Source organism: Sorangiineae bacterium MSr11954, assembly GCA_037157815.1.
GTDB lineage: Bacteria > Myxococcota_A > Polyangia > Polyangiales > Polyangiaceae > Pendulispora > Pendulispora albinea.
Genome location: CP089984.1, coordinates 2,709,842 through 2,767,512 on the forward strand (window position 1 = coordinate 2,709,842; position 57,671 = coordinate 2,767,512).

26 protein-coding genes (2 of these 26 running past the window's edge) are annotated in these 57,671 nt (G+C 69.0%); 22 read left to right on the forward strand and 4 right to left on the reverse strand.

Going from position 1 to position 57,671, the window contains the following annotated elements:
* The 11 genes from LZC94_10570 to LZC94_10620 all read left to right on the forward strand — a co-directional run.
* Positions 1–101, forward strand: the 3' end of a protein-coding gene (locus LZC94_10570; GenBank protein ID WXB17693.1) for an ATP-binding protein. The gene continues 1,231 nt to the left of window position 1, outside the view; the window shows 101 of its 1,332 coding nt (coding positions 1,232–1,332); its start codon lies off the left edge, out of view; the stop codon is at positions 99–101.
* 3 nt (positions 102–104) lie between these two features.
* The gene (locus LZC94_10575; protein WXB17694.1) at positions 105–2,285 is read left to right on the forward strand and encodes a DEAD/DEAH box helicase; all 2,181 of its coding nucleotides are present in this window, start codon (positions 105–107) and stop codon (positions 2,283–2,285) included.
* A 246-nt stretch (positions 2,286–2,531) separates the two neighbouring features.
* Positions 2,532–3,566, forward strand: coding sequence for a hypothetical protein (locus tag LZC94_10580; protein ID WXB17695.1), 1,035 nt, complete (start codon positions 2,532–2,534; stop codon positions 3,564–3,566).
* 580 nt (positions 3,567–4,146) lie between these two features.
* Entirely contained in the window at positions 4,147–7,182 is a 3,036-nt protein-coding gene (locus LZC94_10585; GenBank protein WXB17696.1) for a DEAD/DEAH box helicase, read from the forward strand.
* Between the two features lie 23 nt (positions 7,183–7,205).
* Positions 7,206–8,354, forward strand: a complete 1,149-nt coding sequence (locus LZC94_10590) for a DNA repair exonuclease (protein ID WXB17697.1) — start codon at positions 7,206–7,208, stop codon at positions 8,352–8,354.
* 1 nt (position 8,355) lies between these two features.
* Positions 8,356–11,808, forward strand: a complete 3,453-nt coding sequence (locus LZC94_10595; protein WXB17698.1) for an AAA family ATPase — start codon at positions 8,356–8,358, stop codon at positions 11,806–11,808.
* Positions 11,809–11,996: 188 nt separating this feature from the next.
* Positions 11,997–12,608, forward strand: coding sequence for a DUF4142 domain-containing protein (locus LZC94_10600; protein ID WXB17699.1), 612 nt, complete (start codon positions 11,997–11,999; stop codon positions 12,606–12,608).
* Positions 12,609–13,057: 449 nt separating this feature from the next.
* Positions 13,058–13,429 carry a hypothetical protein gene (locus tag LZC94_10605; GenBank protein WXB17700.1) on the forward strand — a complete coding sequence of 124 codons (372 nt, stop codon included), beginning with the start codon at positions 13,058–13,060 and terminating at the stop codon, positions 13,427–13,429.
* A 195-nt stretch (positions 13,430–13,624) separates the two neighbouring features.
* Positions 13,625–14,770, forward strand: coding sequence for an acyl-CoA dehydrogenase family protein (locus tag LZC94_10610; GenBank protein ID WXB17701.1), 1,146 nt, complete (start codon positions 13,625–13,627; stop codon positions 14,768–14,770).
* A 2-nt stretch (positions 14,771–14,772) separates the two neighbouring features.
* Positions 14,773–16,299, forward strand: coding sequence for an amino acid adenylation domain-containing protein (locus LZC94_10615; protein WXB17702.1), 1,527 nt, complete (start codon positions 14,773–14,775; stop codon positions 16,297–16,299).
* Positions 16,296–16,550, forward strand: a complete 255-nt coding sequence (locus LZC94_10620; protein ID WXB17703.1) for a phosphopantetheine-binding protein — start codon at positions 16,296–16,298, stop codon at positions 16,548–16,550. The genes LZC94_10615 and LZC94_10620 overlap by 4 nt, the downstream gene beginning before the upstream one ends.
* Here LZC94_10620 and ccrA read toward each other — a convergent pair.
* Positions 16,516–17,823, reverse strand: a complete 1,308-nt coding sequence (gene ccrA / locus LZC94_10625) for a crotonyl-CoA carboxylase/reductase (GenBank protein WXB17704.1) — start codon at positions 17,821–17,823, stop codon at positions 16,516–16,518. The genes LZC94_10620 and ccrA overlap by 35 nt on opposite strands.
* 227 nt (positions 17,824–18,050) lie before the next feature.
* On the opposite strand from ccrA, the gene LZC94_10630 reads away from it, so the two are divergent.
* From LZC94_10630 to LZC94_10645, 4 genes are read left to right on the forward strand one after another with little or no spacing between them, the layout of a single operon-like run.
* Positions 18,051–20,423, forward strand: a complete 2,373-nt coding sequence (locus LZC94_10630) for a phosphopantetheine-binding protein (protein ID WXB17705.1) — start codon at positions 18,051–18,053, stop codon at positions 20,421–20,423.
* Positions 20,420–24,646, forward strand: coding sequence for a type I polyketide synthase (locus LZC94_10635; GenBank protein ID WXB17706.1), 4,227 nt, complete (start codon positions 20,420–20,422; stop codon positions 24,644–24,646). Before LZC94_10630 ends, LZC94_10635 begins: the two co-directional genes overlap by 4 nt.
* Complete coding sequence (locus LZC94_10640; GenBank protein ID WXB17707.1) at positions 24,643–33,792, forward strand: amino acid adenylation domain-containing protein; 9,150 nt, start codon at positions 24,643–24,645, stop codon at positions 33,790–33,792. The genes LZC94_10635 and LZC94_10640 overlap by 4 nt, the downstream gene beginning before the upstream one ends.
* The gene (locus LZC94_10645; protein ID WXB17708.1) at positions 33,789–35,081 is read left to right on the forward strand and encodes an FAD-binding oxidoreductase; all 1,293 of its coding nucleotides are present in this window, start codon (positions 33,789–33,791) and stop codon (positions 35,079–35,081) included. The genes LZC94_10640 and LZC94_10645 overlap by 4 nt, the downstream gene beginning before the upstream one ends.
* A gap of 69 nt (positions 35,082–35,150) precedes the next feature.
* On the opposite strand, the gene LZC94_10650 is transcribed toward LZC94_10645, so the two are convergent.
* Complete coding sequence (locus LZC94_10650; GenBank protein WXB17709.1) at positions 35,151–36,347, reverse strand: hypothetical protein; 1,197 nt, start codon at positions 36,345–36,347, stop codon at positions 35,151–35,153.
* A 185-nt stretch (positions 36,348–36,532) separates the two neighbouring features.
* On the opposite strand from LZC94_10650, the gene LZC94_10655 reads away from it, so the two are divergent.
* The 7 genes from LZC94_10655 to LZC94_10685 all read left to right on the forward strand — a co-directional run bounded on the left by LZC94_10655 (position 36,533) and on the right by LZC94_10685 (position 56,495).
* Entirely contained in the window at positions 36,533–37,657 is a 1,125-nt protein-coding gene (locus LZC94_10655; GenBank protein ID WXB17710.1) for an ABC transporter permease, read from the forward strand.
* Positions 37,654–38,418, forward strand: a complete 765-nt coding sequence (locus LZC94_10660; GenBank protein WXB17711.1) for an ABC transporter ATP-binding protein — start codon at positions 37,654–37,656, stop codon at positions 38,416–38,418. The genes LZC94_10655 and LZC94_10660 overlap by 4 nt, the downstream gene beginning before the upstream one ends.
* Positions 38,415–39,644 carry an efflux RND transporter periplasmic adaptor subunit gene (locus tag LZC94_10665; GenBank protein ID WXB17712.1) on the forward strand — a complete coding sequence of 410 codons (1,230 nt, stop codon included), beginning with the start codon at positions 38,415–38,417 and terminating at the stop codon, positions 39,642–39,644. The genes LZC94_10660 and LZC94_10665 overlap by 4 nt, the downstream gene beginning before the upstream one ends.
* A gap of 94 nt (positions 39,645–39,738) precedes the next feature.
* Positions 39,739–45,552 (forward strand): type I polyketide synthase, encoded by a 5,814-nt coding sequence (locus tag LZC94_10670; GenBank protein ID WXB17713.1) that lies wholly within the window; start codon positions 39,739–39,741, stop codon positions 45,550–45,552.
* Positions 45,549–51,242 (forward strand): type I polyketide synthase, encoded by a 5,694-nt coding sequence (locus LZC94_10675; protein WXB17714.1) that lies wholly within the window; start codon positions 45,549–45,551, stop codon positions 51,240–51,242. The genes LZC94_10670 and LZC94_10675 overlap by 4 nt, the downstream gene beginning before the upstream one ends.
* 81 nt (positions 51,243–51,323) lie before the next feature.
* Positions 51,324–55,601: an aminotransferase class I/II-fold pyridoxal phosphate-dependent enzyme gene (locus tag LZC94_10680; GenBank protein ID WXB17715.1), complete on the forward strand. Its 4,278-nt coding sequence runs from the start codon at positions 51,324–51,326 to the stop codon at positions 55,599–55,601.
* Between the two features lie 12 nt (positions 55,602–55,613).
* Positions 55,614–56,495 carry a methyltransferase domain-containing protein gene (locus LZC94_10685; GenBank protein WXB17716.1) on the forward strand — a complete coding sequence of 294 codons (882 nt, stop codon included), beginning with the start codon at positions 55,614–55,616 and terminating at the stop codon, positions 56,493–56,495.
* 2 nt (positions 56,496–56,497) lie between these two features.
* On the opposite strand, the gene LZC94_10690 is transcribed toward LZC94_10685, so the two are convergent.
* Both LZC94_10690 and LZC94_10695 read right to left on the reverse strand, forming a co-directional pair.
* Positions 56,498–57,370, reverse strand: a complete 873-nt coding sequence (locus LZC94_10690) for an SDR family NAD(P)-dependent oxidoreductase (protein ID WXB17717.1) — start codon at positions 57,368–57,370, stop codon at positions 56,498–56,500.
* Positions 57,367–57,671: the 3' end of a hypothetical protein gene (locus tag LZC94_10695; protein WXB17718.1), read on the reverse strand. Its footprint extends 1,777 nt past the window's final position; the window shows 305 of its 2,082 coding nt (coding positions 1,778–2,082); the start codon falls outside the window, past its right edge; the stop codon is at positions 57,367–57,369. Before LZC94_10695 ends, LZC94_10690 begins: the two co-directional genes overlap by 4 nt.

Consider the following 57,671-nt stretch of genomic DNA (forward strand, 5'->3'; position numbering starts at 1 on the left):
GACGGGTCGATGCCCTGGCGGTGCCGGAGAGCACGTCCGCCGAGGCGGAGCCCCGGCCGGTGCCCGAGGAGGCTGGCGATCTGGTGGACTTCGAGCTGTAGGCCATGCGCGAGGCCTTCGACGCATTGCACACGAACGTGCAGCGCAAGCTCTGGGACATGCGGTGGACCGAGCTCCGGCCCATTCAAGTCCAGGCCATTCGCCATCTCCTCGGCAAAGGCGGCGATTGCATCCTTTCGTCCCCGACGGCGAGCGGAAAGACGGAGGCGGCGTTTCTCCCCATCTTGTCCGCCATCGCCGACGATCCGGCGGGCTCGGTGCGTGCAGTTTACATCGGTCCGCTCAAGGCCTTGATCGACGATCAATTTCGGCGGCTCGAGGAGCTGTGCGAGCGGCTGGAGGTGCCCGTGCACAGGTGGCACGGCGACGTGGGGGATGGCGCGCGAAGGCGCCTGCTGGCGGCGCCGGGCGGCGTTTTGCTCATCACGCCCGAGTCGCTGGAGGCCATGTTCGTGCGGCGCGCCACCGCGATGCCGAGGCTCTTTCGCCGGCTCGCGTATGTCGTGGTCGACGAGATGCACGCGTTCCTCGGCACGGAGAGGGGCGCGCAGCTCGTCTGTCAGCTGCATCGTTTGCGCATGCGCGCGGGCTGCGATCCCGTGCGCATCGGGCTCTCGGCCACCTTGGGCGATGCCCCATCGGCGCGGGGCTGGCTGCGCCCCGGCGGGCCCGCGGCGACCTTGATCGAGGACTCGGCGAGCGAGACCACGTTGGCCATCCGGGTGCGGGGATTGTGGCGCCGCGCCCCTCGCGCCGGCGGCGAACGCGAGGACGCCATCGAGGTGGATACGAGCCTGGTGGAGCTCGCGCGCGCCATCCTCCTCGCCGGAAAAGGAAATACGAACCTCATCTTCGCCAACGCGAAATCACGAATCGAGGCGCTGGCCGACGCCCTCGTACGCGAAGCCGAATCGATGCAGCTCGCGGACGCCATCGTGGTGCACCATGGCTCCCTCTCGAAGGAGATGCGCGCGCACGCGGAGGAGCGCCTTCGCGCCGCCGGCCCCTGTTCGGCCGTGTGCTCCAACACCCTCGAGCTCGGGATCGATATCGGGCAGATCGACGAGGTGGTTCAGGTCTCCGCGCCATGGTCGGTCGCATCGCTGGTGCAGCGGGTGGGTCGCAGCGGACGGCGGGCCCATGCGCGAAGGGTCCTACGTGGCTATTTCGTCGAGGACGCCGCCGACGCGCAAAGCGTCGTCTGGGATGGGCTTCACCTCGAGTTCCTGAGGGCGGTGGCGCTCATCGAGTTGATGCTGGAGCGATTCCTCGAGCCACCGCACCTCGGCCGCGCGCACGCGTCGACCCTCATTCATCAGATCCTGTCGACCTTGGCCGAGACCGGCGGTGCGACGGCGGCCGTGCTCTACGCGCGCGTGGTGGGGTCGGGCGCATTTGCGGCCGCGACGCCCGAGAGCTTTGCAGAGGTGCTTCGGGAGCTCGGGCGGCGGGATCTCATCGAGCAGATGGGGGATGGCAGCCTCGTTCTCGGGGATCGAGGCCAGGACCAGGTCGATCATTACACCTTCTACGCGGCGTTTCATGCGCCCGAGGAGCTGCGCGTCCTTCATGGGGACGACGTGCTCGGCACCTTGGCCGAAGTGCCCCCACCCGGTGAGCACGTGATCTTCGCCGGACGACGATGGCGGGTCGATGCGATCGACATGGAGCGCCGCGCGGTGTTCGTGAGCCCTTCGAAGGGTGGAAAGCCGCCCGCGTTCATTTCGCCGCCCGGGCTCGTTCACCCCGAGGTGCATCGGAAAATGAGGGAGCTCCTGCTGGGAGGGAACGAGCCCGCCTATTTGGATGATGTCGCCAAAGCGATCTTGAAGAGCAGCCGCGCGACGGCCGCGCGCGTCGGGTATTTCGCGCCCAGCGCGCAGCCGTTTGCGGGCGGTCTGCGCCTCTTTCTCTTTGGTGGTACGCGTGTTCATAAAACGTTGTACTTGGTATTGGCGCGCGCGGGCATCGACGTCGATGTCTATGACATTGGGCTCGAAGCCCGCGGGGCCACCGAAAATATCGTCGATACCTTGCGCGCGTTTGCGAACGCGCCGGACCCTGAAGGGCTCGCGGCCTTTGCCGATGAGAAGCTCGAACAGAGGCGGTTCGGGCGGGAGAAGTTCGAGCCATTTCTACCGCCGTCGCTTTGGCGCGCGGTGTTCGTGCGCGAGGAGCTGGACATTCCGTCGGTGGTGGTCATGGTCCAAGGGATCACCTCGTGATGACAAATCGGCACCCTCTGGGGCTCACGCCGTTTCGAGGCGAGCACGCGGCTCGGTGGCTTGACATCGTGGGATACCCATTCTAGGACCGAAGTGTACGTTCTTTGGCGACCGCCTTGCGGGGACGAGATGAAGACAAAGACGCTACTCCTCGGTAGATGACCGTATAAGCGCGCTGAAACGGCGCGATTGGCGCACGAGCAACGGTGTGCCGAGCCCATTCACTACTTTCACCAGGAGAAACCCATGTCCAAGCGAAATCCGTCTACTGCGATGGTGCGGGTGAGCTGTGTATTGGTGTGTGGTATTCTTGCGGGCTGCAGCGCGGACGGCGCGGAGCGTGCCTCGGACGAAGGGGGCCGTTTGAAAGAAGGTTCCCAGGAGCCTGTACGAGAGCGCGGCCAGGAGCCAGGGGCCGTCCAGGCGGGGCAAGAACCAGGCGCGTCTTCATCGTCGTCTTCATCGGGCGCGGCGGCCTTGATGTGGAACAGCCTTCGCGCCGCGGCGCTTCAAGATACGCTGGAGGACGCCGCCGAGAAAGGTGGGGCGGGCGAGGCGCTCTGGAGCGGGGTGTATCTTTACTCGGCCCCCACCAGCACCAACAATTACGCCTGGGCCCGCGGCTTTACCACGAATTTGCCATCGCTCCCCGAGTGCCAATGGGTCGACGTGGGCAACGGGGGTGTATGCCAGCGCGTGCAGTGCAGGCCCGTGGAGAAGAACACCAGCATCGGCGACGTTCATATCCTGGGGACGAATCCGCCGGTGAAGCTCTCCCCGGACAGCAATGGGAATTACCCAACGTTCGATTCGACCAACGCATTGTACTCTGCGGGCGATCCCATCCTGGCGCTGGTGACGGGCAACGACGACCGGCGCGGCGGGTTCATCGCGTTCTCGTTCGCGCCCGAGCCTTTGAAGCTCACCTCTCCCCAATACGATCCGGCCGTGGGGCTGGAGGTCGATCGAAATGCGGATTTCCGGATCGCGTGGACACCGTCCAGGAGGCCCGAGCAGGCCAAGAGCCGAATCAATTTGTATTTCGGCACCGCCGATTATTCATCGTTCGTCAATTGCGGTTGGCCACAACGTTCGGGCAAAGGCACCGTCCCCGCGGCGCTCCTTCGGGATCTGCCGGCCGGACCCGGTGTCCTTGGCTTCGCCACCATGGTCAAAAACGTCCGCGAGCCGAGCTCGCAAACCAAGAGGACCGAGCTTCGCCTGAGCACCGACGTGTATGTGCAAGGCAAGTCGGCCTCCGGCGGCGCCACGTTCAAATAGTGCCCCGTCTGGGCCGCGCGCATCTCGAACCTTCGACGGAACCATCTCTCTGCGCGTCGCGCGCCATCACGCGGAACGTGCCGGGACGTCGGCGATGCTTTCGTGCAGCAAGCGCGTGAGCTCGCGCGCGGCGGCCACCGCGCTTTGCAGCTCGAAGGCGGTGGCCGTACGGTGCCCGCTCGAACGGGTGAGCGGAAGCGGTCGCCACGAGAATGCTTTTGACTTCGGTCATCCTATCCGGAGAAGGCATTGATCGAGCCATTGCAACGAATTCGACGGTGCTGGCGACGGCTGGGTTCCCGGCGGCCCCCGGTCTGCGAGCCACCTCTTGCGACGTCGTGGCGTCGCGACGTCGCGACGTTGCACATATCGAAGTAGCGATTGTGCGCTGGAGCGATGATGCGCTGAGCCGCGCACATTGGGGCGATGTGGTCTCGACGCTCCAAACCTCGTCGCGGGCATTGGAAAGACGAGAACCGTCGCTCCACCTCTTGACGTCGCGAACGGTGGTGAGCTTACTGGGCGCGTGTACTCGGCCCGTTCGCCGAGGAGGCTATCTCCCAATGAGTCGACGTGTGAGATGACGACGTCCAGCTGGCCCATGGGGTCACTCCACGCCGTGCAGCGGAGGTATCTCGCGGAGGATCTCGTTCGGCTCCGGCGCGCCGACGAGCAGCGCAGGTATGCCGCTCCGCAGCGCGCGGCCAAAATCGACCCCAATCCGCATCAGATCGAGGCCGTGATTTTTGCATTGGCCCGCGTTCGCGAGGGCGGCTGCATCCTGGCCGATGAAGTCGGTCTTGGAAAGACCATTGAAACGGGGCTCGTCATCGCGCAAATGCTGGCCGAGGGGGCGTCGCGTGTGCTTCTGGTCGCGCCCAAACCGCTCCTCGGGCAATGGCGTCAGGAGCTCTTTACCTTGTTCGACATCGAGGCGCGCGAGGGCCGCGCGGCCCCGGGTGGTTTCGATGGTCCCGGCGTGTTCCTCGTGGGGCGCGAGCAGGCCGGCAGCGAAAAGGGGCGCGATGCATTGCTCGCATCGTCGCGCTTTCAACTTTGCGTGATCGACGAAGCGCACGAGGTCTTTGCAGGCCTCTACAAGCGCTACGACAAATTCGGTGAGCCCAAGAACGACGCCAAAGAGGCCCGCACCGCCGGCCGGCTCCTCGAGGTCCTGGAGGCGTTCGAGACGCCGGTCATCCTCCTGACGGCGACCCCCATTCAAAACAACCTGGCCGAGCTTTGGGGCTTGGTGCGTTACGTCGACCCGCTCGGCACGCTCCTGGGGGATCTCCCGACCTTTCGCGAAGTCTTCTGCGGCACCGACGATCGCCAGCTGGCGCGGGGCCAGGAAGACGAGCTTCGTTCTCGCTTGAAGACGGTCATCCAGCGCACCCTGCGCCGGCAAGCGCAGGAGTTCCTCGAAAAGCCCTTCGTCGAACGCCAGGCGCGCCTCTTCGAATACGAAATGAGCGTGGAGGAGCGCGCCCTTTACGACGACGTCACGAAATACCTCCTGGAGCCGGGCATCATCGCCTTTCAGGGGCGCCATCGCCAGCTCCTCCTCATCGGCTTTCACAGGCGCATGGCGTCGTCCACGCGCGCGCTCGCCGTGAGCCTCCAGCGCGTCGTGGACCGACTGCGCCGAAAGCTCCGCGGCCAAGGCGACGACGGCGCAGACGTCGCGAGCGTGCTCGACGACCTCGAGCAAAGCGATGTCTCGTATGGATATGGGCGCGGCGAGCCCGAGGACGAAGACGAGGAAGGCGGCGACGATCTCGGGCCCTCCTTCACGCCCGAGGCCATTCAGGGCGAGCTTCAGCGGGTCGAGGGCTTCGTGCGCCGCGCCGAGCGCCTCGTGGGCGACGATGGCAAGCTCCGCGCGCTCCTCACGGCGCTCTCGTTCGTGACCAAGCAAGCCCGCGAGGGCAAGGGGGCGGGCAAGCTGGTCATCTTCACGGAGTCGCTGGTCACCCAAGACCATATCCGCGAGCGCCTCGTCGAGAGCCGTTTGGTGCGGGAGGACGAGATCACCCTCTTTCGTGGGACGAACGACTCGCCCGCAGCCCGCGCGGCGCTCGGCCGATGGCGCGACGAAGCTGCATCGGGCGAAGGCCCCGAGCCGAGCAGCGAGATGGCCATGCGCCTGGCGCTGGTGCACGAGTTCAAGACCCGCTCGCGTGTCTTCATCTCCACGGAGGCCGGGGCCAAGGGGTTGAACCTCCAATTCTGCGACGCCCTGGTGAACTACGATCTTCCCTGGAACCCGCAGCGCATCGAGCAGCGTATCGGCCGCTGCCATCGTTATGGCCAGAAGAACGAGGTCACCGTCATCAACTTTCTGGCCAAGGACAACGAGGCGCAGCAGCTCACCTTCGACATTTTGAGCCAGAAGCTCGATCTCTTTGGCACCGTGCTCGACGCCTCGGACAAGGTGCTCCACCACGGCGACGCGTCGGCGGGCGGTGTCCTCGCGAGCGCCCTCGGCGCGGAGCTCGAGGCCGAGCTCCGGCGCATCTACGAGCGCTCGCGCACGGTGGACGAGGTGACCGCGGAGCTGCGGAGCCTGCGCGAACGGGTCGTCGATCACCGCCATCGCTTCGAGGACACCCACGCGCGCACGGCGCAGCTCATCGAAGAGCACCTCGACGACGACGTGAAGCGGGTGCTCCGCCTTCGCCGTCAGGAGCTGCCCTCGGCGCTGGCCGAGCTCGATCGCGACGTGTGGAGCGTGGTGCGCGCCTACCTCGAGGCGCGGTCCATGCTCTACACGATCGAGCGCACGGACGCGGGGGAGGTGCTCCACGTGCCGCCTTGCACGCGCTTGCCCGGGGCGCTGGCGGACGGCGTCTCGGCCGCCCTCGGTGTGGTGGCCGGGCACACGTCCCTTCATCTTCGGCACCCGCTCGTCCTGGCCGCCGTGGCCGATGCGCGCGCCGCCGTGGACTCCATTCCGCGCCTGGTCATCCGGCTTCCGGCGCATGCGCCGCCGGAGCTCGAGAAGCTGCGCGGAAGGCGGGGACGTTCGCGGATCGTCAAGCTCACATTCGACGGCTTCGAGAGGGTCGAGCGGCTGTTGCCGGTGACCGTGCTCGAAGGCTACGACGAGGCCGTCCCCGCGGCCATTTCGGAGGCGCTCTTGCGCGCCGAGATGCGCGACGCGGGCGCGATCCTCGACGCCTCGTCGGTGGAGGGCGCTCTCTCCGGGGTCATCTCGGACGACGATTTGGAGGACGCGACGGAGGAGCTCCTCTCCGCCGCGCAGCAGGAGGTCGACGCGGCGGAGCAACAGCGCTTCGAGCGCGCCGATTTCCAGGCGCAGCGCTTCCTCGAGGATCGACTGCTCGTGCACCGGCGCCGCCGCGACGATCGCCTGCGCAAGCTCGAGGAGGCGCAAGTCCGCCGCGATTCGGCCATGGGGTCCGAGGCGCGCACGGCGGCGGAGCGCCGCGTGCTCGAGCTCGACGTCGAGGTGACGGAGTTGGAGGCGGCGATCGAGAGGCTCGAACGCCGGGAGGACAAAACCTTCCAGCGCTTTCACGATCACATCCACCAACGTCGGTATCGCCCACCCACTGTGGATCTCCTGTTCGAGATGGAGCTCGTCGTCGAATGAACGCTCATGCGGAGGAAGACGTCGTGTTGAGGCTACTGCACACCGCGGATTGGCATCTGGGCCGCCGGTTTCCGAGCTTTGCCGAGGAGGCCGAGCGAAAGCTCACGCGCGCGAGGGTCGATGTCCTCGAGCGCATCTTCGGCCTGGCCGAGCGCCGCATGGTGCACGCGGTCCTCTGCGCGGGCGATCTCTTCGACGATCCGGTGCCGCTGCCCGAGTGGTGGGAGCCCCTGGTCGAGCAGCTGACGAAACGAAGCTGGAAGGAGCGCCCCGTCTTTCTGCTGCCGGGCAACCACGATCCCCTTTTGGCGGACTCCATTTGGGCGAAGGGGAGCAAGTTCCGGAGCGCTCTTCCAAGCTGGGTGCATGTCGTCGACAAGGAGCTCTTCGAGTTCGAGCTGCCGGGCCATGCGGTGCTCCATGCCGTGCCGTGCACGAGCAAGGCGGGCCAGCGGGATCCCACGGAGCTCATCCCGACCCGCGCGGCGGGCGATTCGCGCATTCGCATCGGGATGGTTCATGGCAGCACCTTCGATATGCGCGATTGCCAAACGAACTTTCCCATTTCACGAGACGCCGCCATCGACCGCGGCCTCGACTACCTGGCCATCGGCGACACGCATGGCTTTCGGTTCGTGCCCCCCGATCGGCGCGAGCCGCCGACGGTGTACCCGGGCGCCCCCGAGCCGACCGCCTTCGACGAGCGCGATCCCGGCAAGGTGGTGATCGTATCGGTGAATCGCCGGCGCAAAGTCTCGGTGGAGACCGAGGTGGTCGCGGCATGGAAGTGGGAGGAGCACGCCGTGACGTCGATGGCCGAGCTCCGTCAGCTCCGTGCCCGCACGGATCTCGAGCGCAGCGTGGTGCGGCTGCGGATCGACATGTGCGTACCCGCGCCCGAGTACGAGGAGGCGGGGCGCCTGCTCGAAGAGCTCGGAGGGACCGCGGCCACGCACGGGCGGGCCGGCATTCTCCAGCTCGATCGCACGGGGCTCGTGCTCGATACGGCCACCATCGACGCGCACTGCGCCGATCTGCCCGACGTCCTCCAGAGCGTCGTGCGCCGCCTGCGCGCCGAGGCCGATGCGGCGGAGGCGTCCGATCCCCGGCGCGCGCAGATCGCGCGGCGCGCCCTCGTCCATCTCTACCAGGTGACCCGAAAGGCATCGTGACATGTGGTTCAAGCAGGTCGAGGTCAAGAACTTCCAGGCGATCGAGAGCGCCAAGGTGGAGCTGGGCCGCGGTCTGAACATCCTCTTCGGTCCCAACGATCTCGGAAAATCCACGCTCGCCAGCGCCATGCGCGCCGCCCTCCTCGTGCAGCCCTCGTCGACGGAGGCCGACGGCTACCTCCCCTGGTTGGCCGACGCCGTGCCGGAGGTCTCGCTCACCTTCGTGGACGACGAGGGCCATATCTGGCGCGTGCGAAAACGATTCGGCGCCGGGAGCGCGCAAAAGACCGCCGATCTCGAGCACTCGAAGGACGGTCTGGCGTTTGCGCACGACTGCAGCGGGCGCGCGGTGGACGAGCAGCTCCGAAAGCTGCTCGGGTGGGGGATCCCTTCGCCGGGAGGAAAGGGCGCGCCCAAGGGGCTGCCGACGAGCTTTCTCGCGCACGTGCTCTTGGCGAAGCAAACCGAGGTGGAGAGCCTCTTCGATCGAAGCACCGAAGAGGACGGGGTCGCGTCGGGCAGGGAGCGCTTGCGCAAGGCGCTGGCCGCGCTGGCGGAGGATCCCTGGTTCAAGAAGGTGCTCACCGAAACGCAGAAGAAGGTCGATGAGTACTTCACGCCCAAGGGGCACCTCAAACGGGAGCGAAAGTCACCGTTCGTGATCGCGGACACCGCCATCAAGACCAGCGCCGCGAAGATTGACGTGCTCCGGAAGCGCGTCGCCGAATCGCGCGCCAGCGAGGAGAGCATCCGCCGTTTGCAGGAGGAGTGCAGCGCCGCGCGCGACGCGCACCACCGCCTCGCCGCGGAGCTCGCGACCGTGCGCAGGCAGCATGCGCGAACAGGGGAGCGCGCCCTCGCCGAGGAGGCGCTCGCGCGGGCGAAGACGGTGCTCGATGGGTTCGAGCGGAAAGCCAAGGACATCGTCGAGCGCGAAGAGCGGGTGAAGGCGCTCGAGGCCGAGGTGACGGTGGCCGAGACCGAGGTCGCCGACGCCAGCGCCGAGGTGGCGCGCTGCGAGGCCGAGCTGCGGCGCGCAAAAGAGGTCTTCGATACCGCAAAGAGCGGAGACGGCGAGCGGCAGCGTGAGCTCGCCCGCGCGAAGCTCGACGCGGAGCGCGCCGAAGTCATTCTCCGCATCGGCAAATGCGAAAAGCGGCGCGAGGGTTTGGAGCGCGCCCAGCGCGCCATGATGGCGGTGGAAGCGGCCGACGCCACGAAAAAGGCGGCTCGGCTCGAAGCCGAGCGCGCGGGCGCGGCCGAAGGGGCGGCCAAGCGGGGGCTGGTGGAGGCCGAAAAGGCGCTGGACGGCGCGCGCGCGCTCCTCGCGTACGGGCAATGGCATGCGGCCGACGCGGCGATGAAGCAAGCCATGGAGGTGAAGTCCGAGGCGGAGGCCCTGGGGGCCAGCGCCATCAAGAAGGAGAACGATGCGGCGGAGCGCGACGCGCACGCATCGACCAGCGAGACCACGGCCACGTCGCGCCAGGAACGACTGCCCGATGCGGCGCTCACGCGCAGGCTCGAGGAGCTCGAGCAGCAACGGGCGGTCGCGCAAGCGGCGCTCGGCGGAGGCTTCTCGCTGGCGCTGAAGGGCTCGGGCGCGGTGCCGGTGCACATCACGATCGATGGCACCGAAGCGATGGCGGGCACCGCGCTCCAGGGGCGGCTCAAGCTCGACGGTGAGCGCACGGCGTTTCTGCGTGTGGGGGAGCTGCTCGAGGTGGAGATCCACGCGGGCGCGGCGGACAAGCTCCACGCCCTCGAGGTCCTGGACGAGCAGTGGGCGAACGAGGCGGAGCCGGTCTTCGAGCGCGCGGGGCTGAAGACGACGGCCGCGATCCGCGACGAGAGCGCGGGCGTCCGGGAGCTCCTGACCGCGGCCTCCAACCTTCGCAGCGAGGCGAGGCAGCTCCGGACGGAGGCGGAGGCGGCGCGGCAGGCGGCCCGCATGAAGGAGCAGCAGTCGCGCGAGCTCGTTGCACATGGGCGTGAGGCCGAGCCGTTGAAAGCCAAGCTACGCGCCCTCGATCCGGAGGCGCTCGCGCGGTCGTTTGCGGCGCTGGGGAACACGTGGAGAGAAAAGGCGGCGCGCGACGTCGCCGCGAACGAACGAGCCTTGGCGCTCGCCCGCGAGGCATGGGAACAGGCGGAGCGCGCGCGTGATCGCGCCGTTTTTCGGGTCGACGAGGCGGACAAGAGCGCGGCTTCGGCGCAAACGGAGTTGGAGTCCACGTGCGCGGAGGCCGGCGTTGGCGAGCCTGGCGACAATGCCGATACCGCCGACGCCATCGAGCAAGCGCTGGCGCGGGTGCGCGAGCAGCTCTCCGAGCACAGCGCGCAGCGCGCGGCGATCACGGACAAGCGGCGCGATCTCGAGGGCGAGGAGCCGCCGGCGCTGGTGAGCGCCAGGACGTCGATGGTGGAAGCGCAAACCAAGCACGCCCAATCGCTCGCGCAGCGCACCCACGCCGACGAGGCGCGGAAGCGCGCGGACGCGGAGCTCGCCATGGCGCGGGGAGGCGTCGAGACCCTGCGCAAGGAGCTGGAGAGCGCGGACCGGGCCGGCGCCGAAGCGCGCTTCCTTCACGAGCGGGCAGCGCTCGACGCGTACGCAGACGATCCTCGGGTGTCGGCCGACGACGTGGCCGCCGCCGAGCGTCACGAGGCGGACGCCAAGGCCGAGTACGATCAGCTGCGCGCGGAGCTTCACCAAGCCGAGGGCGCGCTCACCAAAGTGGGTGGCCCCGGGGATCGGGACGAGCTCGTTCGCGAGGAAGAAGCCCACGCCCTGGCCAAAGAGCGGCTGGACGAGCTGGAGATCGACGCCAAGGCGTGGATGCTCTTGCGCCAAGCGCTCGACGAGGCGGAGAAGGAGCAGGGCACGCACCTGGGGCGGTCCTTGGCCGTCCCCGTGTCGGAGCGGCTGGCCGAGCTCACGGCGGGGCGCTACCGCGCGCTTCACCTCGACCCGCACCTTCGGGCCGAAAAGGTGGACGTGCCCCTGGTCGCCACCGACGACAATGTGCTCGACGCTTTGTCCGTGGGCACGCGCGGTCAAATCGCGACCTTGCTTCGGCTCACGGTGGCCGAATACCTCAAGAGCGCGGTGGTCCTCGATGACCACCTGGTGCACACCGATGCCGATCGTCTGGGGTGGTTTCGCGACATGCTGCGAAAGACCGCCGTGGCCACGCAGGTGATCGTGCTGACGTGCCGGCCGCACGATTACATCGCTGCATCCGAGCTGCCCGAAGGCGACGAGCGCCGCGATCTGGCGGGGGGCGCGATCCGAATCGTCGACATGGCGCGCGCCCTCCGGCGCTGGACCACACCGCGAATGGACGCTCCGTCGACGTCGGCCTCGCCCCCGATTTCGACGTCGGCCTCGCCGCCAACCTCGGAGCGCCAAGAAGCGCCGCCGCGCATCGAGCACGAGTTGACCAACGGGTAGCGCTCCGGGACCGCACCGCCGGACGTCGTCGGCCACGTCCGAGCTCGCCGGAACCGGTGTTTGCGGGGGCGCTTGCCTTGACAAGGTGCGGTCATGTTACTAAGAGTAACTTGCCGTCGCCCGCGGCGGCCCATGGGCGCGGCGCGCGGGGAGTCATTTGTTATCGACGGCAACGAGGTGCTACGGCCATGATGAATCGAAGGACGAAACGAATCGGTCCCATCGCCATCTTTGCGCTCGCCGCCGCGACGATGGCGGCCGGATGCCACGCGAGCACGCCGGAATCGAACGTGGATACCGCGCCGTACCGCGCGCTCGCGCACGACCCACGCGCGATGAGCGACAAATTGTTCGTGCTCGGAGAATACCGTATTGGCATGCGCGAGCGCGCCCTGGCAGATATCGTATTTCAGCGCACCCCCGATCCCGAGCTGAAGGAGATGGCCAAGGTGGTTCGCGACGGCCACCAAGCCGGGGTCGAACGTCTGCGCACGATCGCCGCCGAGCTGGAGGTGACCTTGCCCACCCGCATCGCCCCCGACGAACAGGCCAGCATCGAGGCCATCGGCAGCCTTCCGCCCGAGCAGCTCGTGCGCGTATTCCTCATTCGCCAGCGCGCGATGCACGCCTGGGACATCGCCATCTTCGCCGATTACGCGGACGTCGTCGTCAACGACTCCCTCAAGCGCTATGTCCGCGAAACGATGATTCCCCTTCGTCAGCACGCGGACCAAATCATCCGTCTCGCAAACGCAAAAGGGATCGACGGCGGATTCGTCACCGTGGGCGGACGATCGTGATCCCGCGCGCGTGCGTTTCGCGCTTTGCCATCCGTCTCGCAAACGCAAAAGGGATCGACGGCGGATTCGTCACCGTGGGCGGACGATCGTGATCCCGCGCGCGTGCGTTTCGCGCTTTGTCATCCGTCTGGCAAACGCAAAAGGAATCGACGGCGGGTTCGTCACCGTGGGCGGACGATCGTGATCCCGCGCGCGTGCGTTTCGCGCTTTGTCATCCGTCTCGCAAACGCAAAAGGAATCGACGGCGGATTCGTCACCGTGGGCGGACGATCGTGATCCCGCGCGCGTGCGTTTCGCGCTTTGCCCTCGCGCATCGCCATATCGCCGCGTTCGATTCCAAAAGACGAGCTCGACGCATTCGTTTCGGGAATGATCGCGTAGAACCGGCGGTTCGCGCGGTAGAGATGATGTACCGTAAAGTCGTACCCGCTTGGTTGTTGCTCTCGACGATGATGATGATTCCCGCCGCTTCGTATGCCGATACGGGCGCGCAGAAGCCCTGTGTTTTCCACGAGCATCGGCCGGTATCGGTTTCGCCCTACCGCATCGAGGAACGCGTTGGACGAACGAGCTTCCGCGTGCTGCGCGGCGCCGAGGTTTACGTGCAGGCCGAGCCCGGCCTCACCGCCGAGTGGCTTCGTCTGAAGATGACGCGCCACCTGGCGGAGAAGCACCCGAGCATGCCCGACTGCGCGCTGGACGTGGCCTCCGTGCGGGTCGAGGTGGAGTCGGCCGGGGCGGGGTTCAAGGTCCGAATCATCGCGCCCGACACGGCCACGGGCGAAGAGGTCCTGCGCCGCGCGCGGCTGCTCGTCGCATAGTTGTCCGTCGCGTCGTGGCTCGCGGCGTAGCTGCCATGGAATCGGTTCGCGCGCCCTTCGCGCGAACAGATTGCCCGCCCGCGGCGAACAAGTTGTGCACACAGACTGCCGCACCTTGGAGCGTGCGGCATCGAACGTCCTTCATCGTATCACTGGTACGGTTGATGCTCGACCACGGGTCGAGGTGATGGACACGTGGACTTCGAATGCTCGCCGCAACAACGGGCGCTCTACGAGCGTATCTTTCGATTTGCACGGCAGGAGCTGGAGGCGATTTGCGCCGCGCGCGGTTACGACACGCTGTTCGGCCGCGACGAGATGCGCCTTTGCGGTGAGCACGGCCTGCTCGGCTTATGCGTGCCGGACGCCGAGGGCGGCGGCGGACGCGGGCTGCTCGACACCGCCCTGGCGATGGAGGCGCTCACCCTCGGAGCGGGCGACGTTGGCTTGGGCTTCGCCATCGCCGCGCACCTGTTTGCGTGCTGCACGCCCATCGCCGAGTTTGGAAACGACAAACTCCGGCGGCGCATCCTCCCGCGGCTTTGCTCCGGCGAATGGATCGGCGCCAACGCCATCACCGAGGAGGGCGCCGGCTCCGACGTCTTCGCGATGACCACCACCGCGCGCCGCGAGGGCGACGTGTACGTGCTCGACGGCCAGAAGTCGTTCGTCACGAACGCGCCCATGGCCGACGTCTTCGTCGTCTTCGCCAAGACCAACGCCGCGCACGGCTTCTTGGGGATCACCGGCTTCGTGGTGGAGCGCGGTACACCGGGGCTCCACATCGGGCCCACCTTGGCGAAGATGGGGCTCTCCTCGATCCCCGCCTCCAGCATCGAGCTTCGGGGGTGCGCCGTTCCGATGGGCAACCGGATCGGTGAAGAGGGGCAGGGCGGCGTGATCTTCGGCCGTTCGATGCAGTGGGAGCGGGCCGGCCTCTTCGCGATTTGGACCGGGGACATGCAGCGGCGGCTCGAACAGGTCATCGCGCACGTCAAGACGCGTCGCCAGTTCGGCCAGCGGATCTCCAAGAAGCAAGCGGTCGCGCATCGCATCGCCGATATGAAGCTGCGGCTCGAGTCGTCGCGTCTGCTCTGGCAGCGGGCGTGCTTCCTGCTCGACCGCGGAACGGCGAGCGCGCTCGATGTGTCGATGGCCAAAATCGCCGTGAGCGAGGCGGCCATCGCCTCGAGTATCGATGCGATTCAGCTCTTTGGCAGCAAGGGCTATTTGCAGCCCTCCGGGGTCGAGAGGGCGCTGCGCGACGCCATGGCCGCGACCATCGCCTCGGGAACGTCCGAAGTGCAGCGAGATATCATTGCCCGAGATCTGGGGTTGTAACCATGTCCCATCCGCGCCTCCTCCAGGACGGTGTCGTCGTTCATGCCCGGCGCTCGCCCGAGCGCCCGGCCGTCGTCGATCCCCACCGGACCGTGACCTACGGTGAGCTCGATGCGGCCGCGAACCACCTCGCGCGGGCGCTGCTCGCGCGGGGCGTCGCGGTGGGCGATCGGGTCGGCATTTGGATGCCGAAGAGCGCGTATGCGCTGGCCGCCATGCAGGCCGTGCTGCGCGTGGGCGCCGTCTACGTTCCCCTCGATCCGCAGAGTCCCCTGGCGCGGATTCGAACCATCGTCGCCAACTGCGATATGAAGGTGGTCATCGGATCGGACGTCACCCTGTCCGCGGCGGAGGACATCGGCCGGCCGCTCCTCGGTGTCGAGCAGCTCGGCGGCGAGGCGCTCTTCCACCGCGCCTCGGAGCCCGTTCCGCAGCCGGCCATCGACCCCGAGGACCTCGCGTACATCCTTTATACGTCGGGCACCACGGGCGTTCCAAAAGGTGTATGCGTCAGCCATCGGGCGGCGCTGGCGTTCGTCGACTGGGGCATACGGCTGCTCGACGTCGGCCCCGAGGACCGGCTCGCGAACCACGCGCCGCTGCACTTCGACCTCTCGGTGTTCGACGTCTACGCGGCCCTGCACACGGGGGCGCGGGTGGTCATCGTGCCCGAGGGATCGAGCCTCCTCGGCACGGCGTTGGTCGCGTTCATCGCGCGCCATGGCATTACGATTTGGTACTCGGTGCCCTCGGCGCTGGTGATGATGATGGATCAGGGCGGGCTGCTCGAGATGGATCCGTGTCCGCTCCGCACCATCTTTTTCGCGGGCGAGGTGTTCCCCATCAAACAGCTCCGGCAGCTTCGCCGCGGGCTCCCGCGGTGCCGCATGTTCAATCTGTACGGCCCCACGGAGACCAACGTCTGCACGTACTTCGAGGTGACCTCGATCGAGCCCGAGCGCACCATCCCCATCCCCATCGGGCGGGCTTGCTGCGGCGATCGGGCCTCTGCGCGCGCCGAGGATGGCACCGTCGTCGGTGTGGGCGGGGTAGGCGAGTTGTGGGTCGAGGGGCCCACCGTGATGTCCGGCTACTGGGGACACCCCGCCCAAGGGCCCGCGTACGGCACCGGGGACGTGGTGCGGGTGCTCGAGGATGGCGTCTTCGAGTTCATCGGCCGCCGCGATCACATGGTCAAAATTCGCGGCCATCGGGTGGAGCTCGGCGAAATCGAGGCCGCGCTGCTGGCGCATCCTGCGGTGCGGGAGGCGTGCGCGCTCGTCTGGGGCGAGGGGCTCGGCATGCGGCTGGTGGCCTATCTGGCGTGCGCGCCGGGGCATTCGCCGCCCTCGCTGATCCAGATCAAGACGCACTGCCAGTCGAAGCTCCCGCGCTACATGATCGTCGATGCCGTGCGGTACGTCGACGAGCTCCCCCGCACCCGCAACGGCAAGATCGATCGGCGCTCTCTCGCGGCATCGCATGTGCCGGCAGACGTTACCCCTCGAACGAGTCAGGCAAACGAATGAACAAAGAACGTATCCTGGAGACCCTGAAACGCTACATCGCCGACGAGATCCTGGAGGGCGACGGCGCCGATCTCGAGGCGGACACGCCGCTCCTCGAGCTCGGCGTTCTGAACTCGCTGGAGGTCGCGCGAATGATGAGCTTCGTTCAACGAACCATGGGATTCGTTGTACCAGCTGCATCGATTCGCGTCGAGAACCTCGGGACCTTGTCCGCCATCACCGATATGGTGTTTGCGCTGCAGCCCAAGTAGGCATGGGGGCCGGCGCATAGCGCGGCTCGGCCGATGTGGCGGCGCGGACCTCCTCCAGGGTGCGGAGGCCCGCCCGCGGCGCCCCGACCAGGCACGCGAGGGTGCCCGTATGGCGATTGTCGATCATGGTCTGGTGGGCTTCGGGGATGGAGTCGTAGTCGAACAGCTCGGTGAGGACCGGCTGTAGCTTTCCGCGGTGGATCAAGGTGTTCGCCTGCTCGCACTCGCCGGCGTGCGCAAAGTGGGAGCCGACGATCATCTTCTGACGCATCCAGAGGTGGCGCACGTCGAATGTCAGCTGGTAGCCGGTCGTCGCGCCGCAAATGACGATGCGGCCCATGCGCCCCGCGAGGAACACGCTGGCGGGAAAGGTCTCTTGGCCCACGTGCTCGAACACCACGTCGGGCGACTTCTTGCGGCCCAGAACGTCCCAAATGGCGCGGCCGAATCGCTTGGTCATCTCGAGCCGTGTCTTGGCCTGCTCGCGGCCCTCGGTGGGGTGATACGCGAGGCCGGGGAAATCGTTGCGGTCGATGACGCCGGCCGCGCCCATCTTCATCGCGAGCTCACCCTTCTCCTTGCTGGAGACCACGGCGATCGCGTTGGCGCCGAGCAGCTTGGTGATTTGCACGGCGAAGCAGCCAAGGCCGCCCGAAGCTCCCCAGATGAGCACATCCTCGCCGGGGCGCACGTTGGCGCGATGCACGAGCATGCGGTAGGCCGTGAAGCACACGAGCCCGTAGCTCGCGGCCACCTCCCACGTGAGAGCCTCGGGCTTGGGCAGCACCTGCTGGCTCTGCACGAGCGCGAACTGCGCGAAGCTCCCGTAGGGCGTTTCGTAGCCCCAGATCCGCTGCTCGTCGCAGGCCATGGGGTCCGCGCCGTTGCAGGCCGCGCACTCGCCGCAGGTGACGTTGCAGTGAAGGACGACCTCGTCGCCGACCTTCCATCGCGTGACCCCCGGCCCGGTCTTCCAGACGATGCCCGAAGCATCGCTGCCGGCGATGTGAAAGTCGTTTCGGTGGATATCGAGGACGCTGACCGGCGTCCCGGAGGCCGCCCAAATCCCGTTGTAGTTCACCCCCGCCGCCATGACGTGAACGAGCACCTCGCCGGGGCCGGGCTCGGGGACATCGACGAGCTCCTTCTCGAAGGCCTTCGCCGGGACCCCATGGCGATCGCGCCGGATGGTCCACGCGTGCATGCGCCTCGGCACCACGCCGAGCTCGGGCAGTTTACCAATGGGAACATGATCGATCGGGTGGTGGCTCATTTGGATGATTTACGAGCATCCGCCGTGCCACCAAAGAATGAATTGCTCCGAAGTTCGGTATCGAGGCCATGGTCGCTCCTGACCCAAGTTGTGCGAGCAAACTGTGCGGACAGAATGGGGATGAAGCGCGATTTTTAGGCTTGCGAAGAGAGATGACCCGTCGCGCCAAGGGTGGGCCGCAGCCGTTTGGCTGGCATACCCGGTGCTTTGGAAAGTGCCTTAATCGTATGAGGTCGAACGGCGTGATGGTGAATGGGGTCTCGCGCGAAGAGGGGTATCGTCTGCCGGTGGCCGTGGTGGGCATCGGGTTGCGCGTCGCGGGGGCGAGCTCGCCCGGGGCGCTCTGGGAGCTGCTCTGCGACGGGGTCGATGCCACGGGCGATATTCCGAGCACGCGTTGGGACATGGGCGCGCTCCACGATCCGTCCGCGGCCCGCCCTGGAACGATGCGCAGCCGTCGCGCCGCGCTCCTGGACGACGTGCACATGGTCGATCCGGCGGCGTTTCGTCTGACGAAGCGCGAGCTGCGCCAGATGGACCCTCAGCACCGCGTGCTCCTCGAGGCGGCGTGGTTTGCGTTCGAGGACGCCGGGATCCCCCTCGACGAGCTGCGCGGGAGCCGGACCGGGGTCTTCGCGGGGATCAACTTCTCCGACTTTCAGAGGTTGCTCACCCGGGATTGGTCGGCCATCGATGGATATGCGGTGCTCGGCACGACCCCGTCGTTCGCCGCCAATCGCATTTCGTATGCCTTCGATCTTCGCGGGCCGAGCACGTGCGTGAGCGTGGGGTGCGCGTCCTCCACGACGGCGCTGCACGAGGCGTGTCGGAGCTTGGCGCTGGGCGAGGTGGACTTGGCGATCGCGGGCGGGGTGGAGCTGATGCTCTCGCCGGACGGCAGCATCTTGCTCTCGCAAGCCGGCGTGCTCTCGGCGAACGGGCAGTGCCGGACCTTGGATGCGGCGGCGGACGGGTACGTGCGCGGGGAGGGGGCCTGCATGGTGGTCCTCAAGCCGCTCGCCAAGGTCGACGCGAGCGATCGCGTTTATGCCGTGATCCGCGGGAGCGCGGTCAACCACAACGGCCGCAACGATTGGATCATGGCGCCGAGCGAGCGCGCCCAGGCCGACGTCATCTCCGAGGCGAGCGCGCGCGGCGGCGTCTCGGCGTCCAGCATCGACTATGTCGATTTGCATGGCTCGGCGTTCCTCAAAGGCGACGCGCTGGAGGCGGCGGCCATCGCGCGGGCGCTCGGCGATCCGGCCGCGCGGCCGCCGTGCCGGCTGGGCGCCATCAGCAACAATCTTGGTTACCTCGGGGCGGCCGGTGGTGCGGCGCAGCTCATCAAAGTATGTTTGTCGCTTCATCATCGGGTTTTGCCGCCCACGATTCATGTCGATGTGCCCAATCCGCAAATTGCGTTCGAGGAGCTCGGGCTCCAGGTTCAAACGCGGCTGGCGCCGTGGCCGGAGCGCGAATCGGGCGAGCCGCGGCGCGCGGGGGTGATCTCCACCTCGCTCGGGGGCTCGAATGCGTTCATCGTGTTGGAGGCGGCGCCCGACACCGCGGCGGATGATCGCGCGTCGCACGCCGCCGGCGTGGACGGGGAGAGCCGTGGCTTCGTGCTGGTGGTGTCGGCGCACACGGGCGCGGCGCTCGAACGGCGGGTGCTCGCGTTTGGCGATTTTCTTCGGGAGGGGCGCCTCGATGCTGCGCACTCCGGTCATGCGCACTCCGGTCATGCGCACTCCGGTCATGCACACTCCGGCCACGCGCACTCCGACGGGGCGCTCACGGATATTTGCTATACGGCCGCGTTCAAGCGCCAGCACCATGCTCACCGCGCGGCGTTCCTTGCGCGCGATCGGCGGGGTCTGGTGGCGCAGCTCGATCGCTTCGTGCGCGGCTCGGCGCGGGCGTTGTTCGCGGAGGAGGGGACCCCCGAGGAGCTCCTCGACGTGGGCCGGATCTATGTGGCCGAGGGCCGCGTTTTGGCCACGGCGATGCCCTCCGCCGGAGGGCGCTGCGTGAGCCTGCCGGTGTTCCCGTTTCAGCGGCAAACCCTGTGGCCCGAGTGGCTCACGGTCGCCGAGGTGAGCCGGGGGCCGATGGAAGGGCGAGGTCGGGAGCCCGCGCAAAATATGGAGAGAGCTGCGTCCTTCGAGATCCGATCCATTCCCGCGCATCGGCGGGAGGAGCGCCTCGTTCGGTTCCTCCGCGAGCAGGTGGCCGAGGTGCTGGAGCTGGATGTGGAGCGCGTGGACACCCGCGCGAAGACGCTGTTCGAGCTGGGGTTGACCTCGGTCGGTGTGGTCCTGATCGCGCACCGCATCGCGCGCACCCTGGGCGTCGACGTGACGCCCACCACGCTCTTCGAGCTCCCGCGCATCGAGCTCTTGTCGTCCTGGCTCCTCGAGCGGCTCGCGATGGAATCGGAGCCGGCGCGGGACGAGGGCGCGGCCTTCGCGGTGGACGGTGCCCCGGCTCACGGCGGGGACGATGACGATTTCGTTCGGGCCATTGCCCAGCTCTCGGATCAAGAAGCGCGCGATTTGATCGCGCAAAAGCTGCAGGAAATCAGCCTCGAGGTGGAGTCATGAGTCAAAACGGCACTTCAGCGGCGGATCTTACGGCACTTCAGCAGGCCCTCCTCACGATTGCCAAGTTGCAAAACAAACTCGCGGCGCAGTCCCGCGGGGAGGGCGAGGCCATCGCCATCGTCGGAATGGGGTGCCGTCTCGCGGGCGGGGTCGATGGCCCCGAGCGGCTGCGCGAGCTCCTCTGGCAGGGACGCGAGGCGCTGAGCGCGATCCCCGCCGGGCGCGGCGCGCTGCAAGGGCTCTACGATCCGGATCCGGCGAAGCCCGGCAAGGCGTGCATGCGCCGCGCGGGGTTCATCGACGACGTCGACTCGTTCGACGCGGAGTTCTTCCACATCACGCGCCGCGAGGCGGAGGGCATCGATCCGCAGCAGCGTCTCTTTCTGGAGGTGAGCTGGGAGGCGCTGGAGCACGCGGGCATCGCGCCGGATCGTCTCGCGGGTACGCGGACGGGGGTCTTTGCGGGCGTTCACGCCAAGGACTACGCGCACCTCGGCGCGCCGGGGCTGGAGAAGATTGGCGCGCACTACTCCACGGGGGTCGATGCGAGCTATGTCGCGGGGCGCCTCGCGTATTTTCTCGGGCTCGAGGGGCCGGTGATGACCATCGACACCGCGTGCTCCTCGTCGCTGGTGGCCGTGCATCAAGCGTGTCAGAGCCTGCGTACGGGCGAGTCGAAGTTGGCGATTGCCGGCGGGGTGAAGCTCCTTCTATCGCCGCACCTGAGCGTCTTTCTCTCCAAGGCGGGGGCGCTGTCGCCGGCAGGCCATTGCCGCGCGTTCGATCGCGCGGCCGATGGGATGGTGCAGGGCGAGGGCTGCGGGGTGGTCATCCTCAAGCGCCTCAAGGACGCGGAGCGCGAGGGCGATCGCATCCTCGCGGTCATCCGCGGCTCGGCGGTGAACCACAATGGGGCGAGCGGCGGCCTGACGGTGCCGAGCCCGCGGGCGCAGGAGGCGCTTTATCGGCTCGCCATCGAGCAGGCCAGGGTCTCTGCGCGCGACATCGATTACCTGGAGGCGCACGGGACGGGGACGCGGCTGGGCGATCCCATCGAGCTGCAAGGGGTGGCGCGGGTGTACGGCGCCGCGCGCACGGCCGCCGAGGATCCGCTGTGGATCGGATCGTCGAAGCCCAACGTGGGGCATACCGAGGCCGCGGCCGGGGTCGCGGGGTTGCTCAAGGCGGTGCTCGTCCTGCAGGCGGGGGAGGTGCCTCCCGCGGCCAACTTCGAGAGCCCGACCTCGGGCTTCGCGTGGGACGGGTCGGCCATGGCGGTGGCCCGCGAGGGCGTGCTCCTGCGCCGCGCCGAGCGCCCGCACCTCGCGGCGGTGAGCTCCTTTGGCATGAGCGGCGTCAATGCGCACGCGATCGTGGAGGCGCGCGACGCGGCGCGCGAATCGGGGGGCGAGGCTCCGTACGTGCTGGTCTTGTCGGCGCGCAGCGATGCAGCGTTGCGGCAGCTCGCGGCGCGCTACGCGCGATGGTTCGCGGGGGAGGGCGATCGCGCGGCGGCGTACGATCGCTGCGCGACGGCGGGCATGGGGCGCGCGCACCACGACGCGCGGATCGCGATCGTGGCCGGGACCGACGAGGAGCTCGCGTCGCGGTTGCGCGCGGCCGCCGAGGGGCGCGAGGAGCGCGGGGTTCTCCGCGGGCGGGTCGCGGTGCCCCGGCGGAGCGGGCCCGTGTTCGTTTTCGGCGGGGAGCTCGCGCGGTCGTGGCAGCCGAAGAGCGTCTTGGCGCTGCTGCGGCAGAGCGATGTGTTTCGTGAGCGCGCGCGGGCGGTGGATGCGCACTTCCGGCGGCTCGCCGGTGGGTCGGTGCTCGATCGCATCGGGGTGGATGGGGATGCGCTCTTCGGCGTGGACGCGCTGTTCCTCGTTCAAGTGGCGCTGACGGATTTGTGGCGGTCGTACGGGGTCGAGCCTGCCGGCATTCACGGGCATGGCGCGGGCGCGATCGCCGCCTCGGTGATCGCGGGGCGGCTGTCGATCGAGGAGGGCGTTCGAAGGGTTGCGTCGGGCAGCTTCGCGGCGGCGGGCGAGCCGGTCGCTCCGGGCGCGGAGGGCGCGAGCGACGCGGGCGAGGAGGACGGCGTGGTCGTGGAGGTGCCGGCGGCCGCACCGGATGGCGACGTGCGGTATGCGATGTTGAGCAAGGTTGGGGAGCTCTATTGTGCGGGCTTTCCCATTCGCTTCGAGGGCGTTTACCCCGGCGGGCGGCGGGCCAGCCTGCCCACCTACCCGTGGCAGCGCGAACGTTATTGGTGGGACGAGCCGAGCGCTCCGGTTGCATCGAACGATGCGAGCGCTCCGGCGTCATCGCGCGAAGCGAGTCCATCGGCCGCCGACGAGCTCTTTTTCGAGATCGCATGGAACGAGCTGCCGCCGATCGGTGCCGAAGCGACGCTCGCCGGCACATGGCTCATCGTGTCGGAGCGGCCGGAGGAGGTCGAGCCCCTCGCGGCGCGGTTGTCCGAAGCCGGCGGCAACGTCATCACGGCGCACGCGGGGCCCCGGTTCGAGAAGCTATCGCCGGCGAGCTACCGCCTCGACCTTGCCGACGTGGGCGCGTTTGCTCGTCTGCTCCGGGATCTCTCCGGCGCCGTCGGGATCCTCGTGTGCTCGTCCTCGTCCGCCGGCGACCCCGCGACCTTCGAATGCCCCGAGACCTTGCGCGCCAAGGCCCACGGCGAAGCGGTCGCGGTGACGTCGCTCGTGCAAGCCATCGCGCAGGTGGGCTGGTTGAAGGCGCCCCGCCTCTACCTGATCACCCGGGGCGCACAGCCGGTGACCGCCGCCGACCACCGCACCCTCGCGATCGCCGCCGCCCCGCTCTGGGGTCTCGGCCGCGTCTTGGCGTACGAGCACCCCGAGCTCCGGTGCACGCGCATCGATCGCGATCCCGCCGACTCCAATTCCAGCTCCGACTCCAATTCCAACTTCGCGCGCGACATCCTCTCGGTCCTTCGCGCACGCGACGCGGCGGCGCCGGAGGACGAAGTCGCGTTTCGCGGCGGCCGCCGGTTCGTCGCCTCGCTCCAAAAGGGCCGCCACCCGTCCGCGCCGGAGCGCACCCTTCGTCTCCGAAGCGATCGCACCTACCTGGTCACGGGAGGGCTCGGCGGGATCGGCCTTCGACTCGCGGCGTGGTTGGTGGCCCGCGGCGCGTGCCACCTCGCCTTGTTCGGACGAAAGGCCGAGAGCCCCACCGCCCGCGAAGCCCTCGAGCCTTTGCGCGCTGCCGGAGCGCAGGTCCACACCTTTCGAGTCGACGTGAGCTCCACCGAGTCCGTCGCGGGCGCGCTCGCGATCCTCCGGCGCGATCTCCCGCCGCTCGCGGGCGTCTTTCACAGCGCGGGCGTGCTCGACGACGGATCGATCCTGCGCCTCGAGCCCTGGCAGTTCTCGGCCGTCATGGCCCCCAAGGTGCAAGGCGCGTGGAACCTCCATACGCTGCTCACGGAGCCCTCGATCGAGCTGTTCGTCCTGTTCTCGTCGACCGCATCGATGATCGGTGCGCCGGGCCAAGCCAACTACGCGGCCGCCAACGCCTTCTTGGACGCCCTCGCGCACCTTCGCCGCGGGCGCGGCCAGCCCGCGTTGAGCCTCCAATGGGGGAGCTGGGGCGAGGTTGGAATGGCCGCCGCGGACCATCGGCGCGGCGAGCGCCTCGCGGGTCGCGGCATGCGGTCCATGTCGGTCGACGAGGCGCTCCTCGCCATGGAGATCGCGATCCTCGAGGGGGCCGAGCGCCCGGCCGCGCGCGGTGTGGCCGCGCTCGATCCCGAGGCCTGGTGCCGCAGCCACCCCACGGTCTCGCGGTCCTCTTTGTTTCGAGAGCTCGTGGCCGAGCGCGCGCTCCCCGAGGCCCCTCGGCCCCCTCGTTTGCGCGACGAGCTTTTGACCCTCGCGAGCGGGGAGCGGCACCGGGCGCTCGAAGCGCGCTTGAAGGAGATGGTCGGCGACGTGAGCGGCGTATCGCCGGAGCGCCTCTCGACGACCGCGTCGTTCGTCACCATCGGGATTGACTCCGTCATGTCGCTCGAGCTCCGCGATTTGGTGACGGAGCGGCTGGAGGTCAGCTTGCCGCTCGTGAGCTTCGTCGACGAGAGCACCATCGAGGGCTTGGCGAACGAGCTCCTCCAACATTTTGCGGCAGCCAGCGTGCTTGGAACGGCCCCCGCGGCGGGGCAAGCGTCTACGAGGATCCTCCTATGAAGGTCGATGAATTGTTGCAAGCCTTGCTCGAGCAGGGCATCACGTTGTGGGCCGACGGCGACCAATTGGCGGTCGATGCTCCGTCGGGCGTCATCGCGCCCGAGCTCCGCCAGCAGCTGGTGGCGCACAAGCCCGCCCTCCTCGCCTTGCTCCGCCAGCAGCGCGAGCCGCGCAACGCGCCCTTGCCGCCCATCGTGCATCGCCCCGAGGAGCGCTACGAGCCGTTCCCGATGACGGAGATCCAGCAGGCCTACTGCGTGGGCCGCAACGCCGAGTTCGAGCTGAGCGCGGCCATGCACGCGTACAACGAGATCGACTGCCGCGATCTCGACGTGGCCCGCCTCGAGCATGCATGGAACCAGGTCGTCGATCGGCGCGAGATGCTGCGCGCGGTGGCGCTGCCCGGCTTCCAGCAGCGCATCTTGCAGTCGGTTCCCCGCTACCGCATCCCCGTCGAGGACCTGCGCGATCGCGATCCCGAGGCCATCGAGGCGCGGCTTCGAACGATCCGCGAGCGGCTCACCCACCAGGTGTTCCCGCTCGATCGATGGCCCACCTTCGAGCTCCGCGTCTGCCGTCTCGACGGCGGGCGCAGCCGGCTCTTCATGAGCATCGATGGAACCTTCATCGATGGATACAGCTTTCAGATCCTCTATCGGGAGCTGGTTCACTTCTACAAGCAGCCCGACGTGCTCCCCGAGCCCGCGGTGCTCGAGCTCTCGTTCCGCGACTACGCGCTGACCGTGCACGGCCTCCGCGACGGCGTGAACTACCAGCGCTCCCTCGCGTACTGGCGGGAGCGCCTGAAAACATTGCCGCCCGCGCCCGATCTGCCGCTGGAGCGCGATCCGAGCACCCTCAAGCGCCCGCGCTTCCAGCGGTGGCTCGACCGCATCGACATCGAGGTATGGCAGCGCTTGAAGACGCGGGCGCGCGCGCGCGGCCTGACCGAGCCCGAGCTCTTGCTCGCGGCCTACGCCGAAATCCTGGCCCGATGGAGCCGCAGCCCGCGCTTCACGATCAACGTTCCGCACTTCAACCGCCTGCCGCTGCACCCGCAGATCACCGACGTGGTCGGCACCTTCGCGAGCTTCACCTTGGTCGAGGTGGATCACCGGGCCGAGCGGAGCTTCACCGCCCGAGCCCTCGCCATCCGCGAGCAGCTCCTCCTCGCGCTGGAGCACCGCGAGATCAGCGGGGTGGAGCTCCTTCGCGAGCTCTTCAAGGCGCAGGGGAGGATCTCCGGGGCCATCATGCCGGTGGTGCTCACCAGCTTCGCCTCCCACCTCGGGGCGGGCGACTCGCACTGGGTCGACTTTTTGGCGCGCGAGTTCGGCGAGCTGGTTTGCGCCCTCACGCAAACGCCGCAAGTCTGGATCGACCATCAGATCGTCTACCAAAGCGATGGCGTGTTCCTCAATTGGGACGTCGCCGCCGAGCTGTTCCCGCCGGGGATGATCGACGCCATGTTCGGCACCTACGTCGATCTCTTGCGCCGCCTGGCCGACGACGACCTTGCGTGGGACGCGCCCTACCTCGATACGATGCCGCCGGCGCAGCGCGCGCTCCTCGCGGGGGTCAACGCCACCGAGCGCCCGCTGAGCGGCGATTTGCTTCACGCGGGGTTCTACCGGCAGGCGGCCGTGTGCCCGGACGCGCGTGCGCTGGTGATGCGCGACGTGGCGCTCACGTACCGGGAGCTCGCGCGGCGCGCGAACCGTCTGGGGCATGCGCTTCGCGCGGCGGGCGCCGGTCGGGGCGGTGTGGTTGCCATCGTGATGGAAAAGGGGTGGGAGCAGATCGTGGCGGCCATCGGGGTCTTGGCCTCGGGGGCGGCGTACCTCCCCATCGACGCGGCGCTGCCCGCGGAGCGGCGCTTCTACATGATGGAAAACGGCGGCGCCAAGCTGGTGGTGACGCAGCCCAAGTTCGCGGGGCAGCCGCTGCCACCCGGCGCCCGGGCGTTGGTGGTGACCGAAGATGCCTTCGGCGATGCGAGCGACGCTCCGCTGGCGCCCTCGCAAGGACCCGAGGATCTGGCGCATATCCTCTACACGTCGGGATCGACCGGGTTGCCCAACGGGGCGATGTTGACCCACCAGGGCATGGTCAACGCGATCGAGTGGACCAACCGTCGCTTTGGGATCGGCGCCGACGATCGGGTGATCGCGCTGAGCGCGCTCCACCACGACTTTTCGGTCTACGACATCTTCGGGACCTTGAGCGCCGGCGCGACCATCGTGATGCCCGACGCCGAGACGCGGCGGGATCCTTCGCACTGGGCGGAGCTCATGAGCCGCGAGGGGGTCACGGTCTGGAGCACCGTGCCGGCGATGATGGAGATGCTGCTGACGCACCTCGAGGGCGGCGGCGCCCGGGTGGGGTGCCCGCTGCGGCTGGCGATGTTCGGCGGCGATTGGGTACCCGTCACCATGCCCGCGCGGGTGCGCGCGCAGTTCGGGGACGATGTGCAGGTCGTCAGCGTGGGCGGGCCCACGGAGACCTCGCTCTGGAACATCACGCACCCGGTCGCGCGCGACGATGAAAAACGGCGCAGCATTCCGTACGGGAAGCCCATCGCGAACACCAAGTATTACGTGCTCGACGAGCAGCTCGAGGAGCGCCCCATCGGGGTGCCCGGTGAGCTTTGCTGCGCGGGGGTCGGGGTGGCCCGCGGGTACGTGGGCGCGGGCGCGCGGACGGCGAAGTTCACGGTCCTTCCGAGGACGGGGGAGCGCATCTACCGCACCGGTGATCTCGGGCGCTATCTGCCCGATGGGAGCATCGAGTTTTTGGGGCGGGTCGACTTCCAGCTCTCGATCCGAGGGCAGCGCATCGAGCCGGGGGAGATCGAGGCGGCGTTACTGTTGGAGCCGAGCGTCCGCGCGGCGGTGGTGGGGGCAGTGGGGGAGCACCACGACAAGAAGCTGGTGGCCTATGTGGTGGCGGCCGATCCGGGGGCGGGGATCGATGTTCCGCGTTTGCGTGAATTTCTCGCGCGCAAGCTGCCGGAGCATATGGTCCCCGCGGTGATCCGGATCCTCGATGCGCTGCCGTTGACGGCGAACGCCAAGGTCGATCGGCGGGCGCTGCCGAGCCTCGACGAGGCGGTGGGGGCGGTCGTGCGCGGCGCGCCGTCTTCGGTGCGGGCGCCGGGCGCGGAGGCGCGGTCCATCGAGGAGAGGGTGGGCACGATCGTTCAGCAGGTGCTCGGGCTCGCGGAGGTGCATCCCGATCGGAACTTCTTCGAGCTCGGCGCCAATTCGATCCACCTGGTGCAGCTTCACGCCAAGCTCGGCGAGGCTTTTGGGATCAAGATCCCGCTCGTCGAGCTATTCGGCAATCCCACCGTCCGTTTTCTTGCGCAGCACGTCGGCAGCAGGACAAAGGCGTCTTTGCCGCCCGAACAAAAGCAAAATGAGGCGAAGCTCGCACCGCGGTCGGGCGAAGGTCGCCCTACGGAGCTCGCAACGCGATCGGGCGAAGGTCGCGCCGCGGGGCTCGCACCGCGGTCGGACGATGCTCGCCCTATGGAGTCCGCGCTGCCCGCCGGCGACGATCGCGATATCGCCATTATCGGGATGAGCTGCCGCATGCCGGGGGCGCCGAATGTGGAGCGGTTCTGGGAGAACCTCGTTGGGGGCGTGGAGTCGATCACCACGTTTACGGACGAGGAGCTGCTCGCCGCGGGGGTGAGCCCGTCTTCGTTTGCCGATCCCGATTACGTGCGGGCGTCTGCGGTGCTCGAGGACTATGATCAATTCGACGCGGGCTTCTTTTCCCTCTCGGAACGGGAGGCGCGGAAGCTCGATCCGCAGCAGCGGCTCTTTTTGGAGTGCGCGTGGGAGGCGCTGGAGAGCGCGGGGTACCGTACGGCCGACTGCGGTGAGACCACAGGCGTTTATGCCGGTAAGAGCGTGAGCCATTACCGTTATCCGTATCCGGATTTGACGAAACCCATCGAGTTCTTTCAAGACCTCGTCTCGCAAGACAAAGACTTTCTGGCCACCCAAGTCTCGTACAAGCTCGACTTGCGCGGCCCGAGCGTCAACGTCCACACCGCGTGCTCGACGTCGCTCGTCGCCATCTTGCAGGCCACCGAAGCGCTGCTCCAAGGGAGCTGCGACATGGCGCTGGCGGGCGGCGTGGCGCTCAAGGTGCCCCATCGGGTCGGCTATCGGTACGAGGAGGGCAGCGTGTTCTCGAAGGATGGTCACTGCCGCCCCTTCGACGCCAAGGCGAGCGGCACCATCCCCGGCAGCGGCGTGGGCGTGCTCGTGCTCAAGCGGCTGCGCAACGCGCTGGCCGACGGCGACACCGTACTCGCCGTGATCAAAGGCGGCGCGATCAACAACGATGGCCATCGCAAGGTGGGGTTCATGGCGCCGGGGGTCGACGGCCAAGCCGCCGTCATCGCCAAGGCGCATCGAACGGCCGGCGTGGACGCGCCCTCCATCTCGTACATCGAGGCGCACGGCACCGGCACCGCCATCGGCGATCCCATCGAGGCCGCCGCCCTCGCCCGCGTCTTCGGCCGCTCCTCCGCCCCCGGCTCGTGCGCCGTGGGCTCGGTGAAGAGCAACATCGGCCACCTCGACAGCGCCGCCGGCGTCGCGTCGGTGATCAAGGTGGTGCTCGCCTTGCAGCACCGTACCTTGCCCCCGTCGTTGAACTTCCAGGCGTTGAATCCCCAGGTGGACTTCGAGGGCACGCCCTTCTATGTCGTTCACCAGCCCACGCCGTGGACGAGCGCCGGTGCCCCGCGCCGCGCCGGGATCAGCTCCTTTGGCATCGGCGGGACCAACGCGCACCTGGTGCTCGAAGAAGCGCCCGAGCCCGCGCGTCCGCTGCACGCGTCCCATGCGCCACACGCGCCGCACGCGTACCACGACGCCGATCACCCCGAGCGATCCCATCACGTCCTGGCGCTGTCGGCCCGAAGCGATGCCGCGCTCCGGCAGCTCGCGGGCCGCTACCGGGAGCGGCTGGAGGAGCCCGGCGCATCGCTTCCGGATATTTGCTTTTCGGCCAACACCGGCCGCGCGGCCTTCGAGCACCGCCTCGGGGTCATCGCGCCCGACCCGCTTCGCGCGGCCGAGCTCCTCGGCGCGGCCGAGCGCGGCGAAGAGCACATCGCGTTGGTTCGCGCGCAGACCGACGCGAAGCGCGCGCCCAAGGTCGCGTTCTTGTTCTCGGGCCAGGGCTCGAAGATGGTCGGCGCCGCGCGCGAGCTCTACGAGACGCACCCAGGCTTTCGCCGCCGCATCGATGGCTTCGACGCGCTCCTGCGCGACCATTGGGACCGCTCGCTGATCTCCGTCCTTTACCCCGAGCCGGGCCAGCACCCGCCGATCGACCAGCTCGACTACGCCCAGCCGGCGCTCTTTGCGCTCGAGTATGCGCTGGCCGAGCTCTGGATCTCCTGGGGCATCGTCCCGGACGCCTTGGTCGGGCACAGCACCGGCGAGCTGGCGGCGGCTTGCATCGCGGGCGTATTCAGCGTCGAGGACGGCCTGAAGCTCGTCGCGCACCGGGGCCGGCTCTTGCACCAGCTCGCGCCCCCTGGCAGCAACATCGCCGTGTTCGCCCCGGAGGCGGATCTGCGGCGCATGGCGGACGAGGGCGGGTGGGAGATCTTCATCGCGTCGATCAACGGCCCGGACAACCATGTGGTGTCCGGCCGCCCGGAGATCATCGACGCGTATGCGCGCGCCCTGGAGAAGAGCGGCTTGAAGGTACGCCGGCTCAACATCGCCCGCGCCGCCCACTCGGCCTTGATGGATCCGGTGCTCCCCGAGCTCCTCGCGGTGGCATCGACCATTTCCTTCTCCCGCCCAGCCATCCGGCTCGTCTCGGGCATGACCGGCGAGGCGATCACCGACGAGGTGGCCACCCCCGAGTACTGGTGCCGCCAGCTGCGGCGAACGGTGCGCTTTGGCGACTGCGTGTCCACGTTGCACCGCGACGGCGTTCAGGTGTTCGTGGAGATTGGCCCCGAGGCGACCCTCCTTGGAATGGCGGCCCGATGCGTGCCCGAGAACTACGGCACCTTCGTGCCCAGCGCGCGTCCAGACGACGGCGGCTGGCAGCAGCTGGCGGAGAGCGCCGCGCAGCTGTTCGTGCGAGGCTTGCCTTTGGACTGGGCCGCGTTCGATGCCGGCTACCGACGCACCAAGGTGCCGGTTCCAACGTATCCGTTTCAGCGCCAGCGCTACTGGGAGGAGAACGCCGGCTTGCAGCGCGCGACGGGGGTGGCCACGTCGTTGCGCGCGGGGCATCCGCTCCTGGGCGTTTCGCTGGGGCTCTCGGTCCTGGCGTCGGGCGACATCGTCTTCGAGAGCACGCTGGGGCCGGGCGAGCCCGCCTTCGTGGCGCACCACCGCCTCGAGGGGGTGCCCACCCTCCCGGCCACCGCCTTCGCCGAAATGGCGTTGGCCGCCGGCGCGCACGTGTTTGGCTCCACGGCGCTGGTGGTTCGGGATCTGGCGTTGCTCAGCGCCATGAGCTTCCCCGGCGACACGAAACGCACCGTTCAATGTGCCGTCTCCCGCGCCGGCGCCGCGGAGCTCGCGATCCGGATCTTCAGCCGCCCCGCGGGCGACGTCGAGGGCGCGTGGACCTTGCACGCCACCGCCGCGATGGCGCCCCACGATGCCGGCGACACCCCCGCGCCGGAGTACGCGCGCATCGCATCCCGATTCGCCGGCGCGGCCGGAGCGTCCGACGCGTTGCACGCGTCCGATACGACCGCCGCCGCGTACTACGCCAGGGCGGAGGACTGCGGCGTGGGGTTCGGCCCTTCGTTCCGCGGAATCGTGGCGCTGCGCCGGAGAGACGACGAGGTCCTCGCCCGCGTCGAACGACCCGCGTCGCTCGATGTCCACGAACGGTATGTGGCGCATCCCGCGCTGCTCGACGCCTTCCTCCAGGCCGTCGGCGGCGTCTATCCGAGCACCGACATCGCGGAGCTCTACGTGCCCGTTCGCATCGAACGCCTCGTCACGTTGGACCGCATCGACACGGGCGGCTTTGGCCACGCCGTCGTAAGGCCCGTGGACCCTGCCCGAAATCGACTGCGCGCCGACGTGGCCATCTTCGGCCCCGACGGCGATCTGCGCGCGCACGTCCAGGGCCTCGAGCTGCAGCGCACCGACCCCATCGCCTTGAACGAAGGCACCGCGGCCTCGTTCGACGATTGGCTCTACGAGCGAACCTGGGAGCCGCGCCCGATCGAAACGGATCGCCGCAGCACCGCGCGAAGCCAGGAGCCGTGCGTGATCTTCGCCGACCAAGCGGGCCTGGGCCGAAAGCTGGCGCAGACGTTGGAGCGCCAAGGGCGTCCTTGTTACCTGGTGACCCGCGCCGCGGTCCGAGGCGCGCCCTCCCGCCGCATCGACGCGTGGACCTTCGAGTTCCCGCGCGCCATCTCCGATGAGCCCGCGGCCCTCGCCGAAGCGCTCCGCGATCTCGGCCTGCCCGCCGCATGCTCCGACGTCGTCTACCTCTGGGCCCTCGACGGCCCGCCCAGCGCGGAGCTCGACGCCGACGCGATGCACCACGCCGCTTTGGAGGCCGCCGGCGGCGCGCTCGGCGTGATTCACCACATGATCGACCGCAGCTACGCGGGCGGCCTTTGGCTGGTCACCCGCGGCGCGCAGCCCGTCGAACCCGCCGCGACCGCGCTCGCGTCGCCCTCGTCGCCCCGGCGCGCGCGGCCGTCGCCGCTCGCGGGGATCGCCCAGGCGCCGCTCTGGGGCATGGCGCAATCCATCGCCATCGAGCTGACCGAGATCGACTGCCGCTGCATCGACCTCGATCCCGCCGACACCGAGCAAGGCCAGCTCGCCTCCCTGACCCAGGAGCTCCGCCAGCGCCTCGTTTCGGACGAAGATCGCGTCGCGTTCCGCGGCGAGCGCTTCGTCGCCCGCCTTCGCAAGGCGGAGGCCCGCGGGATACCGATCGCGCCGCCCTCGGAGCGCGCGGCGATCGTTCGCCCCGATCGCAGCTACGTGATCGCCGGAGGCTTGGGCCGCCTGGGCCTCTTGACCGCGACCCTCCTTGCCCTTCGCGGGGCGCGGCGGATCCTGCTCATCGCACGAAGCACGCCCGATCCGGCCGCAGAGGCCCGCCTGGCGAGCTTGCGCGCGCTGGGCGTCCGCATCGACCATCACCGCGTCGATATCGCCGACCGCGAGGCGCTCGCCGCCCTGTTTCGCACGATCGAGCGCGACGGCGCGCCCGTCGCGGGCGTCTTCCACACCGCCGGCGTCATCGACGATGCCACCCTCCGGCAGCAAACGCGGGCGCGCTTCGACGCGCTCTTCCGCGCGAAGGTGACGGGCGCCTGGAACCTGCACCTCTCGACCGCCGGCTACGCGCTCGACCACTTCGTCCTGTTCTCGTCGGTGGCCTCGCTCCTCGGCTCCGCCGGGCAAGCGAACCATTGCGCGGGCGCCGCCTTCCTCGACGCCCTCGCCCACCACCGCCGCGCGATGGGCCTGGCGGCGATGAGCATCAACTGGGGCGTCTGGGCGGGCGCCGAAGGCGCCAAGGTCGACGTGACCGAGCGAGCGCGCACCCGCGGCTTCGGCGCCATCCCCCGGCAGCACGGGGTGCGCGCGCTCGCGTTTCTCCTGGGGACCGAGGCCGTTCAAATGGGCGTCCTGCCCATCGATTGGCGCGCCTTCGCCGGTGACGCGCCGGCGCCATACATCGCCGATCTCGTGCGCGCCAAGAGCACGGGCGAGGTGTCCGTCCGCGCGACCTTCCTGGCCAAGCTCGAGGCCACCGAGCCCCCCATGCGCCGGAAGGCGCTGGTCGACTACGTCCGCGAGCAGGTGGCGTGGATGCGCGGCCTCGCCTCGTCCGAGGCCGTCGATCTGCAGCAAGGGTTCACCGATATGGGCATCGATTCGCTCGCCGCGCTGCAGCTCAAAAACCGATTGCAGGCGGGGCTCGGGATTACGCTCCCGGCGACCCTCGTCTTCAATTACCCGACCACGGAGAAGCTCTCGGATCGGCTCATGACCGACTTCATCCCGCTCGACTTTACGGCGGCGGCGCCCGTCGCGAGCTTGGACGCCCTGTCCGAGGGCGAGATCGCGGCCCTTTTGACCGAGCAACTTGCATTCATGGAGGAGTCATGACCGTTCAATCCGAGCTCGCACGCCCCGCACCCGAAATTCCCAGGAGCTCGAGGGTGGCCTACGCCGTCGGCGTGGCGCAGTTCTTCGCGTGGTACGCGGCGAGGGCCTCCTCGGAGCTGCAATACCGCGGCGAGGTCGGGAATCCGGGTTACGACGCCGAGCCCCTCGCCGACGATGGCCGCTCCGCACGCGACGCGCTCCGCGGCTCCACGGCGCCCGCTTTCGCGCCCGCGCCCCAACGCACCAGCGCCCGCGTCACCGATCACGGCCGGCTGAGCACCTCGTCCGACGCGTATGATGCCGTCGAACCGGCCGATCTCCACGCTCTGCGCGCGGCGGTGGCATGGGCGAACGAGCACCGCGTCCCCGTTCGGATCCGCGGAAATGGCCACTCGATGAACGGCGCGTCGGTGCCGCGCGCGAACGAGCTCTATGTCTCGACCAAGGCTTGCCGGCATTATCGGTTCGAGGAAGAAGAGACGATCACCGTGGGGAGCGGCGCCGCCATTTGGGACGTTCGCGCGACGGTGGAGGCGCATGGCTTCGAGCTGCTCGTCTACAACGATGGGAACGCGGCGGCGTCCACGGTGGGAGGATTTCTCTCGGCCGGTGGATTCGGCGTCGGGAGCGCCCGGCACGGTGGATTTTGGGAGACGGTCAAGGAGGTCACCATGGTCACCGGCGACGGCCGGATCCGGCGTTTTTCCCGCTGCCACGAGGAGTTCCAATGGCTCTTTGGCTCGATGGGGCAATTGGGGATCGCGTTCGAGGTCAAGCTGCGGATTCGCTCCAATCCCCGGCTGCCGCCCCGTCCGTATCCCATGGGAAAAGAAGGCGTGGTCGCCGAGAGCCCCACCGACGATACGCGCATCAACTGGTATACGCTGTTCGTGCCCGAGGCGGACTGGATCGACGCGGGAAAACGCATCATCGCCATCGGCGCCAAACACAGGCGCGCGTGGCGGCCGCGCTGGCCTTACGTGTACTCCATCGTTTTCCGGCGCTTCAATCCACCGCTGATCCACCCGGCCCAGGAGTCGCTCAAGGCGGTTGGGATCTGGGGAAAACCCCACGCCAAGGGCTTCGATCTCGAGGCCATGCGCGCGATCGAGCAGGAGGTGACGGAGCTCGCGCTGTCCAATCCCCGCTACCGCCGTTACATCCAGGCCGAGCTCCTCCCCAAGGACTTCGATTACCGCCGCTACTTTGGTGACGCCATTTATCAGCGATTCATGGACGTCAAAAAATCGCTGGACCCGAAGGGGTTGATGGTCCCCGGGGTGCTTTGAAAAAATCGACTTTCGCCCTCTCGGGCGAAAGTCGATAATCTTTCGAGTCGGTAGCCGGCAGCCGGCAATTTAAGCGGTACGAACCTCGGGTTCGGGGACGCGATCTTCGGGCTCGCGGATACGGACTTCGCTCGTGCGATTCGCCTCCATGCGGGGCTTGGTGTGGAGCCGGTCTTCGCGCACGTACGGCTCCGTGAGCTGGAACATGGCCTGCCCGTAAAGTTTGAAGCGCGGGCTGACCCCCTTGGGCGTGACCCGGATCCCGACGTACTTGACATAGTCGGTTTGCATCATGCGCTCGAACGTCTCGACGGATTGCCCTGTCACCTCGGAATATCCGAACGAGTCGATCGCTTGTTTGATGGTGGAGAGAGGAGTGCCGCAGTAAATGAGGTTTACGCGGGCGGGCGCCGCGCGCGCCTCGGAGACCTCGACCGCGATCTGCGTCATTTTGTCCTTGGAGCCGGACCAAATCCGATCGGTGACGTCTTTGAGACGGTGCATCTCCTGCTCGGGGACATCCATGCGCTGGATGAACCGCCAGAGCGTGGAGCCGCGGTAGAACGGGGATCGATGTTTGTCGAAGCGCAGCAGGTACATCTTCGACTCCAAGGTTCCATCCCCGAGGAAGCTTAGTCCGAAGAAGAGCGGATAATAATCGGGCGAAAGGGCCGCGGAGAACACGCTGACTCGATCGGCGAGGGCGCGGCCCTGGTAGCGCGGCGGCAGGCGCCGCATCTTCTCGTTGAACCCCGAGTGGCCCCGGAGGAGGTCGAAGTACCAGCTCGAGGCGATGGAATAGCGGGTCGGGCTCTTGGGTTTGAACTCCGCGCGCACCATCCCCAGATCGGAGGGGCGAAATGCATCGCAGATGGCGCAGCAGAGCCCCACCGCTTCGTTGTAGATGCCCAAGCTCCGGCAGTAGTCGCCGAAGGCTCGGGTCATCGTGCGGTTCTCTCCATAGAGCATCATCCCCAGGCCGGGGCTATTGCTGGTGACGGAGAATTCGATCAGCGTCTTTTTCAGAAAATTCAACCCTTGAACGGGGTGCCAGTAATCGAGGAATCGTTTGATTTCATTGGCCTCCTTTTGCAGCGCTTGCGCCACGATGGCGTCTTGCATGAAGTCGCCGATCGGGCGATCGGGAACCCAGATGGGTTGCTTGTCGTAATGGCATAATCGGTCTCGCGCTCCGATCAGCCAGGGGTAGAGCATGTTCCCCGCGAGACGGCCCGCGTACCGTGCCAACAAGAGAAAAGGGATCATGGTGAAGAGGCGGCTTAGCTCGAATCGGACCAAGGTCGTGAAACCCGCTCTTTGCGTGCACACGCGCGCCGAGCGCACCGAACGGTCAGAATGAGCGGACACGGTGTGCGTACATGCTGTCGTGGCCACCCCCGCGGCCCGCGTAGAACGGTGGGTACATCGCTTGCTGTTGCGCGTTGGCATTCATGTTCCAGATTGCCATTCAGTCGCTGCTCTTCGATCGAAGGAAGCTCGTCGCGGCGCTCGCGGGGGTGGCGTTCGCGGCGACGTTGGTGGTCGTGCAGCTCGGGCTCTACCAGGGGTTTCTCTCGATCTCGTCGCAGCTCATTTCGCGGGTCGGCGGCGATCTATGGGTCATGGCCAAGGGGACCGAGGTGATCGACAACGCGGAGACCATTTCGGCCGGGACGCGCGCCGTGGCCGCCTCCCAGCCGTGCGTGGAGCAAGTCCGGGGGATGATCTTGGCCTGGGCCTTCGTCCGAAAGTCCGGCACCTTGGTCACCAGCGTCAACCTGATCGGGTACGACTCGGCGCCGCACGATATGGTCCCATGGACCTTGAACGAGGGCCTGCCCGGCGATCTCCACCGCCCCATGCGGGTCGCCGTGGACGCGACGGAGCTGCGCAAGCTGCGGTTGCCGGATCATCCCATCGGCTCCTCGTTGCTCGTCAATGGGAAGCCCTCGCTGGTCACCGCCCTGTCCAAAGGGATCCGGTCGTTTACGCTCTTTCCTTACGTCTTTGCCGATCTGGGCAACGCGCGGCGCATCGCGGGCATCGCCGAGGGCGATGTCACGTTTTGGATCGTCACCGTCAAGGAGCCGGGGTGCGTCGCGCTCTTGAAGTCGCTCGTCCAGAGCCGCTCGGATCTGCAGATCAAGACCACCGGCGAGTTTCGGGAGATGACCGAGTCGTATTGGGTGGGCGCGTCGGGCGTGGGGGCGGTGCTGACCTTCAGCGCGTCGCTCGGCCTCATCGTCGGCGTCGTGCTGGTGGGGCAGACGCTCTTTTCCATGACCCGCGACCACGCCAAGGAGCTCGCGACCTGGAAGGCGATGGGCGCATCGTCCCTCGAGCTGGTGCAGTTCGTCGGATGGCAGGCCGCGTTTCTGGCGGTGGTCGGCAGCGCGCTGGGGATGGCGGCCGCGCTCGCGCTCCAGCGGGGCGGCGCCGACGTGGGGCTCCCCATCGTCTACACCCCCGGCGTCTTGCTCCGGGCGGCCGCCGCCATCGTGGCCATGTGCGCCTTCGCCAGCTTCGGGAGCGTTCGCAGCGTCTTGAAGCTCGATCCGTTCGAGGTGCTCCTATGATGCCCGGCGAGAGGGGCCAGCTCGGCCAGGCCGGCCTGCTCATCGCGGCCCACGGCATCAAAAAATCGTTCGTCACCGGCCAGGCCGAGACCGAGGTGCTCCACGGCGTCGATCTGTGCATCCAATCGGGCCATTTGGCGCTCGTCATGGGGCCATCTGGCTCAGGCAAGACGACCCTGCTGTCCATCCTCGCCGGGCTCCTTCGGCCCTCGGACGGGTACGTGGATCTGTGCGGCGAACGCATGACGGCGCTCCCTCCGCACCGGATCGCGGAGCTCCGGCGGCGGCGCGTCGGCTTCGTCTTTCAGACGTACAACCTGTTTCCGGCTTTGACGGCGCTGGAGAACGTGATGGCCGCGCTCCGCATGAAGGGCGCACCTGCGGGGGACGCGCGCGCGCGCGCCCTGCACTGCCTCGAGCGGGTCGGCCTCGCGGAGCTCGTGGCGCGCCGGCCGGGGCAGCTCTCGGGCGGGCAGCGGCAACGGGTGGCGGTGGCGCGCGCGCTGGCCACGGCGCCGTCGCTCCTCTTTGGCGACGAGATCACGGCCGCGCTCGATCCGGCGAGCGGGCACGCCGTGATGAGGCTCTTGCGCGAGCACGCCGACCTTGGCCACGCGGTGCTGATCGTCACCCACGACGCGCGCTTGAAAGAGTACGCGGACCACGTCATCGAGATGCAAGACGGCTACATCGTGCGCGAGCGCTACACGCACCGCGCGGAGAGCGACTTCGATCCCTTTGAAAGGACCACGCCATCGTGACGCGCCAGAAGAGGCTTTTTGCGGCGGCCATTGCTCAATCCATCGTTCTTTTGGCCTTGGCGGGGGGCGCGTGGGCGTACAGCGCGCTCCGCGCTCCCACGGCGCGCGTGACCGCGGGAAAGGTGACCGAGTCCATCGCCGCGCGCGGCATCGTGGTGGCCCAAGGCGGCGTCGCCAAGGTGAGGCCGCGGATGGATGGCCGCGTGCTTCGCGTCCTGGTGGCGGAGGGCGACACCGTGGTGGCCGGGCAAGTGCTGGCGGAGGTGGATCCCGCGACGCACGAAGCGGAGCTGGCGCGCCTCGAGGCGGAGGCGCACGCGCTGGGCGCGCTGGCGGCGGCGAGCGCCAAGGGGGCGCCCTCGGAGATGCAAGGGTTCGAGCTGGGCGTGGACACCGCCAAGCGCGAGGTGAGCTTGCTCGAGGAGCGGGCACGGAAGGCGCGATCGCTCGAGGCGAGCGGCACCTTCGCGCACACGGCGTCGGAGGATGCCGTGCACGCGTCGCGCGAGGCCAAGGCGCGCCTCTCGTCGGCCATCGCCAAGGCGCGCGTGGGCGAGGCGGGGCGGCGCGCGGACGTGATCGCCACCACCGCGCGCGCGCAGGCCGCGCGGGCCATGGCCGAGGATCTGCGCAAGAAGCTCGGCCACGCGGACTTGGTCGCGCCCATCGCCGGCACCGTGATCGCGCGCCGCCTCGATCCAGGCGACACCTTCACCGCGGACCGGGACGAGCGGCCAGCGGCGTTCGAGATCGCGGACACATCGAACGCCGAGCTGCGCGTCGAGATCGAAGAGTCCGACTCGGAGCGCATCCGGGTCGGCGCGGAGGTGACCGCGCTGCGCTTCGGGAGCGCCGAGCACTTCGCGGGGCACGTGGTCCGCGCCTCGGCCAAGCTGGAGAGGCGCTCGCGCGAGATCGAGGCGGGCGAGGTCAAGGGCGATGGCCTCGTTCGCGCGGCCTGGGTGCGATGGGACGCGGAGAACACCCCGTCGTTCCCGCTCGGCCAACGGTTCGAGGTGCTCATCCGTCTCGGGGAGCGAAACGTGGCCGCGCGCGTTCCGCGCCGGAGCATCGTGATCCGTGACGGTCGCGCGCAGCTCACCGTGCTTTACGGGCCCTTTCAGAGCGAGCGCACGGTCGAGTTGGGGCTCGCCGATGACGAATTCGTCGAAGTGCGCGGGGTCGAAGAGGGCACCCGCATACAGATTGCGCATTCGGACAATTAGATTGTGCGCACAAACTGGCAAGCATGGAAAGGGCGAGTTGGTGCAAGGCGACCAAGGTGCGTGGTGCGCTTGTTGCTCTGGAACCTTCGCCACGATGGCTGCGATCGAGAACGACTCCACACGATACCGCCACTTGATGGAGCGAGCGCTCCGCCAGCTCCAAGAGGCGGACCGAAAGCTCAAGGCCAAGGAACGCGAGGAGCACGAGCCCGTCGCCATCCTCGGCATCGGGTGCCGTCTGCCGGGCGGCGTGGACTCGCCCGACAGCTTCTGGGACGCGCTGATGGCGGGCTTTCATCCCATCGAGGACGTCCCCTCCAAGCATCGCTTCGACGTGGACGCGTACTTCGACCCCGACGCGGACAAGCCCGGGACCGTGTACACGCGGCGAGGCTCTTTCGTGCACGGCATCGATGGCTTCGACCCCGCCGTCTTTGGAATCTCTCCGCGCGAGGCCGAGGCCATGGACCCGCAACACCGGCTCCTCTTGGAGGTCGCGTGGGAGGCGCTGGAGCGCGCGGGGCTGGTGCCGCGCGCCCTGGTGGGATCCATGACCGGCGTCTATGTGGGGCTCTCGGCCAATGACTATGCGCAGCTCGCCACGCGCGCGCCGCACGTGATCGACGCGCACACGGGCGCGGGCAACAGCATGGCGGTGGCGGCCGGCCGCCTGGCGTACACCTTTGGCTTCGAGGGGCCCGCGATGACGGTGGACACCGCGTGCTCGGCGTCGCTGGTGGCCGTGCACTTGGCATGTCAGGGGCTCTTGTCGGGCGACGCGGAGCTGGCGATCGCCGCGGGGGTGAACCTGGTGCTCTCGCCGGTGGGCACGTTGATCGAGAGCCGCTCGCGCATGCTCAGCCCCGACGGCGTGTGCCGCACGTTCGACGCATCCGCCAACGGCATCGTGCGCGGCGAAGGATGCGGCGCCGTCGTGCTCAAGCGCCTCTCGCGCGCGCTCCGGGATCGCGATCCCATCGTGGCCGTCATCAAGGGCACGGCCGTCAATCAAGATGGGCGCAGCAGCGGTCTGACGGTGCCCAACGGGCCCGCGCAGCGGCGCGTGATCGCCAGAGCTTTGGAGCGCGCGCGGGTCGCTCCGCACGACGTGGGCTATGTGGAGGCCCACGGGACCGGAACGCCGCTGGGCGATCCCATCGAGATCGAGGCGCTCGGGGAGAGCTACGGCAAGGGGCGGAGCCATGAGCGTCCGCTCTTGGTCGGCTCGCTCAAGACCAATGTCGGGCACCTGGAGGGCGCCGCGGGCATCGCGGGGTTGATCAAGGCGGCCCTGTGCGTGGAGCGGGGGGCCATTCCGCGTCATCTGCACCTGGAGAAGCTCAATCCGCATATCGCATGGGACGCGTGGCCGCTGCGCGTGGCCACGGAGGCGGGCGCGTGGCCGGAGGGCTATGCGGAGCGGTGCGCGGGCGTGAGCTCCTTTGGATTTTCGGGGACCAATGCGCACGTGATCCTGGCGGAGGCGGGTGCTCGTGACGCCGGTGCGAACGAGCACGAAGTAGCGGCGGGGAATGCGCCGCCGTCCGCGCCGCTGTTCTTGCCGCTGTCGGCCGGATCGCGGGCGGGCCTGGCGGGGCTCGTTCGTCGTTACCGCGAGCTGCTCGCTCGGGAAGGCGTGCGCGTCGAGGACGTTTGCTACACGGCGACGTTTGCCCGCACGCACCATGCGCATCGACGCGCCATCACGGGGCGCGATGGCCGCGAGCTGGTGCGCAAGCTGGAGGAGCTCGAGGCGGACGGCTCGGATTCGCGCCGCGCCGGGGAGCCGGGCGCGGGATCGGCGGCGGAGCTCGAGGCCCGATCGGCGGCGGAGCTCGGCGCGGGGGCGGTCGCCTTTCTCTTCACCGGCCAAGGCGCGCAGTACGCCGGCATGGGGCGCGGGGCGTGGCTCCACGATCCGGTGTTTCGAGAGGCGTGGGAGCGCTGCGAGGCCGTGGTCTCCAAGCACGCGGGCTTTCGACTGAGCGAGCTGACATTCGCGGAAGACGCGCGCGACGAGGTGCTCGCAGAGACCCGCCACGCGCAGCCCGCGCTGTTCGCGCTGGAGTATGCGCTCAGCTGCTGGTTTCGAGCGCGCGGGGTCGAGCCCCGGGCCCTTCTCGGCTACAGCCTGGGCGAGTACGTGGCCGCGCACCTGGCCGGGGTGTTCGGCCTAGAGGAAGCGTTGCAGCTCGTCTGCGAGCGCGGTCGGTTGATGCAGTCGCTCGGGCCGGACGGCGCCATGGCGGCCGTGGAGCTCGACGAACCCGCGGCGCGGCTCGCGCTGGTGGGCTACGAGACCGAGCTGGCGGTGGCGTCGGTGAACGGCCCCACGCAGGTGGTCCTCTCCGGGTACGAGCGCGCGCTCTCCGCCGTGCTGGCCAAGCTCGAAGCGCGGGGCGTGCGCGGCCAGCGCCTGCGCGTGTCGCACGCCTTTCACTCGCCGCAAATGGACGCCATCCTCGAGCCCTTTCGCGCGCGGGTCGCGGCGGCCAAGCCAAAGCCCGCGCGCGTACCCCTGGTGAGCAACCTCACGGGCGGCTTCGTTCGCGACGAGGTCGCCGATCCGGAGTATTGGGTTCGGCACCTTCGCTCCACCGTGCGCTTCGCCGACGGGCTCGATGCGCTGGAGGAGAAGGGCCAGCGCGTGCTGATCGAGCTCGGGCCCAAGCCCACCTTGCTCGGCATCGCGCGGCGGCGCGCGAACCCCCGCGCGTTCGTGGGCGTTCCGAGCCTCCGGCCGTCTCGGGACGACGTCGCCGGGCTCGGGTCGGCGCTCGGAGCAGCGTACGAAGCCGGCGCCATCGACACCTTCGTGCGGTCCGATGCGGACCTCCGAGGGCAGGGGAGCGCCCGCAGGCGCGACTGCCCGACATACCCGTTCGATCGAAGGTCGTATTGGCTGACCAAGTCGAATCGCTGGTTCGGTGAGGCGCCCCCCAAGCCTCGGGGCGCTTTGGCGCTCGGCGGAAAGCCGGTGCGCTCGCCGGCGCTGCCCGCGGGGCTCACGGTGTTCGAGCTGGAGGTGTCCGCGAACGCGCCCGCGTTCCTCGCGCAACATCGCTTGGGCGATCGGGCCGTCATGCCGGCCACCGGCTACATCGAAATGGCGCTCGCCGCCGCCGAGCAGCTTCGCTTTGCCCCGCGCACCTTGGAAGCGCTCGAGCTCCTTCGGCCGCTCGTGTTGGATGACGTGCCGACGATCCTGCACATCGTCATGAAGGACGCGGTCGCGAAGGACCTCGTCGAAGAGGGCGCCGTCGAAGAGGGCGCCGTCGAAGAGGGCGCCGTGGGAGAGAACGGCGAGGCGGCCGACGAAACGGCGCGCACGCACGCCGTCTCGTTCGAGATCCTCGGCCAGGAGCGCGCCCGGAGCGACGGCGAAGGCGAAGGCGACTGGGTGCTGCACGCCCGCGGCCAGCTCGTACCGGCTCGCGCGCGGCCCTCGGCTCCCTTGGTCGCCGAGGCGCCCGAAGAAGGCGCCGCCCGCGTCGATCTGGCCGAGCATTTTCAGGCGTGCAGCGCGCGCGGCATCGCCTACGGGCCCGCCTTTCGCGCGCTCAAGAGCGCCGCGCGGGGCGAGCGCGAGGCGTGGGCCGAGCTGCGCGTCCCCGACGAGGTTCGCCGCGAGCCCGCGTCGTACATGTTTCATCCGGCTTTGCTCGACGCGTGCCTGCAGCTCTTTGCCATGGTCGGCCACGCGGGCCACGGGGCGGACGACGCGCGCACCTTCTTGCCCGTCGGCCTAACGCGCTTTCAGTGCTGGGCGCGGGCCTCGGACGTCCGTCGCGTTCACGTGAAGCGGCGCGCCGATGCGCCCGACGACGCCCCGCGGGCCGACGTGTGGATGTGGGACGAGCGCGGGCAGCTGGTGGCGACCGTGGAGGGGCTGCTCGCGCGCCCGCTGGCGCCGAAGGCCACGGCGCCCTGGGCCGATTGGCTCTTCGAGACGCGCTGGCAGCGGGCGGAGCTCGACGATGTGGCCGCCGATGCGGTCCCCGCCGTCGATCGCTGGGTCGTCTTCGCGGATGAACGCGGCATCGGCCAAGGCATCGCCGACGAGCTTCGCGCGCGCGGCTGCGAGGTCGCCACCGTGTCGCGGGGGATGAGCTTCGCCGCCCCCGAGCCCGGCCGCTTTGCGATGTCGCCGCGAAGGCCCGATCACTTCCGGAGCTTGCTCGAGCAGCTGCGCCCGCGCGGTCGCGAGCGCCTGGGGATCGTGTACCTCTGGTCGCTCGACGGGCAGCCCGGCCTCGGCAAAGGCGACGGCGATCCCATGGCGGCGTCGAAGCACGTGCTCCAGCCGCCGCTGCTCCTGGCGCAGACCCTGGCCGAGCGCGGCGCGACCTCGTCGCGCTGGGTGTTCGTCACCCAAGGCGCGGAGGCCGTGGTGCAGGGTGACGTCGCCGATCGCCCGTTTCAAGCGCTGCTCGGCGGGTTTGCGCGGGCGCTGCGGCACGAGCTGTCCGATGCGTCGATCGGGCTCGTCGACATCGAGCCAGCCACCGCCTCGGCGACGGCCCTCGTTGCGTGGATGCAACGCTTCGCGAGCGAAGACCGCCTGGCCATGCGCAACGGCATGCCGTACGTGCCCCGATTGAGCCGCTCGACCCTCGAGCCCGACGCGCCGGAGGCCATCGTGCGCCCCGGCGCGAGCTACCTGGTGACGGGCGGCGCGGGTGCGCTGGGCCTCGCCACCGTGCGCTGGCTGATCGCGCGCGGCGCGACCCGCATCCACCTGCTCGTGCGCCGCGCGCCCAGCGACGCGGTGCTCCAGGACATCGCCTCCTTGCGCGCGCGCAACGCGGCGGAGCCCGTGCACATCGCCATGGCCATCGCCGACGTGACCGATGCCGCGCGCGTGGGCGAGGTGGTCGCGGGCATCCCCGATCTGCGCGGGGTCGTGCACCTCGCGGGGACTCTGTCCGACGCGCTGCTGCCGCGTCAGAGCTGGTCCGAGCTGGAGCGGGTGCTGGGGCCGAAGGTGTCGGGCGCCTGGAACCTGCACGCTGCAAGTCAGCACCTGCCGCTCGACTTCTTCATTACCTTCGGATCCATGGCGGGCACCTTGGGCAACGTGGGCCAGGCGGGCTACTGCGCGGCCAACGCGTTCCTCGATGCCTTTGCGCACCATCGACGCACACGCGGCCTGCCCGCCACCACCGTCGCCTGGGGCTCGTGGGGGAAGCTGGGCATGGCGGCGCAGGTCGCGCGCACGGCGCAGGCGAGGCCGATGAGCGGGTACGAGGGGATCGACGCTCCCTCGGGGTTCGCCGCGCTCGATGCGGTGGTGGGCAGCGAGCTCGCGCAGGCGTGCATCGCGCCGATGCAGTGGGACACATGGCTGCGCGAGCACCGCGCGTGCAGCCGCCAGGCGCTGTTCGCGGGCCTCGCCGATGGGCGGGGCCCGACGTGGGGCGCCGAAGGCGACCTGCGCCAGCGGCTCGATGAAGCGCTTTCGCACTCTCCACGCTCGCCGCGTTCGCGCAGCGCCGTAACCGATCTCGTGCGCGAGCATGTGGCGCAGGCGGTCGCCGCGGTGCTCAAGCTCGATCCGAGCGATCGCGCCGCCATCTGGCGCGGCAACCTGATGGAGCACGGCATGGACTCGCTCATGGCCGTGGAGCTCCGCGACCGCCTGTCGCGGGCGTTCGATCGTCCGTTGCCGGCGACCTTGGTCTTCTTCAACCCCACGGCGCAAAAGCTCGCGGATCATCTGACGGAGCTCGAGCTGGCGCAACAGCCCGCGGCGCCCGAGCCCGATCCTGCGCCCGATCCCGAGCCGGTCCGCGCGCCCGAGCCGATGCGCAAGGCTTCGGAGGATGTCCACGCCATGAGCGCACGCGATCTGGAACGGCTGATTCACAACGCATGGAGCTCGCTGCAAGACGGGAGTCCGAGCCGATGACCGAGATGAACCACGACCACGACCAAGCCGACAACGCCGAGAGAGCCAACCTGGACGCCCTACGACGCGCGGCCCACGTCATTCAGGAGCTGCAAGCCCGGGTGGAGAAGCTGCAAAAGGCGGCCCCCGAGCCGATCGCCATCGTATCGACCGCGTGCCGCTTTCCCGGCGGGTGCAACACGCCCCGCGCGTTCTGGGAGCTGCTCGCGGCCGGCAAGGACACCGTTCGCGACGTGCCGGCCGAGCGCTGGGACGCCGAGCGGCTCTACGATCCCGAGCGCCGCAAGCGCTGGTCGGCGTACACCAAGGTGGGCAGCTTCCTCGACGAGGACGTGTCGGCGTTCGACGCCGAGGCGTTCGGGGTATCGCCCCGCGAGGCCGGGTCCATCGATCCGCAGCAGCGCATCTTGCTCGAGGTGGCCTGGGAGGCCATCGAGAACGCGGGCATCTCCGTGCAGTCGCTCTCGGGCAGCCGGACGGGCGTTTACATGGGGGTGCTCTCCGTCGACTACGGCCGCATCCCCCTCGAGAGCCTCCACCCGGAGGATCTGCCCTACAGCGGCACGGGCATGGAGTTCAGCTTTCCGGCGGGCCGCATCTCGTACCATCTGGGGCTGCGCGGTCCGAGCATGGTGGTGGCGAGCGCCTGCTCGTCGAGCCTGGTGTGCTTGCATCAAGCGGCGGCCGCGCTACGAAATCGGGAGTGCGATCTGGCGCTGGCCGGCGGCGTCAACCTGATGCTGTCGCCCGAGCCCTACATCGTGCTCTCGAAGCTGGGCGCCATCGCGCCCGATGGTCGCTGCAAGACGTTCGACGACTCCGCCGACGGCTATGGGCGCGGGGAAGGCTTGGGCGTGATCGTGCTCAAACGCCTCTCCGACGCGGTCCGCGACGGCAACCCGGTGCTGGCGCTGGTGGCCGGATCCGCCGTGAACCACGATGGATCGGCCGGTGGGATCTCGGTGCCCAACGGGGCCGCGCAGCAGGAGGTGATCCAGCAGGCCCTCGCGTCCGCGGGCCTCTCGCCCGATCACATCGACTACGTGGAGGCCCACGGCACGGGCACGTCCCTGGGCGATCCCATCGAGCTCGACGCGCTGCACGCCATCTTCGGCCCCGGCCGCGATCCACGGCGGCCCCTGTTGGTCGGCTCCGTCAAGTCGAACATCGGTCACCTCGAGGGCGCGGCCGGCGTGGCCAGCATCATCAAGGTGGTCGAGGCCTTGCGCCATCGCCGCATCCCGCGCCACATCGGCATGCGCACGCCGAGCTCCCACGTCGACTGGCAGCGCGGCTCCTTGCGCGTCGTCACCGAGGAGACCCCCTGGTCCGATCCCCCGGCGCGCCGCTTTGCCGGCATCTCGGCGTTCGGCTTGAGCGGCATCAACGCGCACATCGTGCTCGCCGCACCCGACGATGCCGTGGCGCAGGCGCAAGCGCTATCGGGTGCGCCGGCGCCGCCGTCGCCTGCGACCCACGCCAACGAAGAAGGCCCGCAGATCGTCGCGCTGAGCGCGAAGACCGCGCCGGCACTCGCCGCCCTGGTGCAAAGCTACCGCACCGCCCTGGGCCCGGACGGAACCTTGCACGAAGCGTCGCTGCGCGATCTCGCCTACACCAGCCAGATCGGCCGCGCGCACCTCGCGCACCGGGTGGCCCTCACCGTCACGTCCTCGAGCGACTTGCGCGCGCAGCTCGATCGCCTCTCCGACCCGGAGGCTCTTCGGAGCGCCCAGCGCACCACCCCCCCGCAACGCCCCAAAATCGCATTTCTATGCTCCGGCCAGGGCTCCCAATACGCACACATGGGCCGCGAGCTGTACGAGCAGGAGCCCGCATTTCGAAGCGCCCTCGATCACTGCGCGCAGATCCTCGCGCCGCACCTCGAACGCCCGCTCTTGGACGTCCTGTTCGACGCGCGCCCCGATGCCGCCGGCGACGCAGACGATCCGTCCGCACCGCTTCACCCGATTCACGACACCCGCTACACGCAGCCGGCGCTGGTCGCATTGGAGATCGCCCTGGCGGCGCTCTGGCGCGAACGCGGCGTCGAGCCCGATCGGCTCCTGGGCCACAGCGTGGGCGAGCTCACCGCCGCGCACCTCGCGGGCGTGTTCGATCGCGAGGGCGTCCTCGCGCTCATCGCCGCGCGCGCCCGACTGATGGCGGCCTTGCCCCGCACCGGCCAAATGTGGACCGTGTTCGCCGAGCGCGCCCAGGTGGAGCGCGCCATCGCCCTCGCAGCGGCCGGCGCACAGGTGGCCATCGCGGCGACCAACGGCCCCGCCAACGTGGTGATCTCCGGCCCCGCGGACGGCGTGGCGCGCGTGATCGCGCACCTCCGAGCGATCCCGGTGCGCGTCCAACGGCTGACGGTCAGCCACGCCTTTCACTCGGCCCTGATGGAGCCGATGCTCGAGGACTTTGCGCGCGTCGCACGCACGGTGCGCTATGCCCCTCCGCAGCTGCCGCTGGTCTCCAACCTGACGGGCAAGCTCGCCGGCCCCGAGGTCGCCACCGCGGCCTACTGGGTCGATCACGTGCGCCGCGAGGTGCGCTTCGAGGCGGGCATGCACACGCTCGAACAGCTCGATACGGCGATCTACCTGGAGCTCGGGCCGCGCCCTGCGCTCCTCGGCCTCGGCCAGGGCGCCTTGCCCGCGAGCCGCGCCGTTTGGATCCCGAGCCTGCGCAAAGGTCGCGACGCCAGCCGCCAGATGCTCGAAGCGCTGGCCGAGCTGCACGGCGCCGGGGTGGACGTGCGCTGGAAGGCGCTGCACCGCGACCCGCGGCCGCAGGTGCTCGTCCTCCCGAACTACCCGTTTCAGCGCGCGAAGTATTGGATTCGCACCCTCGAAAACTGGGGCGAGGAGAGCGGCAAGATCAAGCTTGCGCACGCCCTTTTGGGCGAGCGCGTGGCGTCCCCCGCGAAGCAGGTGCAGTACCACAACGCCCTCGACGCCAGCCGGCCGGCCTTCGTCGCGCACCACCTCGTCTATGGCGCGGTGGTCCTCCCCGGCGCTTGCTACCTCGAAATGGCCCTCGCCGGAGGACAGCGCGCGCTCGGTACGCACGACGTGCAGGTCTCGGACGTCACCTTCCACCAGCCCCTGGAGCTCGGCACCACCCCCACCCGGGTGGCCACCGTGTTCACGCCCGCCGAGGGCCGCTCGTACACCTTCGAGATCGCGAGCCTCGATCCCGAGACGTCGCTGGACCAACCGTCGTGGGTCTGCCACGCCAGCGGCCGCGTGCACCTCGGCGAGCGCGCCCCGCGCGAGGCGCACCTCGCGCCGCGCGATCCCGCCGCCGCGCGAGACACCAAGGTCGACCGCGCCGCGCTCCAGGCACGCTGCCCGCGCACCCAAGACGTCGCGCGCTTCTACGAGGACCTCCAGCGCACCGGCATCACGTACGGCGCCGCCTTCCGCGGCATCCACGAGGTCTACGCGGGCGAGGGCGAGACCTTGGCTCGGATCGTGTGCGATCCCAGCCTCGCCAAGGAAGCGGAGTCCCTGCGCCTGCACCCCGCGCTGCTCGACGCGTGCTTTCAATCGCTCGGCGCCGGCTTCGACGGCCAAGCGCCCAGCGACGATGCGTACCTCCCCGTGGGCGCGGGCGCCCTCCGCTTCTTCCGCTCCCCCGGGCGCGAATTCTGGGTTCATGCGCGCACCACCGGTGACCTCGGCGGAGAGCTCTCGGCCGATCTCGCGCTCTTCGCGCCGGATGGGGAGCCCATCGCCGAGCTCACATCGTTTCGGTTCAAGCCGGTCAGCCGCGAGCGGATCGTACGCTCCAAGCAGCGCGCGCTGCGCAAGTGGCTGTACGACGTGGCATGGCGGCCGTCGCGCGCCGTCGACATGGCCAACGACCGCTTCCGAAACCGCGGCGTCCTGCTCTTCGCGGAGGCCACGGGCCTCGGCGGCGAGCTGCGCGAGGCGCTCGTCGCGCAGAGCGCGCAACCTTACATGGTCGTCGCCGGCCCCGCGTTCCAGAGGCTCGACGCGCGCACGTTCCAGATCCACCCCGCGCGGCCCCACGACTACCGCGCCGTGCTCGACACCTTGGAGCGCGAAGGGCTGACCATCGACGCCGTCGTGCACCTGGGGAGCCTTCGAAGAGCCGCCCGCGAGAGCGATCTCCCCGCCGCCGCGCACGCGCACGCCTCCGAGCTCTTGCACCTGACGCAGGCCCTGGTCGCGCGCGGCGGCAAGAACGCTCCGCGCCTCTGGGTGGTGACGCAAGGCGCCCTCGCATCGGCCGGGGGCGGAGACGCCCTCGAGCTCGCGGGCGCCGTCGCGTGGGGGCTCGGCAAGGTGATCCTCCTCGAGCACCCGGAGCTTCAACTCAAGTACATCGACCTGCCCGCGCGCGACACCGACCAACTGGCCATGCGCTTGCTCGCGGAGCTCACGGCCGACGATGCCGAGACGTACGTCGCGCTCCGCAAGGACGGGCGCCGCGTGCCGCGTCTCCAGCGCGCGCCGGCGCTGGCCGCCTCCGGCGATCCGCTGCGATTCCGGGCTGACGCCACGTATCTGATCACGGGCGGCGCCGGCGCCCTCGGCGCGTTGACGGCGCGCTTTCTGGGCGAGCGCGGCGCGGGGTGCCTCGCGCTGGTGAGCCGCCGCGGCGCCTCGGCGCTGCCTCCCGACGTGCGCGCGGAGCTCGAGGCCACCGGCGCCAAGGTGATCGTGCTCGAAGGCGACATCGGCAACGAAGCGGACGTGGTGCGCATGCTGGGCACCATCGCGGCCGAGCTGCCGCCCTTGCGCGGGATCCTCCACGCCGCCGGGGTGCTCGACGATGGCGTCATCCTCCAGCAGACCCCCGAGCGCTTCGCCAAGGTGATGGGCCCCAAGATCGACGGCGCCATGCACCTGCACCGGCACACGCGCGATCTCCCGCTGGATCACTTCGTCCTGTACGCGTCCGCGGCCTCGGTCATGGGCCGCCCCGGGCAGTCGAACTACGTGGCGGCCAACCTCTTTCTCGACGAGCTGGCCCACCTCCGGCGCGCCCAGGGCCTCCCCGCCCTGAGCATCGACTGGGGCGCGTGGCGCTGGGTGGGCCTGGCCGCCGAGCGCACGGCCGGCGAGGACATGACGAGCAAGGACATGGCCGCGGGCATCGACGCGATCGAGCCCGAGCAGGGCCTCGCCATCCTCGAGATGCTGATGCGCAGCCACCCCGCCCAAGCCGCGGTCATGCCGCTCGACTGGAGCAAGCTCGGACCCCTCGCGTCGATGCCCATGTTCTCGGAGCTCCGCGCCGGCGCCGAGGAGTCGGATCCGAGCGGCCCGCCCTTCGTTCGAACGTTGCTCGAAGCGCCCCCGCGCGAGCGGCGCGCCCAGCTGTCGCGGCACATCGAGCTCCTGATCATGAAGACCCTGGGCATCCAGGCGGACCATTTGCCCTCGCCGGCGCAGGGCTTCTCGGAGCTGGGGATGGACTCGCTGATGGCGGTGGAGCTGCGCAACCGCTTGCAAAAGAGCTTCGAGCGCGTCTTCCCCGGCACCGTGGCCTTCGATCACCCCAACCTGGAGGCGCTCACGGCCTTCGTGGCCAGCGAGGTGCTCCCGGTCGAGGAGGCCCCCGCGGGCAGCGCGCCCGAGAGCCCCGTCGACGCCGATGTCGCGGCCATGCTCGACGACATCCTCTTGCGCGAAGACGCCGAGCTGCGCTTCTGAGCGTCGCGCTCCGCGTTCGACCCGCTGACCCCACCTGCTTCTCATCTGCATTTGCACGCACGCACGCACCAAGGGCACGCCATGGATGAAATGACACAACGGTTGTCCGAGCTGCCGGCCATCAAGCTCGCCTTTGCCGCCAAACAACTGCGCGACAAGCAGCGCGTGATCCAGGCCGAGCCCATCGCCATCATCGGCCTGAGCTGCCGCTTCCCCGGCGACGCCGCCAGCCCGGAGGGCTTTTGGGAGCTGCTCCGCCAGGGCCGAGACACCCTCGAGCGCGTACCGGCGGAGCGCTGGGACGCCGATGCCCTGTACGATCCGAGGCCCGGAACACCCGGCAAGATGCACGTGCGCGACGGGCACTTCGTGCGCAACGTGGCCGACTTCGATCCGCTCTTCTTCGGCATCGCCCCGAAGGAGGCGCGCTCGATGGACCCCCAGCAGCGCCTGCTCCTCGAGGTGTGCCACGAAGCCCTCGAGCGCGCGTGCCAGGCGCCCGATCGCCTGCGCGGCACCAAGACGGGCGTGTTCATGGGCATCATGCACCTCGACTTCGCCGCACGCGAGGCCGGCGCGGGCGGCTCGGTGGTCAACATGGCCAACATGTCGTTCAACCGCCTGTGCATCGCGGCCGGGCGCATCGCGTACGCGCTCGGCCTTCAAGGTCCGGCCATCGCGCTCGACACCGCGTGCTCCTCGTCGCTGGTGACCGTGCACCAGGCTTGCCAGAGCCTGCGCCAGGGCGACTGCGATCTGGCCCTGGCGGGCGGCGTCAACTTGAACCTGGCGCCCGAGACGATGATCGTCCAGTCGCACAAGGGCATGCTGTCGGCGGATGGCCGCTGCAAATCGTTCGCGGCCGGCGCCGACGGGTTCGGGCGCGGCGAGGGCGCTGGCGTGGTCGTCTTGAAACGTTTGTCGGACGCCATCGCCGATGGCGACGACGTGCTGGCGCTGGTCCGTGGCTCGGCGGTGAACCATAGCGGCACGAGCAGCGGGCTCACGGTGCCGAACGGCCGCGCGCTGGAGCGGCTGGTGCGCGACGCGCTCACGGTGGCCGGCGTGCGGCCGGACCAAGTCAGCTATGTCGAAGCGCAGGGCACGGGCACCGCGCTGGGCGACTCCATCGAGATGCAGGCCCTGGGGCGCGCGTTCGCGGGCGCGCGCAAGGAGCCTCTCTGGGTCGGCTCGGTCAAGACCAACATCGGGCACTTGGAGGCGGCGGCCGGCATCGCCGCGCTGATCAAGGTGGTCCTGGCGCTGCAGAACGAACGGATCCCGCAGCACCTGCACTTCGACGAGCCGAACCCCACCATCGCATGGGACACGCTGCCCGTGCGCATCGCCACCCACGCCGTTCGATGGCCCGCCGAGGATCGCCGCATCGCCGGCGTGAGCGCCTTCGGCTACAGCGGCACCAACGCCCATGTGGTGGTGGAGGGCGCGCCCCCTCTGGCGCACGTCCGCCCCGCGCCCCTCGCCGACGAGCGCCCCGCGCGGGTCCTCGCGCTCAGCGCCCGAACCGACGCGGCCTTGCGCGAGCACGCGGCGCGCTTCGCCGAGGCGCTCGCGCACACGCACGCATCGCCGGCCAGCGTCGCGCACAGCGCCAACGCGGGCCGCAACGCCATGGCGCATCGGCTGGCCGTGGTCGGACGCGACGTCGCCGCGTGGCGCGCGCAGCTCCACGCCATCGCGCGAGGCCACGTCGTGGCGGGCGCGCTCGCGGGCTCGGTCCTGGGCGGTCCGCCCCCGCTGGTCGCCTTCGTCTTTCCCTCCACGTGGACCGTCGCGCGCGAGCGCGCCATCGCCCTTGCGCGCAGCGAGCCCGTGGTGCGCGGCGTCCTCGAACGATGCCGTGCCGAGCTGCCCGACGCGTCGCGCGCGTCCGAGCTTTGGTTCGACGGTGCGCAAGGAACTCCGCTGGAGCACGCGGCGCTCTTCGCGTGGCAGATGGCCCTCGCGGGCCTATGGCGCTCCTGGGGGATCGAGCCGGAGGCCGTCCTGGGGCACGGTCCGGGGGAGCTCGCCGCCGCGTGCACGGCGGGGATCGTGTCCCTCGAGGACGGTCTGCGCTTGGCCATCGCGTGGGGACGCCAGGGCGATGCGTCCGCGTCCGCGCACCACGAGCGCGCCCGAATCGTGGCCGGCGTGGCCTTCGCAACCTCGGCCCTGCGCGCGATCTCCACCGCGGAAGCACACGGGTCGGACGAGCCGATGACCCACGCCGGCCACTGGTTGCGGCACCTCGAGCGCGCACCAGGCGCCGCCCGCACCGAGCAGGCCCTCGCCGGCGGCATCCGCACCTTGCAAAGCGCCGGATACCAGGCGTTTCTCTCCCTTGGCGGCGATGACCCATGGCTCGCCCACGCACGCGCCGCCATCGACGGCCCGCACGCGCCCGCCTCCGCCGACGCGCCGCAGGCGTCCGCCTCGGCCGATGCGCCGTACGCACCTGCGGGGGCCGCGCGCACCCTTCACCTCTGGTCGAGCATGCCCGCGGGCCCCAACGAGCCGCACGGCATCGCGCACACCTTGGCCGCGTGCTTCGTGGCGGGCCTGCCCGTCCGATGGTCGAACGTCGATGCAGCATGGGCCAACGCATCGCTGGTGCTCCCCACGTACCCGTTTCAGCGTCGCCGGTACTGGCCCGACGACCCGCGCCCCGCGCGCACGCACAGCCCCGAGCACCTCGACAGCCCCGCGCACGCGGACCACGCCGACGACCCCACGCCGGCCACCTCCGCCCTCGCCCGGCGCATTCAAGCGCTCCCCCCCGAAGAAGGCCGCCCCCTCGTCCACGCCTCCTTCGTGGAGCAACTCCGCGCCGTGCTGGGCCTGGAAGCCGATGACACCTTCGACCACGCCGCCTCCCTCTCCGCCCTCGGCCTCGACTCCCTCATGTCCGCCGATCTGCACCGCCGCATCACCAAGCACCTGGGCGTCACCTTGCCCCCGGAGCTCCTCATGAGCCCGACCTCCGTCCTCGCCCTGAGCGCCGAGACCCATCGCCTCCTCTGCCTCGGCGCGCTCGCGCAGCCCGCCGCCCCACCCGCGCCGGACACCCCGGTGCATTGGGCGCAGCGCACCTTCGACCAATTCATGAACCGCGGCGCCCGCGACCTCACCGAGGTCGAAGACCTCCGCAGCTGGCGCACCGCCATGCAAAACGATGGGCTCGAGGCCGTCTTCGAGCGCCCGCACCTGTCGTCGCCCGGGCCCAGCGTGGCCGTCCTCCAGGCGGATGGATCCACGTCCCGATGCGTGAGCTTTACGAGCTACAATTACCTTGGCTACGCCAATCACCCGCACGTCATCACCGGCGCCAAAGACGCCCTCGACACGTACGGGCTCGGCGCCTCGTCATCGCCCGTGCTGGGCGGCACCTTGGGCGTTCACGGCGAGTTCGAGCGCGCCCTCGCCGACTACCTCGGACAGCCCGGCTACGGCGTCAGCCTCTTCTCGTCCGGCTACAACGCCAACCTGGGCGCCATCTCCGCGCTGCTCAACGAGCATCAATACTTGGTCTGCGACCGCAAAGTGCATATGTCCGTCCTCGAGGGCGGAAAGCTCTCCGGCGCCAAAATCCGCTTCTTCGCCCACAACGATCCGGCCGATCTCGAGCGCGTGCTCGCCGGCATCGACGCGCGCCGCCACCGCGTGATCGTGGCCATGGACGGCGTGTACTCGGTGAGCGGCACGTTCGGCCGCGTGGCCGAGATCGCCGAGGTCACCAAGCGCTGGGGCGCGTATTTGCTCGTCGACGAGGCGCACTCCATGCTGCTCACCGGTCCAAACGGGCGCGGTGTGGCCGCCGCCCAAGGGGTGCTCGACAAGGTCGACCTCTTGGTGATGACCATGAGCAAATCGTTCGGGGGCGTGGGCGGCGCCGTCTACGCCAAAGAAGAATTGGCGCACTACATCAATTGGTTCGCGCGCTGCCGCATGTTCTCGTGCGCGCTCAACCCGGGCGTGGTCGGCGGCCTGGCCAAGGTGCCGGCGCTGGCCGCGAGCCTCGATGGCTCCCTCCGCCGCGAGCGCTTGATGCGCAACGCCAACATGCTCCGCGCCCTCTTGCGCGACCATGTATCCATCGGCGAGTCCGAGTCGTGGGTCATCCCCGTTTACATCGGCTCTTACGATAAAATTGCTTATCTGGGGGATTGGCTGCGCCGGCAAGGGCTCGAGGTGGGCACTGTTTCCTATCCCGCCGTGGCCAAGGACTCCTCGTGCCTTCGCTTGTTCGTCACGAGCGAGCACACGGACGAGCAGCTCGAATTTGCCTCGAACGTCATTATCGGCGGTGCCGATGAATTCGATTATCGCGCCGAGCGCGGCGCGAAATCCCAGGAATGAAAGGAGGTCCGCATGACCACGGAATGGACTGTCGAACGTCGATCGCACGCGACCGATGTGCTCGCGGCGCACTACGATCTCACCACCGAGGCCACCCAGCTGGTGATGGGCGATCATATGCATTTCGGTTTATTTACGGACAAGAACGACTCGCTGGCGAAGGCCACCGTCCGCATGGTGGACTTCGCCGTGGCCGGAAGCGGGCTGGGTAAAGACACCCATGTGCTCGACGTGGGTTGCGGCTCCGGCCACGCCGCCATTTACCTGAACGAAAAGTACGGTTGCCGGGTCACCGGTATCTCCACCAGCGCACGGGGCATCGAGCTCGCCCGAGCCCATGTCAAAGGGCGCGGCAGTGCGTTGAAATTCGAGGTGGCCGACGCCATTCGGACGGGCCTTCCGTCCGAGTCTTGCGATGTCGTCTTCATCATGGAAACGGCGTGCCACGTCAAAGATCTGGGCGCGCTCATGGTGGAGTCGCGGCGTGTCCTCAAGCCCGGCGGCCGGTTGATTGTCACCGATCCCGTCGCGCGCAAAGGCCCCGTCGGCCACTTCGTATTCATGTTGAAGAACGGACCGCGCTTGATCCCCATGAAGCTCGCCTGGGGCCCCGGCATCTACATGCGCAACCCCGGCGTGTATGCCACGCACGCCCTCGAGGCCGGCTTTCGCAGCCTGGAGATCGTCGACCTCTCGGAGGACGTGAAACCCTCGGCCGACCGCTGGAAGGAGCGCGCGCTCGAGGTTCGCGAGACGCTCCTGCAGACGAGCGTCGGCAAATCCGTCCTCCGCAAATTCACCACCGGGTGCGACCACATGCGGTTCGTGCTCGAGCAGGGCTTCTTCGGCCATATGCTCCTTCGCGCCCGCAAGCACGAACCCGCGCGGGACTGACCTTACTCGCCCGGCTGCCCGTCGCACCACGCGCGGACCCACTCTTCGCTCTTCTCCCAGAGGAGACGGGCGAGGGTAGGGTCCTGCGCGAGCTCGCTCGGCGCGCGATCGTGCCCGCTGAGCGCGTAATAGCGACCATCGTGATCGGCCACGTCGGCCGAGGTGGCGCAGTGAAGCGATGAATGCGCGCCCTCCTGGGTGCTGATCATCTTGCGCTTCATGACGGTGCGGATGGGCCAAGGGATCTTGCGCCAAATATCCGAGGCGACGGTGCCGGGATCCACGGAGTAGCTGCGCACGCCGTGCCCCTTCCACCGGCGCGCGCACTCGGCGCCGAAGAGCACGTTGCACAGTTTGCTGATCTCGTACTCCTTGGTGGCCATGAATGTGCGCGTGGGTCGGGCGAGCGACTCCCAGTCCAGGTTCTTGCACTCGTAGTGCGAGTCGCTCGCCACATGGACCACGCGCGCCGGCGCGCTCGCGCGGAGCCGGGGCAGCAAGAGCTGGGTGAGCAAAAAGTGCCCGAGGTAGTTGGTGCCGAACGCCAGCTCGAACCCTTGTTTGGTCGCGCCGCGTTGACCGGCCAGGCCCGCGTTGTTCACCAGCACGTGCAGCGGCTCGCCCGAGGCGAGGAACTGCTCCGCGCAGCGGCGAACCGAGTCCAGATCTCCGAGATCCAGCGGTAGAAACACCACATGGGCGCCCTCGTTCTCGCGCCGGATGGCGTCGATCACGGGCTGCGTTTTGGCCTCCGAGCGGCACGCGAGGTACAGCCGCGCACCTCGGCGGCCCAACTCCTCGCTGGTGGCCCGCCCGATGCCCGTGTTCGCGCCCGTGATGAGGATGGTTTGCCCGATCGGCGATCGTCCGTTCATGGTGCGTATTGCTCCTGCGCGGTTGCTCGCGGCAAATGGATGCCGGCGCGCTCTCCTACTTCGTTTTGCCAGCCCGCCACCCAATCGAGGAGCCTCTTGCCCCCGTCTTTGGGCAGCGCCTTGATATCGTGCCAAACCAGAAATGCGTGCCCGTCGGCGCCCACCATGAAAAGACCGTCCATCGCCTTGGACCTTCGGAGCGCCTCCAACGCCTGAACGGGCGTTTGCACGATGGGGCTCGCGACATTGAGCGAGGTGTTGACGGACACCTCGGCCCCGGTGCGCCGTCCCATGGCCTTCA

Bases quoted from the DNA above. Each gene is read 5' to 3' on its own strand.
- LZC94_10660 (WXB17711.1), top strand. From the start codon at position 37,654: ATGATGCCCGGCGAGAGGGGCCAGCTCGGCCAGGCCGGCCTGCTCATC.
- LZC94_10640 (WXB17707.1), top strand. From the start codon at position 24,643: ATGAAGGTCGATGAATTGTTGCAAGCCTTGCTCGAGCAGGGCATCACG.
- LZC94_10650 (WXB17709.1), bottom strand. From the start codon at position 36,347: ATGATCCCTTTTCTCTTGTTGGCACGGTACGCGGGCCGTCTCGCGGGG.
- LZC94_10680 (WXB17715.1), top strand. From the start codon at position 51,324: ATGGATGAAATGACACAACGGTTGTCCGAGCTGCCGGCCATCAAGCTC.
- LZC94_10575 (WXB17694.1), top strand. From the start codon at position 105: ATGCGCGAGGCCTTCGACGCATTGCACACGAACGTGCAGCGCAAGCTC.
- LZC94_10600 (WXB17699.1), top strand. From the start codon at position 11,997: ATGATGAATCGAAGGACGAAACGAATCGGTCCCATCGCCATCTTTGCG.
- LZC94_10670 (WXB17713.1), top strand. From the start codon at position 39,739: ATGGCTGCGATCGAGAACGACTCCACACGATACCGCCACTTGATGGAG.
- LZC94_10630 (WXB17705.1), top strand. From the start codon at position 18,051: ATGAGGTCGAACGGCGTGATGGTGAATGGGGTCTCGCGCGAAGAGGGG.
- LZC94_10645 (WXB17708.1), top strand. From the start codon at position 33,789: ATGACCGTTCAATCCGAGCTCGCACGCCCCGCACCCGAAATTCCCAGG.
- LZC94_10635 (WXB17706.1), top strand. From the start codon at position 20,420: ATGAGTCAAAACGGCACTTCAGCGGCGGATCTTACGGCACTTCAGCAG.
- LZC94_10685 (WXB17716.1), top strand. From the start codon at position 55,614: ATGACCACGGAATGGACTGTCGAACGTCGATCGCACGCGACCGATGTG.
- ccrA (WXB17704.1), bottom strand. From the start codon at position 17,823: ATGAGCCACCACCCGATCGATCATGTTCCCATTGGTAAACTGCCCGAG.
- LZC94_10605 (WXB17700.1), top strand. From the start codon at position 13,058: ATGATGATGATTCCCGCCGCTTCGTATGCCGATACGGGCGCGCAGAAG.
- LZC94_10675 (WXB17714.1), top strand. From the start codon at position 45,549: ATGACCGAGATGAACCACGACCACGACCAAGCCGACAACGCCGAGAGA.
- LZC94_10585 (WXB17696.1), top strand. From the start codon at position 4,147: ATGACGACGTCCAGCTGGCCCATGGGGTCACTCCACGCCGTGCAGCGG.
- LZC94_10580 (WXB17695.1), top strand. From the start codon at position 2,532: ATGTCCAAGCGAAATCCGTCTACTGCGATGGTGCGGGTGAGCTGTGTA.
- LZC94_10615 (WXB17702.1), top strand. From the start codon at position 14,773: ATGTCCCATCCGCGCCTCCTCCAGGACGGTGTCGTCGTTCATGCCCGG.
- LZC94_10595 (WXB17698.1), top strand. From the start codon at position 8,356: ATGTGGTTCAAGCAGGTCGAGGTCAAGAACTTCCAGGCGATCGAGAGC.
- LZC94_10690 (WXB17717.1), bottom strand. From the start codon at position 57,370: ATGAACGGACGATCGCCGATCGGGCAAACCATCCTCATCACGGGCGCG.
- LZC94_10655 (WXB17710.1), top strand. From the start codon at position 36,533: ATGTTCCAGATTGCCATTCAGTCGCTGCTCTTCGATCGAAGGAAGCTC.
- LZC94_10620 (WXB17703.1), top strand. From the start codon at position 16,296: ATGAACAAAGAACGTATCCTGGAGACCCTGAAACGCTACATCGCCGAC.